This is a genomic window from Acinetobacter sp. YH12201 (genome assembly GCF_013418145.1).
GTDB lineage: Bacteria > Pseudomonadota > Gammaproteobacteria > Pseudomonadales > Moraxellaceae > Acinetobacter.
In genome coordinates this window covers 1-57,671 of record NZ_VPCP01000009.1, presented here as the reverse complement: position 1 = coordinate 57,671, position 57,671 = coordinate 1, and the positions used below count along the sequence as shown (strand labels likewise).

The 57,671-nt window shown below is 42.7% G+C and carries 48 protein-coding genes, 2 tRNA genes, 3 pseudogenes and 1 CRISPR repeat array (1 of these 54 running past the window's edge); of the genes and pseudogenes, 33 read left to right on the top strand and 20 right to left on the bottom strand.

Annotated features, from left to right (window positions below):
* Nucleotides 1-45 carry the beginning of a hypothetical protein gene (locus FTU91_RS03600; RefSeq protein ID WP_180081000.1) on the bottom strand. It extends 270 nt beyond the left edge of the window, so 45 of the gene's 315 nt are visible here — the first part of the coding sequence; the start codon lies at nucleotides 43-45; its stop codon lies beyond the left edge, outside the window.
* 100 nt (nucleotides 46-145) lie between these two features.
* Nucleotides 146-475, bottom strand: coding sequence for a DUF4236 domain-containing protein (locus tag FTU91_RS03595; RefSeq protein WP_180080999.1), 330 nt, complete (start codon nucleotides 473-475; stop codon nucleotides 146-148).
* A 151-nt stretch (nucleotides 476-626) separates the two neighbouring features.
* On the opposite strand from FTU91_RS03595, the gene FTU91_RS03590 reads away from it, so the two are divergent.
* From FTU91_RS03590 to cas6f, 7 genes are all read left to right on the top strand, one after another.
* Nucleotides 627-1,211, top strand: coding sequence for a bifunctional 2-polyprenyl-6-hydroxyphenol methylase/3-demethylubiquinol 3-O-methyltransferase UbiG (locus FTU91_RS03590; protein ID WP_180080997.1), 585 nt, complete (start codon nucleotides 627-629; stop codon nucleotides 1,209-1,211).
* Between the two features lie 8 nt (nucleotides 1,212-1,219).
* Nucleotides 1,220-2,269: an HNH endonuclease gene (locus FTU91_RS03585; RefSeq protein ID WP_180080995.1), complete on the top strand. Its 1,050-nt coding sequence runs from the start codon at nucleotides 1,220-1,222 to the stop codon at nucleotides 2,267-2,269.
* A gap of 157 nt (nucleotides 2,270-2,426) precedes the next feature.
* A complete protein-coding gene (cas1f, locus tag FTU91_RS03580) occupies nucleotides 2,427-3,395 on the top strand; it encodes a type I-F CRISPR-associated endonuclease Cas1f (protein WP_180080993.1) in 969 nt (322 codons plus the stop codon).
* Nucleotides 3,392-6,340 (top strand): CRISPR-associated endonuclease Cas3'', encoded by a 2,949-nt coding sequence (locus FTU91_RS03575; protein WP_180080991.1) that lies wholly within the window; start codon nucleotides 3,392-3,394, stop codon nucleotides 6,338-6,340. Before cas1f ends, FTU91_RS03575 begins: the two co-directional genes overlap by 4 nt.
* A 1-nt stretch (nucleotide 6,341) precedes the next feature.
* Nucleotides 6,342-7,322: a type I-Fv CRISPR-associated protein Cas7fv gene (cas7fv, locus tag FTU91_RS03570; RefSeq protein ID WP_180080989.1), complete on the top strand. Its 981-nt coding sequence runs from the start codon at nucleotides 6,342-6,344 to the stop codon at nucleotides 7,320-7,322.
* A gap of 11 nt (nucleotides 7,323-7,333) precedes the next feature.
* Entirely contained in the window at nucleotides 7,334-8,338 is a 1,005-nt protein-coding gene (gene cas5fv / locus FTU91_RS03565; RefSeq protein ID WP_180080987.1) for a type I-Fv CRISPR-associated protein Cas5fv, read from the top strand.
* A gap of 9 nt (nucleotides 8,339-8,347) precedes the next feature.
* Complete coding sequence (gene cas6f, locus FTU91_RS03560) at nucleotides 8,348-8,950, top strand: type I-F CRISPR-associated endoribonuclease Cas6/Csy4 (protein ID WP_180080985.1); 603 nt, start codon at nucleotides 8,348-8,350, stop codon at nucleotides 8,948-8,950.
* Nucleotides 8,951-9,081: 131 nt separating this feature from the next.
* Nucleotides 9,082-17,387: direct repeats of the CRISPR family, unit length 28 nt; unit sequence GTTCACTGCCGCATAGGCAGCTTAGAAG.
* 98 nt (nucleotides 17,388-17,485) lie between these two features.
* On the opposite strand, the pseudogene FTU91_RS03555 reads toward cas6f, so the two are convergent.
* From FTU91_RS03555 to FTU91_RS03535, 5 genes and pseudogenes are all read right to left on the bottom strand, one after another.
* Nucleotides 17,486-18,237: pseudogene (locus FTU91_RS03555) on the bottom strand (ATP-binding protein).
* Nucleotides 18,238-18,247: 10 nt separating this feature from the next.
* Nucleotides 18,248-18,814: a DUF1376 domain-containing protein gene (locus FTU91_RS03550; protein WP_180080983.1), complete on the bottom strand. Its 567-nt coding sequence runs from the start codon at nucleotides 18,812-18,814 to the stop codon at nucleotides 18,248-18,250.
* A 72-nt stretch (nucleotides 18,815-18,886) separates the two neighbouring features.
* Nucleotides 18,887-19,135, bottom strand: a complete 249-nt coding sequence (locus FTU91_RS03545) for a hypothetical protein (RefSeq protein WP_004895356.1) — start codon at nucleotides 19,133-19,135, stop codon at nucleotides 18,887-18,889.
* Nucleotides 19,128-20,309 carry a site-specific integrase gene (locus FTU91_RS03540; RefSeq protein ID WP_005094618.1) on the bottom strand — a complete coding sequence of 394 codons (1,182 nt, stop codon included), beginning with the start codon at nucleotides 20,307-20,309 and terminating at the stop codon, nucleotides 19,128-19,130. The genes FTU91_RS03545 and FTU91_RS03540 overlap by 8 nt, the downstream gene beginning before the upstream one ends.
* A 19-nt stretch (nucleotides 20,310-20,328) precedes the next feature.
* Nucleotides 20,329-20,538 carry a hypothetical protein gene (locus FTU91_RS03535; RefSeq protein WP_000122748.1) on the bottom strand — a complete coding sequence of 70 codons (210 nt, stop codon included), beginning with the start codon at nucleotides 20,536-20,538 and terminating at the stop codon, nucleotides 20,329-20,331.
* 112 nt (nucleotides 20,539-20,650) lie between these two features.
* On the opposite strand from FTU91_RS03535, the gene FTU91_RS03530 reads away from it, so the two are divergent.
* Entirely contained in the window at nucleotides 20,651-20,878 is a 228-nt protein-coding gene (locus tag FTU91_RS03530; protein WP_005094613.1) for a helix-turn-helix transcriptional regulator, read from the top strand.
* A 326-nt stretch (nucleotides 20,879-21,204) separates the two neighbouring features.
* On the opposite strand, the gene FTU91_RS03525 is transcribed toward FTU91_RS03530, so the two are convergent.
* Nucleotides 21,205-21,280: transfer RNA gene (locus tag FTU91_RS03525), tRNA-Gly, on the bottom strand.
* A gap of 48 nt (nucleotides 21,281-21,328) precedes the next feature.
* Nucleotides 21,329-21,401, bottom strand: a tRNA-Gly gene (locus FTU91_RS03520).
* Between the two features lie 234 nt (nucleotides 21,402-21,635).
* Here FTU91_RS03520 and FTU91_RS03515 point away from each other — a divergent pair.
* The 5 genes from FTU91_RS03515 (at nucleotide 21,636) to FTU91_RS03495 (ending at nucleotide 24,489) form a co-directional block, all read left to right on the top strand.
* Nucleotides 21,636-21,950 (top strand): BolA family transcriptional regulator, encoded by a 315-nt coding sequence (locus tag FTU91_RS03515; protein ID WP_166169801.1) that lies wholly within the window; start codon nucleotides 21,636-21,638, stop codon nucleotides 21,948-21,950.
* Between the two features lie 13 nt (nucleotides 21,951-21,963).
* The gene (locus FTU91_RS03510) at nucleotides 21,964-22,356 is read left to right on the top strand and encodes a SirB2 family protein (RefSeq protein WP_180080981.1); all 393 of its coding nucleotides are present in this window, start codon (nucleotides 21,964-21,966) and stop codon (nucleotides 22,354-22,356) included.
* Between the two features lie 80 nt (nucleotides 22,357-22,436).
* Nucleotides 22,437-23,273 (top strand): ParA family protein, encoded by an 837-nt coding sequence (locus FTU91_RS03505; RefSeq protein ID WP_180080979.1) that lies wholly within the window; start codon nucleotides 22,437-22,439, stop codon nucleotides 23,271-23,273.
* Between the two features lie 15 nt (nucleotides 23,274-23,288).
* Complete coding sequence (locus tag FTU91_RS03500; RefSeq protein ID WP_180080977.1) at nucleotides 23,289-23,678, top strand: hypothetical protein; 390 nt, start codon at nucleotides 23,289-23,291, stop codon at nucleotides 23,676-23,678.
* 220 nt (nucleotides 23,679-23,898) lie between these two features.
* On the top strand, nucleotides 23,899-24,489 hold the full coding sequence (locus tag FTU91_RS03495; RefSeq protein ID WP_166169809.1) for a LysE family translocator: 591 nt from the start codon (nucleotides 23,899-23,901) through the stop codon (nucleotides 24,487-24,489).
* Here FTU91_RS03495 and FTU91_RS03490 read toward each other — a convergent pair.
* Nucleotides 24,486-25,118, bottom strand: a complete 633-nt coding sequence (locus FTU91_RS03490; RefSeq protein WP_180080975.1) for a DedA family protein — start codon at nucleotides 25,116-25,118, stop codon at nucleotides 24,486-24,488. The genes FTU91_RS03495 and FTU91_RS03490 overlap by 4 nt on opposite strands.
* A gap of 194 nt (nucleotides 25,119-25,312) precedes the next feature.
* Between FTU91_RS03490 and FTU91_RS03485 the strand changes: the two genes are divergently transcribed.
* The 4 genes and pseudogenes from FTU91_RS03485 to FTU91_RS16530 all read left to right on the top strand — a co-directional run.
* On the top strand, nucleotides 25,313-25,765 hold the full coding sequence (locus FTU91_RS03485; protein ID WP_166169813.1) for a DoxX family protein: 453 nt from the start codon (nucleotides 25,313-25,315) through the stop codon (nucleotides 25,763-25,765).
* A gap of 124 nt (nucleotides 25,766-25,889) precedes the next feature.
* The gene (locus FTU91_RS03480) at nucleotides 25,890-26,288 is read left to right on the top strand and encodes a NirD/YgiW/YdeI family stress tolerance protein (protein ID WP_180080973.1); all 399 of its coding nucleotides are present in this window, start codon (nucleotides 25,890-25,892) and stop codon (nucleotides 26,286-26,288) included.
* Nucleotides 26,289-26,561: 273 nt separating this feature from the next.
* A complete protein-coding gene (gene guaA, locus FTU91_RS03475) occupies nucleotides 26,562-28,130 on the top strand; it encodes a glutamine-hydrolyzing GMP synthase (RefSeq protein ID WP_180080971.1) in 1,569 nt (522 codons plus the stop codon).
* A 258-nt stretch (nucleotides 28,131-28,388) separates the two neighbouring features.
* A pseudogene (locus FTU91_RS16530) lies at nucleotides 28,389-28,472 on the top strand (restriction endonuclease); the annotation flags it as partial.
* On the opposite strand, the gene FTU91_RS03470 reads toward FTU91_RS16530, so the two are convergent.
* Complete coding sequence (locus tag FTU91_RS03470; RefSeq protein ID WP_180080969.1) at nucleotides 28,473-29,741, bottom strand: GGDEF domain-containing protein; 1,269 nt, start codon at nucleotides 29,739-29,741, stop codon at nucleotides 28,473-28,475.
* Nucleotides 29,742-30,069: 328 nt separating this feature from the next.
* On the opposite strand from FTU91_RS03470, the gene FTU91_RS03465 reads away from it, so the two are divergent.
* The 3 genes from FTU91_RS03465 (at nucleotide 30,070) to FTU91_RS03455 (ending at nucleotide 32,188) form a co-directional block, all read left to right on the top strand.
* Nucleotides 30,070-31,017 carry a pirin family protein gene (locus FTU91_RS03465; protein ID WP_180080967.1) on the top strand — a complete coding sequence of 316 codons (948 nt, stop codon included), beginning with the start codon at nucleotides 30,070-30,072 and terminating at the stop codon, nucleotides 31,015-31,017.
* 24 nt (nucleotides 31,018-31,041) lie between these two features.
* On the top strand, nucleotides 31,042-31,440 hold the full coding sequence (locus FTU91_RS03460; protein WP_180080965.1) for an OsmC family protein: 399 nt from the start codon (nucleotides 31,042-31,044) through the stop codon (nucleotides 31,438-31,440).
* 100 nt (nucleotides 31,441-31,540) lie between these two features.
* Complete coding sequence (locus FTU91_RS03455; RefSeq protein ID WP_180080963.1) at nucleotides 31,541-32,188, top strand: glutathione S-transferase; 648 nt, start codon at nucleotides 31,541-31,543, stop codon at nucleotides 32,186-32,188.
* A 45-nt stretch (nucleotides 32,189-32,233) separates the two neighbouring features.
* On the opposite strand, the gene phoR is transcribed toward FTU91_RS03455, so the two are convergent.
* The 3 genes from phoR to FTU91_RS03440 all read right to left on the bottom strand — a co-directional run bounded on the left by phoR (nucleotide 32,234) and on the right by FTU91_RS03440 (nucleotide 35,258).
* Complete coding sequence (gene phoR / locus FTU91_RS03450; RefSeq protein WP_086196671.1) at nucleotides 32,234-33,592, bottom strand: phosphate regulon sensor histidine kinase PhoR; 1,359 nt, start codon at nucleotides 33,590-33,592, stop codon at nucleotides 32,234-32,236.
* A gap of 25 nt (nucleotides 33,593-33,617) precedes the next feature.
* A complete protein-coding gene (gene phoB / locus FTU91_RS03445) occupies nucleotides 33,618-34,328 on the bottom strand; it encodes a phosphate regulon transcriptional regulator PhoB (RefSeq protein ID WP_180080961.1) in 711 nt (236 codons plus the stop codon).
* A 240-nt stretch (nucleotides 34,329-34,568) separates the two neighbouring features.
* Nucleotides 34,569-35,258, bottom strand: a complete 690-nt coding sequence (locus FTU91_RS03440; RefSeq protein ID WP_180080959.1) for a TetR/AcrR family transcriptional regulator — start codon at nucleotides 35,256-35,258, stop codon at nucleotides 34,569-34,571.
* A gap of 236 nt (nucleotides 35,259-35,494) precedes the next feature.
* Between FTU91_RS03440 and FTU91_RS03435 the strand changes: the two genes are divergently transcribed.
* From FTU91_RS03435 to FTU91_RS03390, 10 genes are all read left to right on the top strand, one after another.
* Nucleotides 35,495-36,343, top strand: a complete 849-nt coding sequence (locus FTU91_RS03435; protein ID WP_180080957.1) for an SDR family oxidoreductase — start codon at nucleotides 35,495-35,497, stop codon at nucleotides 36,341-36,343.
* Nucleotides 36,344-36,685: 342 nt separating this feature from the next.
* Nucleotides 36,686-38,194 (top strand): amidohydrolase family protein, encoded by a 1,509-nt coding sequence (locus FTU91_RS03430; RefSeq protein WP_180080955.1) that lies wholly within the window; start codon nucleotides 36,686-36,688, stop codon nucleotides 38,192-38,194.
* Nucleotides 38,195-38,288: 94 nt separating this feature from the next.
* Nucleotides 38,289-39,788 carry a carbohydrate porin gene (locus tag FTU91_RS03425; protein WP_180080953.1) on the top strand — a complete coding sequence of 500 codons (1,500 nt, stop codon included), beginning with the start codon at nucleotides 38,289-38,291 and terminating at the stop codon, nucleotides 39,786-39,788.
* 25 nt (nucleotides 39,789-39,813) lie between these two features.
* Nucleotides 39,814-40,869: an ABC transporter substrate-binding protein gene (locus tag FTU91_RS03420; RefSeq protein ID WP_180080951.1), complete on the top strand. Its 1,056-nt coding sequence runs from the start codon at nucleotides 39,814-39,816 to the stop codon at nucleotides 40,867-40,869.
* 15 nt (nucleotides 40,870-40,884) lie between these two features.
* The gene (locus FTU91_RS03415) at nucleotides 40,885-42,135 is read left to right on the top strand and encodes an MFS transporter (RefSeq protein ID WP_180080949.1); all 1,251 of its coding nucleotides are present in this window, start codon (nucleotides 40,885-40,887) and stop codon (nucleotides 42,133-42,135) included.
* Nucleotides 42,132-42,974, top strand: coding sequence for an ABC transporter permease (locus FTU91_RS03410; RefSeq protein ID WP_180080947.1), 843 nt, complete (start codon nucleotides 42,132-42,134; stop codon nucleotides 42,972-42,974). The genes FTU91_RS03415 and FTU91_RS03410 overlap by 4 nt, the downstream gene beginning before the upstream one ends.
* Before the next feature lie 2 nt (nucleotides 42,975-42,976).
* Nucleotides 42,977-43,789 (top strand): ABC transporter permease, encoded by an 813-nt coding sequence (locus FTU91_RS03405; protein WP_180080945.1) that lies wholly within the window; start codon nucleotides 42,977-42,979, stop codon nucleotides 43,787-43,789.
* 11 nt (nucleotides 43,790-43,800) lie between these two features.
* Nucleotides 43,801-44,829 (top strand): ABC transporter substrate-binding protein, encoded by a 1,029-nt coding sequence (locus FTU91_RS03400; protein WP_180080943.1) that lies wholly within the window; start codon nucleotides 43,801-43,803, stop codon nucleotides 44,827-44,829.
* A gap of 21 nt (nucleotides 44,830-44,850) precedes the next feature.
* Nucleotides 44,851-45,684 (top strand): ABC transporter ATP-binding protein, encoded by an 834-nt coding sequence (locus tag FTU91_RS03395; RefSeq protein ID WP_180080941.1) that lies wholly within the window; start codon nucleotides 44,851-44,853, stop codon nucleotides 45,682-45,684.
* 22 nt (nucleotides 45,685-45,706) lie between these two features.
* Nucleotides 45,707-46,537 (top strand): ABC transporter permease, encoded by an 831-nt coding sequence (locus FTU91_RS03390; RefSeq protein WP_180080939.1) that lies wholly within the window; start codon nucleotides 45,707-45,709, stop codon nucleotides 46,535-46,537.
* Nucleotides 46,538-46,728: 191 nt separating this feature from the next.
* Here FTU91_RS03390 and FTU91_RS03385 read toward each other — a convergent pair whose 3' ends face one another.
* A complete protein-coding gene (locus FTU91_RS03385; protein ID WP_180080937.1) occupies nucleotides 46,729-47,817 on the bottom strand; it encodes a sigma-54-dependent Fis family transcriptional regulator in 1,089 nt (362 codons plus the stop codon).
* Nucleotides 47,818-48,046: 229 nt separating this feature from the next.
* On the opposite strand from FTU91_RS03385, the gene FTU91_RS03380 reads away from it, so the two are divergent.
* Together FTU91_RS03380 and FTU91_RS03375 are read left to right on the top strand one after the other, a co-directional pair.
* A complete protein-coding gene (locus tag FTU91_RS03380; RefSeq protein ID WP_086176493.1) occupies nucleotides 48,047-48,262 on the top strand; it encodes a molybdopterin-binding protein in 216 nt (71 codons plus the stop codon).
* Between the two features lie 37 nt (nucleotides 48,263-48,299).
* A complete protein-coding gene (locus tag FTU91_RS03375; protein ID WP_180042902.1) occupies nucleotides 48,300-49,127 on the top strand; it encodes an ABC transporter ATP-binding protein in 828 nt (275 codons plus the stop codon).
* A gap of 115 nt (nucleotides 49,128-49,242) precedes the next feature.
* Here FTU91_RS03375 and FTU91_RS03370 read toward each other — a convergent pair whose 3' ends face one another.
* The 4 genes from FTU91_RS03370 to FTU91_RS03355 all read right to left on the bottom strand — a co-directional run bounded on the left by FTU91_RS03370 (nucleotide 49,243) and on the right by FTU91_RS03355 (nucleotide 55,075).
* Nucleotides 49,243-50,604, bottom strand: coding sequence for an LLM class flavin-dependent oxidoreductase (locus FTU91_RS03370; protein ID WP_180042903.1), 1,362 nt, complete (start codon nucleotides 50,602-50,604; stop codon nucleotides 49,243-49,245).
* A 295-nt stretch (nucleotides 50,605-50,899) separates the two neighbouring features.
* The gene (locus FTU91_RS03365; RefSeq protein ID WP_180042904.1) at nucleotides 50,900-52,267 is read right to left on the bottom strand and encodes an LLM class flavin-dependent oxidoreductase; all 1,368 of its coding nucleotides are present in this window, start codon (nucleotides 52,265-52,267) and stop codon (nucleotides 50,900-50,902) included.
* 164 nt (nucleotides 52,268-52,431) lie between these two features.
* Nucleotides 52,432-53,802, bottom strand: coding sequence for an MATE family efflux transporter (locus FTU91_RS03360; RefSeq protein WP_180080935.1), 1,371 nt, complete (start codon nucleotides 53,800-53,802; stop codon nucleotides 52,432-52,434).
* Nucleotides 53,803-53,920: 118 nt separating this feature from the next.
* Complete coding sequence (locus FTU91_RS03355; RefSeq protein WP_180080933.1) at nucleotides 53,921-55,075, bottom strand: methionine aminotransferase; 1,155 nt, start codon at nucleotides 55,073-55,075, stop codon at nucleotides 53,921-53,923.
* Nucleotides 55,076-55,298: 223 nt separating this feature from the next.
* Here FTU91_RS03355 and FTU91_RS03350 point away from each other — a divergent pair.
* Nucleotides 55,299-57,344 (top strand): annotated as a pseudogene (locus tag FTU91_RS03350) (type VI secretion system Vgr family protein); the annotation flags it as partial.
* 61 nt (nucleotides 57,345-57,405) lie between these two features.
* Here FTU91_RS03350 and FTU91_RS03345 read toward each other — a convergent pair.
* Nucleotides 57,406-57,671: transposase (locus FTU91_RS03345; RefSeq protein ID WP_368856201.1), on the bottom strand; the 266-nt coding region annotated here is incomplete at its 5' end.

Below are 57,671 nucleotides of genomic sequence, written 5' to 3'. Positions count from 1 at the left end.
TAAATCATTTTCATCATAATCCAGAGTACTGTCATTATCAGACATCAGCGGCAGCCTTTATTGTATTTAACATCCGTCCATAGTAATGAATGAATTAAATTTTGCCTAGCGGAATGAATGTTATGGGTACAAAGGACGGCTAATTCTAAAAAATAATAGCCCCGACAATAAAACAAAATAATCCAAAAATTACCCATAGCCAGACATTCGATTTGGGTTGCTCGGTATGTGATGTATAGAATGGTTGTTGTTCCTGAGCAGAATTTTCTTGGTTGCCAGCTCTGTTCTTATAGGGTTGGTGTTTGGAATAGGATAGGCCTGTTCCTGGAATGCCAATGCTGGTTCGGGTGCCTTTTTTGCCAATATTTACCGATGCACCCGGCTTGCCAATACTGGCACTACTGATGCCTTTATGGGTTAGATTGATTTTTAAACCCGGTAAGATTTTAATGCTCTTGCGAAATCTGAAGCCCATATTTTTTCCATTTACAAGAACCAGTTTGGTTTGTATCTCAGTTGTCCGGATACAGTGAAACAAGAGTTTGATTCATTCATAGGACTGATCATTTGACTTATCTAGTGAAATATCAGTATGTTCTTTAACATAAGATATTGGCTTTTAGACAATGAATCAAACATCAAATTATTACAATCAACATGCTCAAGCATTTTTTGAAAATACGTATCAGGTCGAAATGGAAAGTCTCTACACACCATTTTTAAGGTATTTACCTGAACAAGCTTCGATTCTGGATTTGGGCTGTGGTTCGGGTCGGGACACTTTGGCGTTTAAGAAAAAAGGCTATCAAGTTGAGGCAATGGATTATTCTGCCGAGCTGGTTAAAAAGGCCAGGGAGCTAACCGGCATCGAAGTACGTCAGCAAAGTTTCTATGAATTAAATGAGAGTGAGAAGTACGATGGTATTTGGGCTTGTGCTTCTCTTTTACACTGTGACAGAGATCGTTTGCCTGAAGTGATGGGGCGCATATTCAAAGCACTAAAGCCAAATGGCGTGTGTTACATGTCTTTTAAATATGGCAATACAGACCGTGAGAAAGAGGGACGTAGCTTTACTGACTTGAATGAACAGCAAGCTCATAACTTACTTAAACAGATCGATCAGGCTTTACTGTTGCAGCAATGGATTACGGTAGATAAACGTCCAGAGCGTACAGAAGAATGGTTGAATATTCTGATTAGAAAAATGTAGGCTTAAATATGTTGTACAGTATAGCCGAAATACCAACACCCCAAGAACAGCTGAAATTCTTAAAACATATTCAGCAAATTTTACAATCAGGGACGTTTACTTCGACCTATAAATTTGCCTTACTGATGAGTATCACACGTCTGGCGATCGAACAGGGGCAAGATACTGGTGCTACATTGCATTTGGACTATCAGGATATTGCGGAAAAGTTTATTGAGCTGTACTGGAAACAGTCACTGCCATTTCAGTTTAATCATTATGAGCCTTTTATCATTCATCAAAGCACTGGTAAGCAGGCCAAAATCATCAGTGAAATTAAAAAGGCACAGCAACAACTCAAAACACTGGCCGCCTTAAGAAAAGACCAGTTTCACTGGAATCAGCTCAAGAAAGTGGTTGCAGCGACCGTCAAGCAAATGCCAGTAGTGTATTTGCAGAATCTGAATGGCCAAACCATAGAGTTTCTCTATAGTCTTGAAGATTCCAAACAGTCCCTCAAGCTTTTACCTAAAGTGATGTATTGCTTGAGACAATTTAGTGAAATTATTGAAGAGCTGTGTCAAAAGCGCTGGATTGATTTTGTTCGGCTGAACAAGCAGAACCTGATAGTACTGGATGGATTACCTGACCTGGATGAATTCATGTTTGCCCCAAGTCGCAATCAACTGGGGCAGGTCGCGGACTTCTTAATTGATTTACAGCAATGCCAGTGTTTTTACTGTGGCAAAAGCCTAAAAAATTCCAAATATGCTGTAGATCATTTTATTCCATGGTCTTTATATCCTGCCGATACCGGACATAACTTTGTTCTGTCAGATGACAAATGTAATTCACAGAAAAGTAATTATTTAGCATCCGAGCAATTCTTGGAGCAATGGAGAGAACGTAATCATCTGCATAATCATGCGATTACTCAGGAAATTTCGCAATTTGGTTTTTTGACTGATCTCCAACGCTCACATCGAGTTGCTGATTGGGCTTATAAACAGGCGATAGAGAATGAGTATTTAGTCTGGTTAGGGGGGAAAGAGAAGAAGATATTAGCCCCAGTGTATTAAAGTATTAAGTTTTAAAAATATTTTTAACTGTAGGAATCACACAAATTCTTTAAAAAAGACTGCGTCAATATGTGACGTTAATTTCCTGAAATTTGTTTAAATAATTATTGGAAAAGGATATTTTAAGGACAACTCTTCTTCATAATTGATGATAAGAATGGAACAGCTTAATCCATCAGATCTAAAAGCAATATTACATTCGAAACGTGCCAATTTGTACTATCTTGAACATTGCCGTGTGATGCAGAAAGATGGTCGAGTTCTTTATCTGACCGAGGCTAAAAACGAAAATCAATATTGGAATATTCCTATTGCCAATACCACAGTGATTCTATTGGGTACAGGCACATCAATTACTCAAGCAGCAATGCGCATGCTCGCAAGTGCAGGTGTTCTGGTTGGTTTTGCAGGTGGAGGTGGCACGCCTTTGTTTATGGGCTGTGAAATTGAATGGATGACACCACAAAGTGAATACCGTCCAACTGAGTATATGCAAGGTTGGATGCAATTTTGGTTTGATGAAGCCAAACGCTTAGATGTTGCTAAACATTTTCAATTGGCACGAGTTGAATATATTCAGAAGATTTGGTCGAAAGACCGAGATTTAAAAGAATATACCTTTCATGTGGATGATTTAGATATTCAACAGGCTTTAACGGGTTATGCAGCAAGAATTTCACAACAAACTAAAGTCGGAGACTTACTACTTGCAGAAGCTGCAACCACAAAACAACTTTATAAAATTGCAGCGACTCGTACAGGTTTAAAGGATTTTAGTCGCAATCCTGAACAAGGTGATTTAGCCAATGATTTTTTAAATCATGGCAATTATCTGGCTTATGGTTTAGCAGCGACAACACTTTGGGTACTTGGAATTCCACACGGTTTTGCAGTCATGCATGGCAAGACGCGTCGAGGGGCTTTAGTGTTTGATGTGGCGGATTTAATTAAGGATGCTGTGGTTTTGCCTTATGCCTTTATTTGCGCCAAAGAAAAAATGACTGAACAAGAATTTAGACAGCAGATTTTGCAGAAATTTACCGAGCATAAATGTCTGGACTTTATGTTTGATCAAGTCAAAGCACAAGCTTGTAAAAATCATGATGTAGATGGAGAAGCATCATGATTGTGACGTTTATTAGCCAATGTGAAAAGAAAGCCATTCCACGAACGCGTCGGGTATTAGATGCCTTTGCAGACCGAATTGGTGATAACACCTGGCAGACAGTGATTACTGAGGAAGGTTTAATTGCAGTTAAAAAATTGCTGCGTAAAACCGTGACCAAAAGTACAGCGGTAAGTTGTCACTGGATTCGAGGCAGACGTCGAAGTGAGTTGCTGTGGGTTGTAGGGAATCGGAATAAGTTTAATAACATTGGGGTCGTGCCAGTCAATAGCACACAAAAAGATGTATTTATGGATGTTATAACAATGAAAGCAAAACAAGATGAATTTTATGCGAATACGCATTTACAACCACTCGCAGAACATAGTTTTGCAATTGGTTATTTGGCACAGAAATTATTTAAAACAGTAGTGGATAACGATGAATATGACAACTTATCTAAAGTTGCATTTTTAGCGGGTTGTTTGCATGATTTAGGTAAATTAGATCCTCTATTTCAAGAATGGGTTAAAAAAGGAAAACAGAAAGATCCTGAAGATGATGGTCAGCATATCGATGTTAAATTTACCTTTGATAAACACCCTCGTCATAATGAGGTGTCATTATTGCTATTTAATTTTTTTGAACAGCAATGTAAAGGATTGAATAATCGTCAAAAAGAAAGTTTACAGCATATTTTGTATTGGCATCATGCGAAGCCATATCGTCAAAATGATGATTTTACAGGGGTGTATAAAGCCTACGAATATTTAATCAAAAACATTCAAGCAGATCAGTTTGAAATCTTGATTCAACGGACATCTGACTTAGTTAAAAGAATTAACAACCTATCAAAAAATTATTATGCCAATGAAAGTATCGAAAAGCATATCGATTGGAATATCGATCAAGCACAAGAGCTAAAAGATAATTTTGAATATCAATTCAAAAGTAAATATTTTCCAGAATTTAAACATTATACCAATACAGATTCTATAGACATATTACGTGATAAGGTGCGTATTAACTCAGAACATAATTTATTACGTGCCTGTGTGATTAGTGCAGACCGTTTGATTTCAAAACTGTCTGCGCAAGATTTAATGGAATACATTGCTGAGCACCGCTTAGATGAGTTATTGGATTCACAAGAAACGCTTTCTAATCTATCTGAACATTTAAACAATGTTTCGACAAAATTTCCAAACAGTGAACGCACTCAGAAACAAAACGAAATCGCTCAACAACTTGCTGATTTAAGAGATATTGCTGTGCTTGCAGGTCCAGCAGGCTGTGGTAAAACTAAAATTGCATTAGAGTGGGCAAAACTAAAAAATGCAAAAAAAATATTTTGGATTTGCCCACGTGTACAAGTTTGTCAGGGGATTTTTCAAGAACTCACAGAAAGCTATTTACCAGATGCAAAAGTGGAGATCTTCACGGGAGAATTTAAGTTTACTAATGCTTGGGACAAAGTCACCCCTGAACATGAATATCTATCGGGTGATGTGGTGGTTACAACGATTGATCAAATATTAGGATCAATTGTGACACATAGTAAAGTGGATAGTTTAATTCCATTTATAGATGTACATGTGGTCTTTGATGAATACCATGAATATATTGGGATGGAGATTTTCAACATATTGTTTGCTGAGTTGATTGCCAATAAAAATATGCGTAAGAAATACGAAAAAAATACTTTATTGGTTTCAGCAACACCACACTATTCTTATTTAAAACAAGTCTTAGGTTTGCATCAAGATGACGTTATCGCAATGCCATCATTTAATGATCGTGACTATAAGATTGAATTTATAGATTATGACGAATCTGTCATTGCGGGAAATCCATTTTATCAAGTCTATGATGGACAAACCTTTATCATTTCAAATACGGCTTTAACAGCACAATTGGGCTTTATTTATCAGAAGAATCAAGAGCAAAGTGTACTTTTCCATTCAAAGTTTAAACGCAGTGATAAAAAATATTGGTTTAATGAAGTGTATGAGGCATTTAAAAAAGAGGGTACACATAAATTTGATGTATTACGTAGTGGTCCAATTGTACAAGCATCATTAAATATAACAGCCAAAAATATGCTGACAGAAATGACCTCACCTGAAAATATGCTTCAACGTTTAGGACGCTTAGATCGTTTTGGCGAAAGTGAAAGTCTTAATGTTTTAAAAGTTGCGATTACTGAAAATGTAAAAAATGGCAGTTGTAAAGGTTCTTCAGCATTTTTCTTAAATCAATTAAATTGTTTGCAAACTACAAAGGCTTGGTACGATTTTTTACAAGATCAGCTTGCAGCGCACAGCTTTAAGTTATCCAAGCTTTATCAGCTCTATAAAGCGTTCCATGCGCAACAAGATCAGGAAAATTCTGCTGTTTTTCAAGATATGCAAAAAGCCTTAAAGAAAAGTATTGATCGAATGAATAATAAGGTGACTGAACCAACCAAAGTAGCAAAACCTAAAACGGCAGAACGTAAATCTAAGATTAGTAAAAACTCATTACGTGGAGATAGCCGTTTTGTGCAGTTGGCTAAGTTGAACTTAAATGATTATGCAAAACCTGTATTTGAAAATGAATATGCGTATCAACCACCTTTAGATGATATAACTGAATATGACAATTTGACTGAGTCTTTAAATATTATCCAAGAACTTGGTTTGATTAATTTTATTGCCCAAAAACATGGCAATATCGATCCGTCACATCCAGTGAAAGGCATTCCTGAGAAAAAACAAAAATCACGGTGTATGGTCTTAGAAAATTATGCAAGAGATGCTGATTTTCCTTTGTATCTGAGTTACATCGAAGATGACTTAAATAAAGTGGGTGGCACAGGGGTTCGACATCCTGAAGCAATTTATTATGCGGTATGCGATCAGCAACCGATAGGTTCAATTACCTTAGACAAACTTAATCTTTTAACAACAACGCCAGAGGGTAAATAACATGGCTAAAGTAACAGGCGTAAAAAGCGTAGATTTTAAAATTACAGCGTATGGTTATGGGGTGGTGAATTGGAATGGTCCAACATCATTAATGGGTGAAGGTGGGACAACGGTAGATAATCACACTTTACCTAAATTACGTGGTTATTCTAATTTGTCAGGAAAAATTAAAGAAGAAACAGGCTATAAATATCGCAAAGAAGCATCTGATATCGATTTTAGCAAAACGCCTTTATATATCAGTCAAAATTGTATTCGTCACCATCTATTCCGTGATCAATCTTATGATTTACATTATGCCAAAGATAAAAATTTAATTGATGTTTTAGCATCAATTACAGGATTAATCCGCGGTTATGTTGTGCCGTCAAGTCAGTGTAAACGTACAAGTCCTTTATTACTTACAGATTTTATTGATCAGTTAGGTAACGGTAATTTTGAGCAAATGGGGCGTTCAGGTTCAAAAGAAAAAGGAGTTGATGATAAAGGTAAAGAAGTAGCAAGTAATTCTTTCTATTCAAAAACAACATTTGGTGATACTGAATATATCGCTTATGGCTCAATTAGTATTGAGCAGTTACAGTTTATTTCACTCGATAAAAAGTTTGATCGTGCTTCGATGATTATTAAAGAAGGTGAAGGTGAAAAAATCGCTGAGCGTGTACAGCAATTTATTAAGAGTCTTGATCCGTCGAAAGAGCCAAAAGCAATTTTCCATAAAAATTATGTGCGTAAGGGCACGATTTTTAATGAAGGTGAAGTAGGTATTTTACTCGACAATACTGCGATTGATATTTTAGTCAGAGAAACGCTTTCAATGCTTGAAGAGCTCGTGATTAAGCAAGCGAAAGGTTATATGTGTGTAGATACGGTCGAAGTGGATTATAACGACAGTCATAAAATGATGCGTATTAAACGCAATCCAGACCAAGCCAATCCTGAACCACAACAAGATTATGCGGTTTATTTTGAAGCGCAATAATGAGGTGATTTATGCAAATCATTATTGAATATGAATCCTCATGGCGGAACTCATTTTTAGATGGTGAAGATAACACCACAAAACGAAATTTTATTGGGTCTATGACTGCTTTAGGCGATAGAAAAGTAGATAACTATAAAGCTCGAACTATTACAAAAAACACTGTAATGGGGGTGCTTAATAGATTGATTGGTGAACAAAGAAAACTCTACGATGTCAGAAGTTCTTCAGACTACTATTTTAAGGATATTGAAGCAGTTTTGACGGAAGAAGACATTGTCGATAGACCTGTAATCAGTCAAGAGACTGTTTATCTTAGAAATATATCAGGTAGTACAGATCAAAATTCTTTTACAGGGATGATTAAGCTTAGTGATCCTTGGCTTAGTGTAAGTTATGCGAAGGAATTTTGGGACGTGCTATGGATGAGTTTAGAAGAGTTATTTGATTTTATTAAATACAATAACACTTTATCTGCAAAAGATTTTTTTCTCGATCCACTCAATATTCTGGATAGACTAGAAGAAGTCAAAAAGATCAAAGTCCCTTTAACAGATGAAATTAGTCAGATAGCAGAAATTTTATCGAGCCGTTATCCAAACTTTGCCCTAAAAGAGTCAGCCAATAAAGTTAGTGTTCTGCCACTTTATTGTTCTGCTTTATATTTAAAGTTAGATAGATTGTCAGAGCAGTACGATACGACACCTATTCGAGCCTCTAGAGGAGGATTAACAGGCGTTTCACATAACGGGTTCACACCAAAAAACTTGATGGAACGTTTTACGACAGGCCAACAAAAGATTGTTTGGGGAAATCCTTATATTAGCTCTAAGTTTTTAAAAGGTGAGGGCGAGATTAGACAATTGCTAAATAAGGCGAGTGGAAAGCTCATCATCAATTTGAATATTTCTAAAGAACAAGCAAGAGATTTAGAAGAGAAAATTGAAAATGCGGGAGTTTCATCTTTTTATCTAGGTAAAAAAGGCTTGGCTTATGTCACGGATATTAGACCTTAAGGAAGAGATATGAACTATTACATTGAAGTAACATTAATGGAAAATGATCAATTTTCTCTTTATGAATTATGGTCACAACTTTATCCTCAATTGCATCTTGCATTGGTTGAAGCCAAAAATGCTGACAATAAAGTGAATATTGGATTTTCGTTCCCTCAATACCACTTTCATCAAGATAAAGGTGTTGGATTTATAGGTACAAAATTACGTTTATTTGCTGAGTCTGAAGCTGATTTGAAGAAACTGGACATTCGACGTTGGCTTGAGCGTTTAGAAGATTATGTACATGTCACTTCTATTCGTGAAGTACCTAATGATATTAAGAACTATGCCATTTATAAGCGTAAGCAAGTGAAAACCAATGCACAACGTTTGGCGCGTCACCGTGTAAAACGTGGGGATATTGGCTTTGATGAGGCATTAGCCAGATATAGCAATGTAGTTACGACAACCAACTTGCCTTATATCGAAATGAAAAGTCTTAGTACTTCAGATCAGCAAAGTGAAAAGCGATTTAAATTGTTTATCGAAAAGCAATCTGCTGAAAAATCTGAAACTCAGGTTTTTAGCACTTATGGATTAAGTTCGGTGTCATCTGTACCAGAATTTTAACCCAATATTTTTTGATTCTTTAACAGCTTAATAAAATCAATAAGTTATAATAGTAAGTGAATACTTGGGTCTTTTATAAGATTTTAGGCATAACTTACTGTTATAGCTTTATTTTTTGCGTTAAAATTATTGTTCACTGCCGCATAGGCAGCTTAGAAGTCAAAAGTTTTAAATCCCTTCTCCCGAACAATGTTCACTGCCGCATAGGCAGCTTAGAAGCTGTACCAGTAGTAAGCCTGTAATTATGTATGGTTCACTGCCGCATAGGCAGCTTAGAAGTAAAAGAGGAATTTTAGGGCATTATTGTATTTGTTCACTGCCGCATAGGCAGCTTAGAAGATTAAAAACACTTTCGGCAGAACAAACTAACCGTTCACTGCCGCATAGGCAGCTTAGAAGGGTTCGGTGAATACCACGATCAAAGTTACGCTGTTCACTGCCGCATAGGCAGCTTAGAAGGCAAACCGGCTGATCGAATCGGTTTATCGAATGTTCACTGCCGCATAGGCAGCTTAGAAGTAACCAGCCTTTTAGTCGTTCTGGTAGGTCCTGTTCACTGCCGCATAGGCAGCTTAGAAGTTCTTCATCAAAGACTTGAATAAGGTTATCTTGTTCACTGCCGCATAGGCAGCTTAGAAGTGTTTCCCACCAATTTGTAAGAGTTTGAGGAAGTTCACTGCCGCATAGGCAGCTTAGAAGTTCCGATAGGTCAAAACTAGACTCAATTTGAGGTTCACTGCCGCATAGGCAGCTTAGAAGATAACGAGAACTTAATTGATTCCACTTGCTTTGTTCACTGCCGCATAGGCAGCTTAGAAGATATAAATCTTTTAAAGTTTCAGGAACTACTTGTTCACTGCCGCATAGGCAGCTTAGAAGAAGCTATGACGAGTTTCGTTTACCAGCTGGCGGTTCACTGCCGCATAGGCAGCTTAGAAGCATGATCAAGTTGATTGAAGCTATGAATGATCGTTCACTGCCGCATAGGCAGCTTAGAAGTTTACACCATCATTCTTTCAAAGAAAGCATGTGTTCACTGCCGCATAGGCAGCTTAGAAGATACTTTTCTCCAGATAATAAAAAACCCTGCAGTTCACTGCCGCATAGGCAGCTTAGAAGGTCTTGATTGTGATTTTTTTCTGAAAATATCGGTTCACTGCCGCATAGGCAGCTTAGAAGTTTACTGCAACTTTCGGTTGCAGTAGTTCAGAGTTCACTGCCGCATAGGCAGCTTAGAAGAAATTACAGGCTGAACTGCTGCACCTGGTGCGGTTCACTGCCGCATAGGCAGCTTAGAAGTTCAAACGTGACAGAATCAGACACTGATTTTGGTTCACTGCCGCATAGGCAGCTTAGAAGTCTGATGCAGTCTTGATGTTGTGGTGTGTTTCGTTCACTGCCGCATAGGCAGCTTAGAAGAAAGAAACTTATGACCGCGATGTGAAAGCTTAGTTCACTGCCGCATAGGCAGCTTAGAAGTTCACCTGGTACCAACTCGAAAACGTCCAACTGTTCACTGCCGCATAGGCAGCTTAGAAGTAAAATCATTTTGGCTTATGCGCTGGGTGCTGGTTCACTGCCGCATAGGCAGCTTAGAAGATGCAGTTCAACATACGTTCACGCACACCGGAGTTCACTGCCGCATAGGCAGCTTAGAAGCAAAGTAAACTCGATATTCGATTTCACCTACAGTTCACTGCCGCATAGGCAGCTTAGAAGTCAACCAAATACTGCTCAGGTTGCGAACAGCAGTTCACTGCCGCATAGGCAGCTTAGAAGGTTGTCATGTGGAAGTCCATAGTTCCTGAATTGTTCACTGCCGCATAGGCAGCTTAGAAGTGTTCTTCCTGGTCTTTCTTATAGGCAAATGGGTTCACTGCCGCATAGGCAGCTTAGAAGAAGCAAATTAGGATCTGTCACGGCGGCATGGTGTTCACTGCCGCATAGGCAGCTTAGAAGATATCTTAATCCTGTGCAAACACGGTCTGCCTGTTCACTGCCGCATAGGCAGCTTAGAAGGTGTTGCTCGTGGGGCATTGGGGCTATTGGGTGTTCACTGCCGCATAGGCAGCTTAGAAGGATTGTGGTTCTTTTTTTTGTAATTGGACGAAGTTCACTGCCGCATAGGCAGCTTAGAAGTTCGTTTGCAAAATATTGCACTGGTAACAAGGGTTCACTGCCGCATAGGCAGCTTAGAAGTGAGCATCTCACTGAGGAAAATCTATCAAAGAGTTCACTGCCGCATAGGCAGCTTAGAAGAATGCCGTGCGTGATGCTTGAGGCTGCCAGCCGTTCACTGCCGCATAGGCAGCTTAGAAGAAAGAGAGAAATCACAGAGAACTGCAAATTTTGTTCACTGCCGCATAGGCAGCTTAGAAGTACCGATGAGCAGAAAGCACAAACCCAAGAATGTTCACTGCCGCATAGGCAGCTTAGAAGTCTATCAGATGCCCTGAAAAATATTCAGCAATGTTCACTGCCGCATAGGCAGCTTAGAAGTAAAGAAGATAATGAAAATAGGTTGAAAATAAGTTCACTGCCGCATAGGCAGCTTAGAAGACTCACCACCATTCGCCACATGACAGCGCTTAGTTCACTGCCGCATAGGCAGCTTAGAAGGTTTTCATCGCTACCAATCACAAAGCCGCGTTGTTCACTGCCGCATAGGCAGCTTAGAAGATCATTGCGTTTAATTGAGGGCGATCAGACTTGTTCACTGCCGCATAGGCAGCTTAGAAGTGATACAGCAATAGAAATCAGTGCAAAGGACTGTTCACTGCCGCATAGGCAGCTTAGAAGATAAGGAACGTGTGAATAAACCTTATTATTTTGTTCACTGCCGCATAGGCAGCTTAGAAGTGCTTCATCTAAAGCAAGTTCTAATCGCACGGGTTCACTGCCGCATAGGCAGCTTAGAAGAGTTCTGGTTTATAGCCATTTTGAAGGGAAAAGTTCACTGCCGCATAGGCAGCTTAGAAGGTCCAGATTTCTTTTTACCCTCTTGAATTACCGTTCACTGCCGCATAGGCAGCTTAGAAGCATTAAAGCTTGCTGTGCTGCGAGCTTTAGGTTGTTCACTGCCGCATAGGCAGCTTAGAAGGATTTCTAAAATCACTGGCAATTCAGCGAAGGGTTCACTGCCGCATAGGCAGCTTAGAAGTCAAGGAATGTGACTGGTTGCATAATGAATACGTTCACTGCCGCATAGGCAGCTTAGAAGTGACACCGCAATACTTTCAGCGTGAATATGGATGTTCACTGCCGCATAGGCAGCTTAGAAGTTCAGACTTCCAACCGGATTCCCCACGTAACGGTTCACTGCCGCATAGGCAGCTTAGAAGGAATACGAATTACCGTAACGCGTCCCGGTATGGTTCACTGCCGCATAGGCAGCTTAGAAGTTATAGCATTCAAGTCGGTTAGGCACATCGTCGTTCACTGCCGCATAGGCAGCTTAGAAGAGTTAAATGAGCAAGTGAAAGAACATCGGCACGTTCACTGCCGCATAGGCAGCTTAGAAGAAGTGTTCTAAGCACTGCTCTGTGGAGAAAGCGTTCACTGCCGCATAGGCAGCTTAGAAGAGGCTCAAGCTATTTCCGACCTGCAAGAATTTGTTCACTGCCGCATAGGCAGCTTAGAAGACTGTAGATGATTTATATTCTCGTATCTCAGCGTTCACTGCCGCATAGGCAGCTTAGAAGAGACGGTGTTCTCATCACTTATGATGGGGTGAGTTCACTGCCGCATAGGCAGCTTAGAAGGCTTTAACGTCGGAAATGGCCTCAAATACGGCGTTCACTGCCGCATAGGCAGCTTAGAAGTATTTTAAGGAGGCTGAACAAAAAGGCCGCTTGTTCACTGCCGCATAGGCAGCTTAGAAGAGTAGCTTCGGGGTTTACTATGATTGCATCAAGTTCACTGCCGCATAGGCAGCTTAGAAGTTTAGATAGCTGACAAATCTTAATCTATTTTCGTTCACTGCCGCATAGGCAGCTTAGAAGTTATACATTCACCGCACCACCTGGTGCAAAGTGTTCACTGCCGCATAGGCAGCTTAGAAGATATACAAGTCATATTCAGTCTGAGAAAGTGGGTTCACTGCCGCATAGGCAGCTTAGAAGTTTAGTTATTGGTGAATTTACCATTCGTCAGGAGTTCACTGCCGCATAGGCAGCTTAGAAGTCTTACAGGGTTTTGCAACGCATCATATACACGTTCACTGCCGCATAGGCAGCTTAGAAGTCCATGCTGAAAAACTTGCGCGCAGGTAAATAGTTCACTGCCGCATAGGCAGCTTAGAAGTATCTTGCCCGACTACCGAAGTGGACAGTCAGGTTCACTGCCGCATAGGCAGCTTAGAAGATATTGATGCGATTCGATACGCATTGCAGCCAGTTCACTGCCGCATAGGCAGCTTAGAAGTTTGAAGGTTGCTGACTCTTTGACACCGAAGCGTTCACTGCCGCATAGGCAGCTTAGAAGTTGTTTTTTAAATGTTGGTTGAGCAGATCCCGGTTCACTGCCGCATAGGCAGCTTAGAAGTTGAGTTCTGCAATTTTCTTGTTGAACTCATCGTTCACTGCCGCATAGGCAGCTTAGAAGGCCAACTGAACCTGTATCTGCTGCAACAACTGGTTCACTGCCGCATAGGCAGCTTAGAAGGTTCTTTAATTAGATCGGGGTTTTTTATTGCCGTTCACTGCCGCATAGGCAGCTTAGAAGGAAACTCACATCTGGTGAATGTAAGCTGGGTAGTTCACTGCCGCATAGGCAGCTTAGAAGAATGGAATAGCTTGCGCTTGTTGGCTGTCCATGTTCACTGCCGCATAGGCAGCTTAGAAGAAACCATCCGGGCTTGCACCACTCATTTTTATGTTCACTGCCGCATAGGCAGCTTAGAAGTGCACGCTGCTTTGAACAGTGTTCAAGTAGTGGTTCACTGCCGCATAGGCAGCTTAGAAGAAGCAATTGTTGAACGGAATAAATATCCACGTGTTCACTGCCGCATAGGCAGCTTAGAAGAGTAAATCATTTGCCCGGGAAGATTTGAAGATGTTCACTGCCGCATAGGCAGCTTAGAAGTGAGACGGTAAAACAAGGTCACCGGTGCGCAGGTTCACTGCCGCATAGGCAGCTTAGAAGAAATCTTGCTCATTGAATAAAGCTTTACCTTCGTTCACTGCCGCATAGGCAGCTTAGAAGTTCAAGAATTGGACCCCGCGGAGGGATGCATTGTTCACTGCCGCATAGGCAGCTTAGAAGATTAAAATACTCAAAAACTAAATTGCTCGCTCTGTTCACTGCCGCATAGGCAGCTTAGAAGAATCTCCAATTATAAAGAATACATGACCTTATGTTCACTGCCGCATAGGCAGCTTAGAAGAAGCAATGAATAACGATGAAGAATGGGCTTTCTGTTCACTGCCGCATAGGCAGCTTAGAAGATAATATTTAGTCCTGTATCCTTCAATTGCTTGTTCACTGCCGCATAGGCAGCTTAGAAGACAACAATACCACTTACACCATACTGATTCATGTTCACTGCCGCATAGGCAGCTTAGAAGGTTCAGTGGAACGCATTGCCAGTGAGCATGATGTTCACTGCCGCATAGGCAGCTTAGAAGATTATTTAAAGGGTGTACTCGCCCAAGCATGAGTTCACTGCCGCATAGGCAGCTTAGAAGAAGCAATTTTTTCCCGAAATCATCTGAATCATGTTCACTGCCGCATAGGCAGCTTAGAAGGAGATCGTTAATTTCTTGCTGGCTTTTACCACGTTCACTGCCGCATAGGCAGCTTAGAAGTTTAAAATCTTTGCTTTTGGGTCAAAAAGAGGGTTCACTGCCGCATAGGCAGCTTAGAAGTTAAGCAGCGCAGCAGGTTCAAATATTGACATGTTCACTGCCGCATAGGCAGCTTAGAAGCATTTAGCGTTATGTGCTTTGCGTAAATGAGTGTTCACTGCCGCATAGGCAGCTTAGAAGGGTCTGGGTGATTCGTACCGTCAAACAGTCAGAGTTCACTGCCGCATAGGCAGCTTAGAAGTTGATGACATTGGTCGCTCATATCTTGGCTTTGTTCACTGCCGCATAGGCAGCTTAGAAGTTGATATAAGGCGATTCAATAGAAATATTGAATGTTCACTGCCGCATAGGCAGCTTAGAAGTTTTTTAAACAAATCAAATGCGAGGGCAGTGTGTTCACTGCCGCATAGGCAGCTTAGAAGTTTGTAATCAATTTCTAACGCATGTGGTAGCTGTTCACTGCCGCATAGGCAGCTTAGAAGTAATGCTTTACCCAAACCATCAATTACAGATAGTTCACTGCCGCATAGGCAGCTTAGAAGACACTAAGTGAGCTAATCAGGCAGGAACAGGAGTTCACTGCCGCATAGGCAGCTTAGAAGTCCTCAACCACACTAATTTGGCCTGAAGTAATGTTCACTGCCGCATAGGCAGCTTAGAAGTTAATAGGCAAGACAAAAAACAAACCGGGTATGTTCACTGCCGCATAGGCAGCTTAGAAGATTATAAGACTGAGTATGTCTATGTACGGGATGTTCACTGCCGCATAGGCAGCTTAGAAGACATACAGCATCACGGAAGCGAGCTTCAGGCTGTTCACTGCCGCATAGGCAGCTTAGAAGTTTTTATGAGCATCAGTTAATCTAGGATCTGAGTTCACTGCCGCATAGGCAGCTTAGAAGTTATCTGTCTCATAGGCTTTTGTAATCGCCATGTTCACTGCCGCATAGGCAGCTTAGAAGTTTTGCTTCGTATCACATCGATATCAATAACAGTTCACTGCCGCATAGGCAGCTTAGAAGAGTTCAACCACGTCGTCATCCATTTTTGAGACGTTCACTGCCGCATAGGCAGCTTAGAAGTGACCCGTCTTTCATTGGTTCAGCTAGTCCCAGTTCACTGCCGCATAGGCAGCTTAGAAGTATCAGCAAGGAATGCCAGAGGTGATTGAACGGTTCACTGCCGCATAGGCAGCTTAGAAGATTGATTAAAGCCTATGGAAATAAACCAAAAGGTTCACTGCCGCATAGGCAGCTTAGAAGTTAATTCAGCAGCACAGATGCGATACTAGAAAGTTCACTGCCGCATAGGCAGCTTAGAAGTTGATATTGCTTTGATATTGACACGTTGCCATGTTCACTGCCGCATAGGCAGCTTAGAAGTTAAAGAGTTAAACAAAGAGAAGGTTTATGTTGTTCACTGCCGCATAGGCAGCTTAGAAGCTTGTGGCTTACATACATCACTACATTGTACGGTTCACTGCCGCATAGGCAGCTTAGAAGTAATATCAGTGTTGCTATACTCATGGTTATACTGTTCACTGCCGCATAGGCAGCTTAGAAGTGATCTTTAATGAGATCAGGGTTTTTCCTTTATGTTCACTGCCGCATAGGCAGCTTAGAAGTCAAGTGAGGGCTTTTAGAATCTGGTTAAGCGGTTCACTGCCGCATAGGCAGCTTAGAAGGTATACGTCTATGTGTCACCCAGATGCGGTATGTTCACTGCCGCATAGGCAGCTTAGAAGAAAGGATCCATCTCCACAAGAAATAGGCAAATGTTCACTGCCGCATAGGCAGCTTAGAAGTTAAAAATGATCTTGATATTGATCTTAAAACCGTTCACTGCCGCATAGGCAGCTTAGAAGTGCTCACGCTCAGCATTTTGATCGATACCTTGGTTCACTGCCGCATAGGCAGCTTAGAAGAATATTAGTCGTAGAGTTCTTAATGCAAAGTGGTTCACTGCCGCATAGGCAGCTTAGAAGTTTCAATTGAAATGCAGACAGCACAACTCGCAGTTCACTGCCGCATAGGCAGCTTAGAAGGGCTCCTGATTCAACCGCTTGTTCACTGCCGCATAGGCAGCTTAGAAGTGATAAATGGTTTTGGCTGGTAATGTTGCAGAGTTCACTGCCGCATAGGCAGCTTAGAAGATAGACTGAATTAGGCAAGCGTCTTAATCGTGGTTCACTGCCGCATAGGCAGCTTAGAAGATACTCGACCTTTTCCGACCAGTTATATTCATGTTCACTGCCGCATAGGCAGCTTAGAAGTTTCTGCTGAAATCAGGCATGTAATGTGGGAAAGTTCACTGCCGCATAGGCAGCTTAGAAGACAATCATGACATGCAGCGAGTTATCGGCAAAGTTCACTGCCGCATAGGCAGCTTAGAAGAGTTTCAGCACATTTATTAAGAAACTTTAAACGTTCACTGCCGCATAGGCAGCTTAGAAGACATAAATTTTAAGGATTGTTTGTTATGAGCCGTTCACTGCCGCATAGGCAGCTTAGAAGAATGCCTTAACTTCTTCTTGAGTTAAAACGCCGTTCACTGCCGCATAGGCAGCTTAGAAAATCTAGGGTGAATAGCACATAAAAAAGGTAAAGTTCACTGCCGTATAGGCAACTTATAAGTATTATTTTCAGTTATACTTATGCAAGCGAGATATTCTGTAAGTAATTCTTGTAATAAAAGCCAATTATCTCGGCAAGATAATTGGCTTAACTGAGAGTTACGCTTGTCCTATTATTCGTTGATCATCCCAATAACACGGTACTACAATCAGATTGTTTTCATGTAACCGTGACCATAATCTTACACCTAAATCCCGCTGCATATTTTGGACTGTGAAATTGGAAATCAGTAGGGTAGATTTCATATTGTCATAACGACTATATAAGACCTTATGCACCATCTCCAGGCGTTTTTCATGCCGGTCATGCAGACCATATTCATCAATTACTAATAAATCAAAACTGGAGAAATGGTCGATGACTTCTTTCTCAGAGCGTGAAGTGTCTGACCAGGTATCCATTATTTTTTGAGCAATTTTTGCACTGGTATAGTAGCGTGCAGATTTTGTACTGTTATGCAGAATGTTGCGAATAATTGATGCACTCAGATGGGTTTTACCTGTACCCGGTGTACCAATCATCAACATATTCGGGTTGTGGTCAGAAATAATCTGCTGTGCAAAGGCCTGACATAGCTTGATGGTATTGTCTTGTGCAGGGCATGTAATTACATAATTCTTGAAGCCACGATCCAGGTAGCGTTTATTGAGCCCTGAATTTTTAATTTTCTGTTGTAGCAATCGCTGTTGCAGTTCATTCTCATAGGCTGCATGTGAGTGATGGACGGTTTCTTTGGCACACAATTTACAGAGCCTGTGACCTGCAATTTCCATCAGGGGTATATGATGGTAGGGCAAAGTGTTTCCGTTGTTTCTGCGCGAAACTGGAGCATTTTAAGCATGGTATTCATGGCTAATCTCCTAAATCCATTTTGAATTTTCTAAAAAATTCTCATTTTTTTCTTCAAAATTTGAAGATGAAGATGAAGATGAAGATGAAGATGAAGATGAAGATGAAGATGAAGATGAAGATGAAGGGCATGGTTCAAGCATGACTTGAGTAATACTCGGGCTCTTCTCAGGAGCTGCTTGAGCATTTACTTTTCGTTGATTAGTTGATGCTTGAGCATTACTTGCGGATTTATTCCAGCGTGCTTGAGCTGCATTTTTAGCTTTATCAGATTTCATTTGCTGATTTTGCAATGCCTGGCTTTTTAAACTGGTTAAAAAACTTGAATGAATCTGCTCAGACTCGACTTCAAACAATTCCAGAGCCATCAGCGTATTCAACAAAGTTTTAGCCTTGGTGTGCTGAGGTAATTTCGTGATGCTACATACAGTAGCTAGGTCATGAGGAATGGCACCATTTTTCCAGAAATCCATCATTAACAGCAGTGCCGCACCAATTTGTTCTGCCGTCATTCGTGCAAATTTTGCCTGTAGGTCGCCAATATAGAGTGGCATCCAAATTGAAATATCTTTATGCATGTGTTCACCTTTTTATAGATATAGAGGGGCTAAGGTCATCGATTGGATGACCTTCTGTCTGTGTTTGTTTTATTAGTGAGCGAGACTCATTAAGCGGAGACGGGCCTGTTGGGCCAAGTCATCGTAATGGGCTTGCCCTTCATCCAACATTCGCTGTAACCAGAGTCTCAACGCCTGGTGATCATCGAAGCATTTATTGATTTCCAACAAAAAAGCTAGATTGTGAAGTTTGGGAATGTGTAGCTCATGGATTAATTCACGAGCGACCATATCTGCTTCAGGGCTGACGACCACACCACCAAAGAAAGCTTTACTATTCATGTGCAAGCTCCTCTGTATTTAGTTTTTCCAGCATGGCTTCAAATGCACTGCCATCGCGGCGCGTAACATTGGGGATGTAACGGCTATAGACCCGGAATAGCATTTCAGTCGTTGAATGTCCCAATTGACGTGCGATCCATTCCGGATTTTCTCCTGCTGACAGCCAAAGAGTTGCTGCTGTATGGCGTGTTTGATAGGCTCTTCTAGACTTCAATCCTAGAAAGCGCAAGATCGGATGCCAGACACGTTTATTCACCAGACGATAATCGAGAGGTCCACCATCACGATTGCAGAAAACAAACTCTGATTTACCATTATTTAAGCTTTTCTGTTGGAGAAAGGCTTGGTAAACGCGGTCATTCATCTGGATCGTGCGGTCAGAACCATAAGTTTTGGTTCCACCAAGCACACCATTCACTAACGCCTCTCTGATATGGATTTCACGACGCTGTAAGTCGATATTTTTCCATTGCAGACCATCGATTTCACTGGTACGCATACCCGTAAAAAAGCGAATGGTGTAATAGGGGCGGAAGTCTTCACGCACTGTGGTAAGAATTTTATGCACCTCTTCCAGAGAAAAAGGTGTGACTTCAATCTTGCTTTCCTTCAGATTGTTAATATTTTTATAAGGCGACTCAAACTCGTATCGTTCAGCCGCATCATTGAGTATCATACGTAAAGGCGTCATGATTTGATTGATCCTCGATGCTTTCAGACTTGTTTGATCTTTTCCGTGTGTCACTTTGGCGAGAGAGGCACGGAAGTTCAGCAAGTCTGACTTCTTGATTTTCGAGAGAACCTGATTACCAAAAGCAGGAATCAAATAGTTTTTGATCACAATTGAAACCTTTTGCTGATATGAGGTTCTCCATTCAACTTGTTTCTGCTTAAACCACAATTCAGTAAACTCTTTAAAAAGAGGAACTTTGGTCTGTACAGCAATTTGCTGACTTCTTTTTTCCTTAAACTCCTCAACACGGTTACTTTTTGGAAAGTACTTTTCGTATTCAAAAGTTCCCAAAGTAATTTCAGCTTCAAGCTGTTCGAGACGTTTTTTCAAAATGCGTCGGTTATAAGCATTGTCTTCAAGATTGGTTGTCTCTCTACAACGAATGCCCATGTAGCGAAAGTCGGCAATCAGTTTGCCACTTCGTTCCCGGATGGTAGCCATCAGTTAAACCTCCTAAGCCTTATTGCAAGGCATCCATGCTTAAACCGGTGAATTTAAGCATTTCAGTTTCAATGCGTTCCCAAACAAAAAGAATTTTTCGACCACCAAAAGGACGGATGTAGTGAACACCTTCAATAAAGACACTGTCCTTCAGTTGGTTGCGGATAGTACGAGCGTCGTACTGGATTTTTTCAGCCAGTTGCTGGGCTGTGAGATAGGTATATGACATAATAGAGCCTCATATTTTTTACTAGGTAACTAGGAAAAATTATTCCTAAGACATAAATTATCATATTTTTATGTTGTTGCAAGTACTTTTTATGATTTAACTAGGAAATTTTATGATTATCTCAAACTTGGCGGTTTTATTAGCAGAAAGGAAACTTAAGGTTGCTGATTTGGTGAGAAGTACTGGAATTAATAAATCTACTTTGCATAAACTTTATAATGATGAATCTGTACGGATTGATTTTGAAACCATTGATAAAATTTGTATTGCATTAGATGTAGAAGTGGGCGATTTATTGATTTTTAAGAAAATTGATAATAATCAAAATGATAATAGCTAGTTTGGTCACAAATGGTCACATCAAAAAGTGAAATGGTCACAAATCTTTGATCGTTTGGTAAAAAACACTTTGTTTGGAAGAGAACAGGGTGATTTTTTGCCTTCAAAAAAGCTCTGAAAGTGGTGATCGATTGAGGACATTTAAGGTCAATTGAGGCCATTTTTATTGTCGTGGGCACGCCATGGTCACATCTTGGTCACAAAATACAAATTACATTAAGAATATTTTTTATTGAATCGAATAACAAAGGAAGAAGGTTTTTTAAAAAAACATAATAAAATCAACATAAAAAAAGCCCCCATCTTTCGATGAGGGCTTTTTGAATCTGGAGCGGGAAAGGAGACTCGAACTCCCGACCCCAACCTTGGCAAGGTTATGCTCTACCAACTGAGCTATTCCCGCGGAGTCTATAAAGTTTTTTAAGTGAAAAAACTAAATGAAAAAATTTTGAGCGGGAAAGGAGACTCGAACTCCCGACCCCAACCTTGGCAAGGTTATGCTCTACCAACTGAGCTATTCCCGCATGCCGTGTATAATACATTATGCAAAAATAGGGTCAATAACTTTGTGAAAAAACTTGCATCAATTGCATAAAATAAAACCATTTTGTGCAAGTTTGCTGATTTTATAAACAAGATAGAGGCTTAAAAAGAAAATTTTATCCTGAAATCCAGGAATGATAGGGTGGACAGGCACGAAGATTGAATCGGAACACGGTATACTGAAGCCAGAAATTGAACTATTTGGGAGTATCTTGATGAATTTAGAACAACAGTTGATTCAACGCCTGCAAGAGTTATCACCAGTTCATTTAGAAGTGGTGAACGAATCATCCGGTCATGGCGGCTATTTCCCGGGTAAAGAATCGCATTTTAAAGTGATTGTGGTGAGTGACATTTTCCAAGGCTTGCGTTTGGTGCAACGTCATCAAAAAATTTATGCAGCAGCAGGGGACTTGCTTGCACCAAGCCGTATTCATGCCCTGGCGATTCATGCTTTTGTGCCATCAGAATGGCAAGGACAAGACACGTCAAGTCCTGAATGTGCACATGCGCCAAAAGCTGAATCATAAGGAAGATTAAACAATGGATATGCAGCTGACGGTAAAAATTGTGCATATGATTGCGGTGACTTTATTGATTGGGGCAATCCTTGCACGTGCTTTTACTTTATTTGTTGGAGTCAACGGCAATCAGCCCAATCCGGTGGCACGAAAATTTCTGGTCGCCTGGCAACATCTTGCCATGACGATTATTGTTTTGACCGGGCTAACTTCATTAGTGATTAAGAATTTTGAAGTACAACCATGGTTTTATGCCAAGATCATCCTGTTTCTGGTGCTGTTTTCTTCCTTGATCAAAGCCTATAAAAAAGATGACAGTATTTTACTGATCCAGCGTCGCGCAGGTTTAATGATTGCAGTGGCTGCACTGATCGCCATTATCGGATTAGTCATGATTAAGCCGAATTTTGGTTGATTGTTAGACATAATTATTCTGGATGCAAGGCATGTAGGTTAAACTGCTCATAGATAACTATAAATGATAGGGGGCTTCCAATGCTGGTACGTGTGGTTTTTAATCAAAAAGGTGGGGTAGGTAAGTCCAGTATTGCCGTCAACCTGGCTGCAATTAGTGCACATCAGGGGTTAAAAACCTTGCTGATTGATCTCGACCCTCAAGCCAATTCTAGTCAATATCTATTAGGGGATGATGCGACCTATACGGTGGATAAACCGGCGCTGGAACCCAATATTGAAAATTATTTTCAGGAAGTGCTGGGGGCAACCCAAAGCAAAGGACTTTTAGGTAATGCCATAGGTTCCATTTTAAAGAATCGGGATAAAGGTCTGGAGCGTTACGTGCACCAATCACCTTTTAAAAATCTGGATGTGATTCCTGCAAGTCCGACTTTGGGTGCACTGGCACATGCTTTGGAGTCAAAACACAAGATTTATAAATTGCGTGATGCCTTGCAACAACTGGAAGGGCAGTATGATCGAGTGTATATCGATACACCACCGGCTTTTAACTTCTTTACCTTATCGGCGCTGATTGCAGCCAGTCGCGTGCTGATTCCTTTTGATTGTGACGTATTTTCAAAACGTGCATTACAAACTCTGATTGAAAATGTTATTGAAACTCAGGATGATCACAATGACCATCTGGAGATTGAAGGGATTGTGGTCAATCAGTTTCAGGCCCAGGCTAAATTACCGCGTGAAGTGGTGCAACAGCTGAAAGATGAAAGCTTGCCGGTGTTAGACAGCATGTTGCCGCCGTCCATTTTAATGAAAGAATCGCATCTTAAAAATCAGCCTTTGATCCATTTGGCGACTGATCATAAATTGACGCAAGCCTATCAATCGTTGTTCAATGAAATTGAGCATATATAAGTATTGAGATTTCTCATGAAAACGATTTATCTAAGCCTTCTTTTGGGAAGTACGGTTTTATTGGCTGCATGTGCAACGACGGTAAAACCGAGTTATGTTTCTCCGACCCAGTATCAAGTGCTCAATTGCCAGCAATTGCAAAGTGAATATAATCGTATTCAGCAATATATCGACAATGGTGTGCAGGCACAAAAACGCACTGGCGTCGGTGTGGGTGTCGGTGTAGGCGGTGGTTGGGGCAGTCATGGCGGCTGGGGAATCGCTCCGAGTGTTTCAGTCAATATGGGACAATCTTCAAATAGCAAAAACACTGAACTGGCACGTCTATTGGGTGAACAGGAAGCTGTGGTTCAGGCGGCAAAATTCAAAAACTGCCCAATTATTGTTCGCAATAAAGTTCAATAATTCATCAATTTATCCTGCTGTTGAGGTGCTGTACCTGACAGCAGGGTGATAAAATATTAGCAAAATGTTTCAATGTAAATATTATTAATATCAATTGGTTGTTGTTTTTTGATGGAATCTTTAAACGCATCAGGTGATGTTTTTTTATCGAGAAATACTTGTCATTTTTTATCGGTTTCATATAAGGTGTGCCCCATCAGGATGGTGATATCAGGTATGTATGATCGAGAGTTGGCTTTTTGTATTGGCAGTGATTGCGGTATTGATGATTCCGGGTCCAACCAATGCATTACTTGCAAGCTCGGCTTATCAACAAGGCATTGCTAAAACCAGTCTGTTTATTCCGGCAAAAATGCTTGGCTATTTTTATGCCATTAATTTGTGGGCATTACTTATTCATTTGTGTGATCCAGTATGGCCGAACTTTATTCATATCCTGCATTTTTGTAGCGCCATTTATGTGAGTTGGATGGCTTTTCATTTGTGGAAAGCATCAGATTTAGAAAAGCATAATCAACGTCATCCTTCGATCCGACCTCGGCAACTGTTTTTTTCTACCTTCAAAAATCCTAAAGCCTTATTATTTGCTGCCGGTGTTTTACCGCTTGAAACCTGGAACAATCCCACCAATTTTATTTTGGTATTTGCAATGTTCAGTCTGGTCCTGTTACCTACTGTGGTGTTCTGGATGTTTTTTGGACGGGCCATTCTGGCGGGTCAGTCCAGACAAATAAAAGCCGATCTGTTATATAAAGGATCGGCTATGTTGCTGATTATGTGTATGTTACCTGTTGTGATTCGCTTCTTTTAATGCGCCTTTTTGAGTTTCTGGCGAATAAAACCAATGATGCCCGGCAAGACACTAATAATAATGATACCAAAAATCAGATGGGTAAAATTCTCTTTGACTATCGGCATATTGCCAAATAAATAGCCCAAAATTACAAAAGAACCGACCCAGCAAATGGCACCAATGACATTAAAGCTGAGGAAATATTTATAATTCATGTGACCTGCACCGGCGACAAACGGGGCAAAAGTACGGGCGAAAGGAATAAAACGGGCAAAAATAATGGTTTTTCCGCCATGTTTTTCAAAGAATTTTTGCGTATAGGTTAAATGCTTTTTATTAATGAACCGTGATTCAATTTCAAAGACACGCGGTCCAATAAATTTACCAATATGATAATTCAGCGTGTCGCCCAATACTGCGGCAGTAAACAGCAAGATGACCAGAATATAAGGATTCATTGCGCCTGTGGATGCTGCTAAGGCTCCTGCTGCGAACAGTAGGCTGTCACCTGGCAGAAACGGCATCACCACCAAACCTGTTTCTACAAAAATAATCAAGAAAAGAATGGCATAAATCCACACGCCGTAATCGGTGATAAATTCGAGCAGATGGGCATCAACGTGTAAGATAAAATCAAGCAGTTCCATGGCGCTACAGACAGCAAAAATGTGCTGAAATCCTAGCAGTCTGGGGCATGAAAGTCAGTACCAAAAAGAAAATTAATTGCATTTTCATCCTTCCCTTTTTTCACAATGATTTATCTTACAAATTATTTATTGACCCCGATAAAAACAGGCTTAGGATGAAGAGGTCATTAAAACAAAAATCAAAAGGTGACCTCATGTTTAATCCGAATATTTTTATAAAAAATCTGCTGCAAGGTCTGCAAACCGATGCCTTTATCGCTTTGGTTGCACGTGTATTGATAGCCTATATTTTTCTGATGTCTGGCTGGATGAAAATCAATGCTTATACTGCAACGGCCGGGTATATGGAATCTAAAGGTGTCCCGGGCAGCCTGCTGCCTTTGAGTATCCTGGTCGTCGCTGGCGGTGGTCTGGCCTTGTTCTTTGGTTTTCAGGCCCGCCTGGCTGCTTTGGGCTTAGCCATTTTTACCTTTATTTGCGGCTTTATTTTCCACGGCACCGGGACACCGGATGATGCCATTCACCTGATGAAAAATATTGCCATGACTGGTGGACTATTGTTCTTGATGTTGCATGGTGCAGGTAAATTCAGTGTAGATGACATGCTAGAGAGATCATCACCAGAATTGAGGAAAATAGAAGGTTGATTCTAGCTTGTACAGGTCTTTTTGTAATTACATAAAACCTGTGCACAGTACATAAAAGCTGCGTACAAATTGCCAGGATTTTGCTTCAATAAAGCTTGATGAAGCTACCAAAGTGGAGTCAGTCATGAAGCAAATGTTATGGGTAATTTTTATCTCTGGTGTAATGTTTTCTACAGCATCTTGGGCGGGTAAAAGTGATCAGATGATCGTGAATGAAGCTGCCCAAAATGCGGTAACGGTTGCAGAAGCAAAACAACTGGCAGATGAAACTGCAGTGACCTTGTCTGGAATCATTGTCAAACGAATACGGGGCGATCATTTTGAGCTCAAAGATGGTTCCGGTTCAATTGACATTGATGTCGATGATGATTTTTGGAAACCGATGGGCTTAAAGGCCGGTGATCAGGTGAAGGTCATGGGTGAAGTGGATACTCAAAGTGATCAATCCACCAACATCGATGTTGTTAAAATAGCAAAACTGGTAAATCCAAAGGATAAATGGCTTTGGTATAATCAGAACTAAGCTGCAAAATTTGACTTAATCACCAAAGTCCTAGAGAGCATACGACAAGGTCTAAACAGATGAGGTCGATATCCATCATGATGAAATTGAAGGATATCTAAATCGTGAAAATAGAAAAATGGCAATATAAATAAGGCATCTGACGGGTGCCTTGTTGTGCCAGAAATATAATGCAATCAACGAATTGAAAGCCTTGTGCGAATAGTGTGCTTAATGCGCCGAAAAATGATAGAATGCAGCGCTTATTTCGTTTGCCTTGCATAGTTGTTTGTCATGACTACCAATACTCAAATCACTGAAGACCGCATCCTGATTCTGGATTTCGGTTCTCAATACAGTCAGCTGATTGCACGTCGTGTACGTGAAGCTGGCGTATATTCTGAAATGTATGCCTATGACATGTCTGAAGAAGACATTCGCGCATTTAAACCAAACGGTATCATCTTGTCGGGTGGTCCGGAAAGTGTTCATGAAGAAGGTAGTCCACGTGCACCTGAAGTTGTATTCAACCTGGGCGTACCTGTATTGGGTATTTGCTACGGCTTGCAAACCATGTCCGAACAGCTTGGTGGTAAAGTAGAGCCAGGTACCGTGCATGAGTTTGGTTATGCTGCGGTAGACGTTTTGGTTCGTGACCAGCTTCTGGGCAATTTAGACGATGGTGAAAACAAACTCAATGTTTGGATGAGCCATGGTGATAAAGTGAGTGCAATTCCGGAAGGTTTCCAGGTGACTGCCAGTACACCAAGCTGTCCATTTGCAGCAGTAAGCGATGAAAAACGCCGTTTCTATGGCGTGCAGTTCCACCCGGAAGTGACCCATACTGCAAAAGGTGCCGAGTTATTGTCTAACTTTGTACACAGCATTTGTGGTTGCCGTAATCTTTGGAACTCGGAAAACATCATCGACCTGCGTGTTGAACAGTTACGTGAACAGATTGGCGATCAAAAAGTATTGCTTGGTCTTTCAGGTGGCGTAGATTCATCTGTAGTTGCTGCGCTTCTTCATAAAGCCATTGGCGATCAATTGACTTGCGTATTCGTAGATAATGGCTTACTTCGTTTGAACGAAGGCGAGCAAGTGATGGATATGTTTGCGAAAAACATGGGTATCCGTGTAATTCGTGCCGATGCTGAAAACCGTTTCTTGTCCGCTCTCGCAGGTGAAGTTGACCCTGAGAAAAAACGTAAAATCATTGGTCGTGAATTCATTGAAGTGTTTGCTGAAGAAGCACGTAAACTTGATGGCGTAAATTTCCTTGCACAAGGCACAATTTACCCGGACGTGATTGAATCAGCTGCAACTAAAAACGGTAAGGCACACGTAATTAAATCACACCACAATGTGGGCGGTTTACCAGAAGATTTAGCCTTTGAACTGGTTGAGCCAATCCGTGACCTGTTTAAAGATGAAGTACGCCGTTTAGGTACTACTTTAGGTTTGCCACACGAAATGCTTTATCGTCATCCATTCCCGGGTCCAGGTTTGGGCGTGCGTATTTTGGGTGAAGTGAAAAAAGAATATGCCGACATTCTTCGTCTGGCTGATGACATCTTCATGCAAGAACTTCGTGCCAGCGGTTGGTATGACAAAACTGCTCAAGCCTTCGCTGTATTCCAACCGGTTAAATCTGTTGGTGTAGTGGGCGATGGCCGTCGTTATGCATGGGTAATTGCACTTCGTGCCGTTGAAACTGTGGACTTTATGACAGCACGTTTCGCGCATCTTCCATATGAACTGGTAGACAAGATTTCAACGCGTATCATGAACGAAATCAAAGATGTTTCACGTGTGGTTTATGACGTGTCATCTAAGCCACCAGCAACGATTGAATGGGAGTAACTTTCAGCATAGCTGAAAGTCTTGCGAGGTGACAAAGCAGTGCTTTGTTATTTCACCTCTCAGGGTTTCAGGAAGCACTGCTTCCTGCCTAAATTACGCCATGAGCAAAATTAAAAGCATTGCTTTGAATTTTGTGCAAGATGCGCGCGGCAGTTTAGAAACCTAGAATTGTTCCAATAAAAAGAGCGCTTAGGCGCTCTTTTTTACATTTTAAAAAATTAATCTATTGAAGAATAGGAATAAATATTTTGAGCCACTAAATTCGGCTTGAGTATGCAAGTCGAGCGCAGTTTTCATATTTATAAAATAGACCAAGACCGTTTCGATGAGGATAATTTCTAATTATTCATGGGTATAAATCGCCACCTGATTGCGTCCATTTTTCTTGGCTTGGTAGAGTGCAATATCGGCATTTTTAATCAGCAGGTTTAAATCACTTTGATTCGGCTGCAGTTGAGATACCCCAATCGACACACTGAAATTAAAAAAGCACTTATCTTTAACACAAATTTGATGGCTTTCAATTTTTTGGCATAAGCGGTTGGCAATATTCATCGCATCTTCCAGTGTGGTATCGGGTAGCAAAGCAATAAATTCTTCCCCCCCAAAACGGGCCAGTACATCGCTATGACGCATTTCCCGGCGAGTAATATCAGCCAGTACCCGCAGCACTTCATCTCCAACATCATGACCATAGGTATCATTAATATTCTTAAAAAAGTCGATATCAAACATCAATAGACAGGTTAAATTATATTTGGGCCATTGCTGTATGTTCTGTTCGGCCAGTTGTAAAAATTGTCGGCGGTTATATAGCTGGGTCAGTTCATCCGTATGCGCCATTTCAGTTAAGGTGTAATAGTTCCAGTCATTGAGTAACACCCGCAAAAAATTACGTTTTGAATTTAAGGTGTTATTCCAGCTGATATACATGCTGAGCAATAAAACCGGCGCGTAAATGAGTGAAAATAAAATCAGTTCCTGGACGCTGACTAACCTGAATACGCCATTAAAAATCACCGCACTAATCAGCAGGGAACTAAAAATGGAATTACGAAAAGATACCTGTATGCATAAATTGCCCAATAAAATAAAAATGATGCTGGCGTAGAGATACGTATTCACAACGGGACTATGTGATAAATACAGCAGTTCAAGCCATATTGCAGCTGCAGCTGCAACAGATGCTGGCAGCAGGCTATCCAGAATTTTAATATTCTTGCAGTAGCGGAAAGCCAGCCAGTTGACCGACAGTGCCAAGATGACAAGACTGAGCCGTGCAATACCGGACAGCATGCCAATGTCCGGTAATAAAACCCAATCGACAAAGAAATAGCTTAAAAAAGTCAGCTGACCAATAAAATTGACGCATTTTAAAAACTGTCGTTGGTGCTTATTTTGATAATCCAGATAGTATTGTTGAAATTGTTCCGGAATACGGGTGCTAGGATGTTCTAGTTGGTGTTCTATCTGTTTTTGATTGGCGAGCGTACACAGCTGCTTGGGTAAAATGGCAGTTCCGATATTGGAATATTTATCTTCATTGTTCCCGATATGATTATATTCTTGATTTTCAGAGTAATGAAAATTTTCCTGCTGTCCTTGGGACATGATTATCCTCTTCTATAGCAGATTGGTCAGGGAGAAATAGTATGCTGAGGAAAAATATCTGTATACAGAAGACTGGGTAAGTCATCGCTATAATTGTGACAAAAAATTTTTTTCCTATAAAATTCATATGAATAGGGTAAAAATAGTCAATCATTTATCGCGTTTAGGCCTTGTTTTATGAAGAAAATTTCAAAAATAATATTGTCCTGTCCATAGTATTCAGCGTACTAACTTTAACTATAGGCTGAATGATGAAGAGTCTATATGATTGATAACAATAGGTAGGACTTACAAGAACAGTCGTGTTCATGAAATTCAGGATAGTCATATGACCAATAGCAGCTATACAGAGCTTTCCAATTCGGACGATTGTGAAAAATACGTAAACCGCTTTATTCAGGAATTTCCTTTGCGTAGTGCGGAAATTGGACAGGGCACGGTGATTAAGCGCGCCTTGCCCAGTCGCCATAAGCGTTTAATTGGGGCATGGTGCTTTCTGGATCATGCGGGTCCCGTGACTTTTCCTCAAGGTGATGGTCTGGATGTAGGACCGCATCCGCATATTGGTTTGCAGACTTTTACCTGGATGATTGAAGGTACAATGATGCATACCGACAGCTTGGGTAGCAAACAGCTGATTCGTCCCAAACAGGTCAATTTAATGACCGCAGGATATGGCATTTCCCATACTGAAGTGGCACCGGAAACCGAAACCCATATGCACGCTGCACAGCTCTGGATTGCCTTGCCGGATGACAAGATTAATATGGCGCCGCGTTTTGATCATTATCCGGAACTGCCGGTGGTGGAAAAAGATCAGGTTGAATTTACCGTACTGGTGGGGGAGTTCTTGCAAACCCGGTCCCCGGTTGCGGTGCATAGCGAATTGCTGGGTGTGGATTTAACTGCACAGGAATCCACCACCACCCGAATTCAACTGAATCCGGAATTTGAATATGGTTTTATGGTGCTGGAGGGGGCTGCTGAAGTCAACGGTCATGAACTGACAGACGACAACATGGTCGTGCTTGAACCAGGCATGACTGAAATTGAAATCCGCTTACATAAAGGCAGTCGAGTACTGTTGTTGGGTGGTGAACCTTTCGAGTCACCGATATTACTGTGGTGGAACTTTGTCGGGCGGACTCAGGAAGAGCTTTGCCAAGCCCGTGACCAGTGGATGAATCAGGATGACCGTTTTGGCACCATTCCTGACTATCTGGGACCTCGCCTGGAAGCACCTGCATTCCCCAATAAAATGCGAGCCTCAAAATAACAATAAAATTCAGGATGTTTGAATATGGCCATTATTGCAAATGCAGAAGTACAGAGCCTGGATGAACCTTGGTCAGGCGAAGTGAAAAGTGGCAAACACCAGTTTATGACGGATAAACCTGAATTCTTGGGCGGGCAAGATCAGGGTCCTGCACCTTATGATTTTATTTGTTCCGGACTGGTTTCTTGCACCATGATTACTTTGCGCATGTATGCCAGTCATAAAGATATAGAACTCGGTCAATTTTCTGTAGAAGCCGATTTTAATGTCAATAAAGAAGGTAAAGAATCGATTGAGCGTCGCTTGTCTTTTGCTCAGCCCTTATCGGATGAACTGAAACAAAAACTTTTAGACATCAGCAGTAAAACACCAGTCACCAAGACACTGTTACGCAGTCTGGACATTAAGACGGTTCTGCTTTAAATCCATGATCCGATAGTCATGACATTGTCTACAAAGCAGAATGTCATTTTTCCAGTAGATCGGTCATGATCAAAATATAAAAATAGAGGTCAAAAAAATAATGATTACACTGCACCATTTAGATCAATCGCGTTCTTTTCGAATTTTATGGGCTTTGGAAGAACTGGCTCAAGATTATCAGGTCAAGTTTTATAAACGTTTACCTACTTTTGCGGCACCACCTGAATTAAAACTGGTTCATCCCTTGGCTAAAGTACCGATCTTGACTGATGAGGACCAGACTATTGTTGAATCGGCAGTGATTTTGCAGCATTTGCAAGAAAGTTATGATACAGCGCAGAAATTTAAGCCGAAGGCCAAAAAAGACCAGCAACAATACCGCTACTGGATGCACTATGCCGAAGGCTCCTTAATGCCGTTATTGCTGATGCAACTGGTGATGAACAATGTACCGAAACGTGTACCCTGGCTGATTAAGCCAGTGGCACATAAAATTACTTCTGGCGTGAAGGCGGGATTTATTCATCCGCGTTTAAAAGATCATATTGCTTATCTGGAAGATTACTTGTCCACGCATGAGTATTTTGCCGGAACATTTTCTTTTGCCGATATTCAGATGTGGTTTCCACTCGATGCCATTCAATCCAGAACATCCGGTTCATATCCCAATATAACCAAATATCTGAAACGTCTTGAGGAACGGCCTGCTTTTCAGCGAGCCAGGTTCAAGGAACAAAGCCTGACTTAAAACAGGTAGGTGGCCTGTTTTAGATCAAGGTTAAAATAGGCAGGTCTAGCAGAGTTTGTACAGGCGTTCTTTAGGGAAAATGACTTTAAAAGTCGAGCCTTCATTCTCTTTGGATTCAATTTCCAGATGTGCGCCGTGTTGCATCAACACATGTTTGACAATAGCCAGACCTAAGCCAGTGCCACCGGTTTGACGGCTACGCGCACTATCCACACGATAGAAACGTTCGGTTAAACGTGGCAAATGTTTGGGGTCAATCCCGATGCCGGTATCTTGAACGGTAAAGATACCGTGTTCACCGTCATCATGCCAGCCCATGGTAATGGTTCCACCTTTAGGGGTGTACTTAATGGCATTGGTAATCAGGTTGCTAAAGGCACTGGCCAGCTCGGTCTCGGAACCGATCAGGTCACAATGACTGTCAATGTTGAGATTGAGCGCATGGTGATAGTCGACATTATAGGCTTGTGCGTCATCAAACAGCTGGTTCATCAGACTTGGCATTTCAATAATCTGGTTTTTCGCGATTTTTTTGTCATTTTCTAAACGCGACAATAGCAATAGATCATTCACCAAGGCATTCATTCGCTTGGTTTGCGCCTGCATCTGGTCGAAGGCACGTTTCCAGCGCGGGTTTAAATCTTCCTGATCGGTAAAGGTTTCAATATAACCGCTGAGTACGGTAAGCGGGGTACGTAATTCATGGGAAATATTGTCGACAAAGTCTGTGCGCATCTGTTCCAGATTATGCATGCGGGTCACGTCATAAGCCACCAGTAAGCGGCTTTCCCCACCAAAGCGGGTCATTTTGACTTGTACATAATGGTCTTCAAAGGCCGAAGATTTCATTTTCAGGCCATCGGGTGCTTCGTCAATATGGTTAAAATATTCAATAAAACTGGGCTGGCGCAGAATGGTTAAAATATTGCGACCGCGATCTAGCGGTTGAATACCCAGGAGTTTTTCTGCGGCCGGATTCCACCATTCAATCTGGTGCAGATCATCAATTAGTACCACCGCTTCAGCCAGCGCCACCAGTGAAGATTGCGCCCGATCAATCAGGCCGACCATTTCTGCCTGAACAATACGCTCCTGACGCTGCGAACGATAGACATTAAACAGCAAGGCTCCCCAGATGCCATTTAAACTGGGTGGCACATCATAAGGACGGTTGGAAATCCATTCATTGACCAGATACAGTGAACGCAATTGCAAGGCAAAAAACACCGTAAGGGCGATGAGAATAAAAATCCAGAAATACCCAATCCCTAAACCGATTAAACCTGCGATCAGCAATAAAAAGGCCAGCAGACGTAAATCTTGCTTGGCAAAAGTCCATAAACTGCTGTAACGAAACTGTTTATGTTCTCGCGCAAGTTCCGGGACGGGGTAGGGTTCATACATAAAATATAGTTGACCTAAATGACGACTAACCTAAAGCGACATCTGCGCGGGTAGAAAAACGGTAACCTGTACCACGAACCGTTTGTACATAACGGTCTGCACCAAACGGTTCCAGCACTTTACGCAAACGACGGATATGTACGTCAATGGTACGATCTTCAATATATACGTTACCACCCCAGACCTGATCCAGCAATTGAGCACGGGTATAGGCACGTTCCGGATGCGTCATAAAAAAGGCCAATAAACGGTATTCTGTGGGTCCCATTTCTAAAATATTATGACCATGACTGACCCGCTGGCTGACAGGGTCGAGTACCAGACCATTAGCATCAATAGTTTTTTCACCGTTTAGGGCATTGGCACGGCGTAACACGGCCTTAATGCGGGAAACCAGTTCACGGGTGGAAAACGGTTTGGTCATATAGTCATCTGCACCGGCATCCAGACCTTGTACTTTATGGTCTTCTTCAGCGCGGGCAGTGAGCATGATCACGGGAATTTCTGATAGGGTTTCATCGCGTTTCAGACGGCGGCACAGATCTACACCGCTGACACCACCCGGTAACATCCAGTCGAGTAGAATAAGCACAGGGCGTTGATCCACAATCATTTGATGGGCCTGTTTGGCATCTTCAGCCTGTAGGCATTGGAAGCCCGCCATATCCAGCGAGGTATGGATCATTTCCCGGATCGGGAGCTCATCATCGACGATTAATATATAGTCATCTTTCACAGCGCAATACCCTATTTCACGTAAACGGTGGACCGTTTTATATTTATGACAGGCTTATTACAAAGATTAATTATGACAGTATCATTGCAGAATAGGTAGTTCGACTGAATTTAGCAAAAAAATTGTCACAATTTAAAATAAGATACAATCAAGAATTTAAAATAAATCAGTTAGATAAATATATTAAATTCAAGGTGTTGAGTATTTTTTGATAGTTTGGTGACCAGGGCTGTGCCGGAATCATATTTTTTCTTTTTTCGAAAAAGTCTCAAGCAGTGATAAAAAAACGATACTGCAAGAAGACAGTACATCCTCTATGGAGAGCTTGAAACCACTGACCACCCAGCGGATGGCGATTTGCGTGACATAGCCATTTAAACCGGTCGAAATCATCGAAATTTCACGTTCAGAGCGGTTAATGTTCGGCATCATCAGCATCACAAAGGCATGAATCATACGGTCAAAACGTGACATGGTTTCATGGATGGTGGCCTGGTTATGCAGCTCCTGAACCAGCATGGCATCAATATAAATAATCCGTGCCATACCCGGATTGTCTTTCAAGGTGGTGAGCAGGGCGGTTAAACCGGCTTCGATCATTTTCCGCGGATCGGTCGAGGCCTGCATAATCGCCTGCGTGACATTGTGCTGTAACTGATCAATCAGCTTTAAAAAGATGGTCTGAAACAGTTCATCACTTTTCTTAAAGGATTCATAGAAATAGCGTTCAGTCAGTTTGGCTTCCGTACAAATATCTTTGACTGTGACTGCAAAAAAACCATGTGTACCATAGGCTTCAATTCCGGCTTCAATCAGTTTTTCTCGACGTGCCTGTTTACGTTCGCTTAAAGACATCCCTTTAAATTGACGTTCTTTGGTTTTTGCCGGTTTATTTTGATTTTCTTCGAAATTTTTGTGCTGTTCAGTCATAGATGTGGTGTGCCGAATGAAATCGAGGTTTTGCCTTATATTAACAATAATTTATCTTTAGACCTATGTTTAAAACAAAGCAGCAGCTTTTCCAGTACAGGGAGGAATAGACCATATATTATATTGACAATTGTTATTGTCAAAATTATATTGGATGGATGAACTGCAATCTTCCAGACAGAAAAACAATCGAAATGTTTAGATGGATGAGGCAGCAAGCTGAATAAGGATAGCTCATGAAAAATTTTAAAAATAAAGTCGCAGCCATTACTGGTGCAGGGTCGGGTATTGGGCAGCAATTGGCCGTACTTTTGGCCAAGCAAGGCTGCCATTTGTCTTTAAGTGATGTCAATGAACAGGGTTTGGCGAAAACAGTTGAACTGGTCAAAGACAGTCATGTCCGTGTGACGATAAAAAAAGTCAATGTGGCCAAACTGGAAGAAGTGCGCGCGTGGGCTGCTGAAACTGTTCAGGATCATGGTTCCGTCAACATGATTTTTAACAATGCCGGTGTGGCATTGGGCTCAACCGTGGAAGGGGCGAGTTACGAAGAACTGGAATGGATTGTGAATATTAATTTCTGGGGCGTGGTGTATGGCACCAAAGAGTTCTTGCCTTTAATCAAACAATCGGGTGAAGGGCATATCATCAATATTTCCAGCCTGTTTGGCCTAACCGCACAGCCGACCCAGTCTGCCTATAACGCGACCAAGTTTGCTGTGCGTGGTTTTACCGAATCCTTGCGGCAGGAACTGGATATTGAAAACTGCGGTGTTAGCGCGCTGTGTGTACATCCTGGCGGTATTCGGACCAATATTGCCAATGCAGCAAAAATGAATGACAGTATCCGGTCTTTAGGCATGCATCCGGAAAAATCAGCCAGGTCTTTTAATAAATTATTACGTTGTCCGCCTGAAGAAGCAGCCCGCCAAATTTTGGAAGCAGTGCAAAAAGACAAGCGCCGTCTGCTGATTGGCAACGACGCCAAAACCCTGGATTTAATCCAGCGTATTTTGCCGACCGGTTATCAGCGTGTCACAGCATTTGCCACCAAGTTAAGCAATAAAAACAAAAAATCGGCTTAAAAATACGGCTTTTAAAAAACCCGCAAATTGCGGGTTTTTTTATGTGCTGAAATGCAGCTTTTCAAATCCTCTCCAAAGTATGCTTTTTTAAGTTTTAACCCGTCAATTAAAGTGATAGGAGAGACTCAGAAATAATTTGATATCTAAAAATAAGAAATAAAAATAAAAAAACCAGCTGAATTTAAATAAGCAAGTGTTGGAATATCAACACACATATCGCGTTAAAACCAACATTTCTGGTTGGGATAATTGTAATAAATTTAATTAAAACAATAACTTAAAATGTTGGCATGCTTGTTGTAATAACAGGGAGGTGTAATGATAAGAAATTAGGTAAATCTCATGACAATTTTAAAAGATTTAAAGGCAAAACAATCGCGTGCTGCTCAAGTACGTTCTCAACTTGATTATCCGGTGATTGATACGGATATCCATACCAATGCCTATAGTCCGGCTCTGGAGGATTATATTGCGCAGTATGGGGGTTCACGTGTGGTCGATGTATTTCGTAGCCATTTAAAAAGTAATGGTTTAAACGCATTAGCGGCAGAGTGGTACAACGCCAGCCCGGAAGAACGTAAAAACCGTCGTCTATTCCGTCCGCCATTTTGGGCACTCCCTTCAGAAAATACTTATGACTTGGCAACGGTTGCCTTACCGGGCTTATTGTATGAGCGTCTGGAAGAACTCGGTACGGACTATGCTGTGCTCTATCCGAATCTGTCTTTATTTCCAATTAATTCATCCAATGATGACCTGCGTCTGTCCTTAACCCGTGCAATTAACCATTTCCATGCCGACATCTATAAGCCTTATGCCGACCGTCTGACGCCAGTGGCTGCGATTCCGCTGAATACGCCGCAAGAAGGGATTGAGGAACTCGAGTTTGCACAAAAGTTGGGATTAAAAGCTGCCCTGATTCCGGGTGCAGTACGTCGTCCAATTCAGGCTGTTGCAGAGAAATATCCTGAAGATACAGACCTGCGTCGTTATGCTTACTGGTTAGATTTCTTCGGTATTGACAGTGAATATGACTACGACCCGTTCTGGCAAAAGAGTGTGGATTTGGGGATTAACCTGTCGACGCACTCGGGCAGTCAAAGCTGGGTGGCACGTAATTCACCAAGCAATTATATGTTTAACCACATTAACCATTTTGCCGATGCCTCTGAAGCATTGGCCAAAGCCTTGTTTTTTGGCGGTGTCACTGAACGTATTCCACAGCTTCGTATTGCACTTTTGGAAGCAGGGGCTGCCTGGGGACAAAATGTGTTAACTCATCTGGTTGACCGTTTTGAAAAACGCGGTAATGAACATGTGCAACAGTACAACCCTGAGCGGCTAAACCGTGAATTGGCGCTAGAGCTCTATCGTCAATATGGACATACCTTGTACCAGGGTCGTGAACTGAATGAAGCTGAGATTATCGAGAGTTTATTTGGCGTGGCTTCAACTTCACGTTTCCAGACGCAAAATCCAGCTGAAATAAATGATTTTGCCTTGGCCAAAATACAAAACAAACAAGACATTTGGGATCGCTGGGTACCGAACTTCTATTTTGGCAATGAAGCAGACGATCGCACGATTGTCGGTGCATTGAATCCTAAAGGTAATCCATTTGGTCAGAAAATTAATGCGCTCTATTCATCAGATTCAGGCCATTGGGATGTGCCTGAATTAACTGAGCCGTTGGCAGAAACTTGGGATCTGGTTCAAGAAGGCGCGATTACGGCAGAAGACTTCAAGGCCCTGGTATTCACCAATCCATACCAATTCTATACCGAGAATAATCCTGATTTCTTCAAGGGAACGCAAGTTGAACACAAACTGAAAAACAATCAGGCCGCTTAAACCTAACTATTTGGAAAATTGAAACAACCTCATGCCTTTGGCATGGGGTAGGGGAAATTTTGTATTTAAAACAATAGATGAAGTGAATGTAACAATGAGAAAGACGAGTTTAACTGTTGCGATTGGATTTATTCTGACGACGACATCGAGTTTTAGTTTTGCCCAGGATGCCACTCTCAACAAGCAATTGGAGGGACTCAAAAAGCAGATTGAAGTTTTACAACAGCGTTTAAATGCAGTGGAAGTGCAAAGTTCGACATCCACAAAAAAAGCAGTTGTTCCAGCCACTGTGAATGCGGATAACAGCGAAGAACTGACCGCTCAAGACAGCGAAACTGGCGAAGAAGTCGTAACGGCTGAAGCGACCCCTGCAACATCCGACGATATTGAAGGTTTACGTGCCGATATCGAAAACTATAAATATGACCAGTCTCGTCAGTATGAACGTCAAACCGTGAAGTCGACCCGCGATACGACTTTATTCGGTACGGTGCAACTGCGTGCCAATGTGCAGGACAATAACACTGCGCCCAATACGCCTAAATCGAGCTTTGATGTGGGTACGGCATTGCTGGGCGTGCGCGGTAACTTGTTTAAAGATTATAACGAAGGCAAAAACCTCGATTACCAAGCCTCATTCGGCTATTCAAAACGTAATGATGGCAGCAACAACAGTAACTTTAACTTGCTGGATGCTTATCTGCGCTATCACGTATTTTCCACCAATGGCGGTGCAGAAGTTCCCAAGCTGAACCTGACTTTGGGTCAACAACTCTTGCCATTCGGCTTGGATGTGCAATCTCCGGAAGATTTACGCCCCACTATCAGCACTGCAACCGCACCCACGTATCTAGGTTTATTTACCCGTCAAAATGGCTTGATTGTGCGTGGCGATGTCAAGCCATTTGTGGACTATGGTGCGAACTATCGTGCCCCACTATTTGAATACGCGCTTGGGGTGACCAACGGTAATGGCAGTAATAAAACCGATGACAACAATAGCAAAGATTATATTGGTCGCGTGGCATTTACCTTACCTGTGGATTATGCCAGCTGGCTTCGCGAGCTGAAATTCGGTGCGTCCTATATTAAAGGCGAAGCAAAATTATCCGGCTCAGGCATTAGCGACAACAAAGCCAAACGTGATCGCCTTGGTTTTGACGTGTATTACAACCATGCACCCTTTGGCGTGACCTATGAATATCTGCAGGGCAAGACAAATTATATCGATACGACTGTACCAGCCATAAAAGAAGCCAAAGCAGAAGGCCATACCGTCACTGCATTTTATACCTTGGGTGACCAGTTCTATAACAGCATTAAATCCAATGCCAAGTTTGATGATTTCTGGCCGAAATCAGTTCAGGGTTACTACCGTTACGACAGCTATAACCCGAATAAAAATCAGAAAGATTATCTCGATAGTGCAAGTGGCCGTATAGGTGAATATGACATTCATTCACTGGGTCTCAACCTGTTTTTTGCCCAGACCACCAAATTCCAGTTACAGCTCAATCACTACATTTATGACATTGAGACTGCCACCCAAAAAGACACTAACGAATTGCAGGCGCAATTCCAGTACACCTTTTAATTTTGATTGTTAAGGAACAGATTTAATGAAACTTTTTTCTAAAAAAATTGCGGCAACATTTCTAGCCCTCTCCGCATTCGGTTTAAGTTTACACATCCATGCCGCCAACCCGAAAGAAATCCGCATTTCTATGTCGGGTGCCGGTGAAGGCGGTAAGCCAAAAACAGGCGGGAGCTTTGTTGCTTCAGCGCATTTACGTGGTGTGTTGGAACAGGAATTTAAGAAAGATGGCATTGCAGTGAAATGGTTATTCTTTCCGGGTGCAGGACCTGCCACCAATGAAGCCTTAGCCAACGGTAAAGTCGATTTTGCTTTACATGGCGACTTGCCGTCATTGGTGGGTCGTTCAACGGGCCTTAAAACCAAGGTGCTATTTTCAACTGGCCGCTTTGGCCCAACCTATGTAGTAGTGCCTGCGAGTTCAAATGCCAAGTCATTTGCAGACTTAAAGGGCAAGAAGTTTTCAATCTTTAAAGGGACAAATCAACAGATCGTTTTTAACCGTGTCCTGGCTAAATATGGCTTTACTGAACGTGACTTACGTGTCATTTCACAAGACGCTTACTCTGCGCGTACCGCACTGGCCACCGGGGATATTGATGCTGCGATTACTTCACCCTTTAGTCTGGTTTCACGTGGGGTCGCCAAGAAGCTTATTGAAATTAAAGATCCAAAAGTTGCCCCACTGGCGCATTTCTGGGTAACTGAAAGTTTTGAAAAACAATATCCAGAAGTGACGCAGCGAGTCGTTACCACGCTGATCAAACAGGCAAAGTGGAGCTCGGAAGAAGCCAACCGTGTCACCCAGTATAAGCTGTGGTCACAAAGCGGTATACCACTGGTCGATTACCAAAAAACTTGGGATGGCTGGAACTTGAAAGACCGTACTTCGCCATTACTGGACGAGTTTCATCGTGCACAAATTGACAGCGCATTAAAAATTGCCAAAGACGCAAAACTCATCCGCCGCGATGTCGATACCAAAACCTGGTATGAGCCGAAGTACTTAAACAATGCCTTGAAAGAACTGAATTTACAGAACTATTGGCGTGCATTTAATGCCAATGGTCAGCCGAAATAATTCAGGAATGTGGTTATGAATCCGATTGAAAGCAATGTTGTCCTTAGCCCCCTGAGCGCAAAATTCATGGGCAGTTTTGTACTTTTGACCATTATTGCCGGTTTAGGCGTCGGTGTTGCCCGTATTTTGATTTCATTGTACGCCGTGCAGCTCGAAGCAACAGAGCTTCAGTTGGGACTGATTGCAGCAGCGCAAAGTGCAGGCATTCTGCTGATGGCGCTGCCGATTGGGGTCATGGTGCAGCGTCTCGGTTCACTGAAAGTTTTTAGTCTGGGTAGTGTGATGGGTGCAGCTTTGTATGCGCTCACCCCACTGCAGGAAAGTGCCTGGTATTTACTGGCATTGACAGCCTTGGTGAGCTTTGTCTTGCCGATGCGCTTTGTCTCGATTAATACCGTTTTCCTGAGCAATTTAAAGCGTCTTGGGCCAGCCAAAGCAGGCTGGTTCAGGGGTTCACACATGATGGGATTTTTCCTGATCGCCCCGGCTTTAACCGTCTTGCTGATTCAGCACTTTGGTTATAGCAGCAGTTTTTACTGTGTGGCCTTAATGTTTCTGGCCACGCTATTTTTTGCCCCGTTTTGCTTTCAGCAAGTACATCAGACTGCAGCCAATGCACCGCATTTTCAATGGCGAGATGTAGTTGCCCCACTGGCATTACTGAAAGCCCATGCTGCCTTGCGTATGGTCTGCGCTTTAGAGTTTTTAAGCAGTCTGGCCAATAACTTTTTTGGTTTTTTCATTGTCGTCATCGCCATTCAAAGCTTCTCCATGGCTGAATCGGCGGCAGTCATGTTGTTGACGACCCAAGGCCTGGTTTTTGTCGGTTCCTTATTTACCCTGGGCGGTTGGGCCGAACTGATTGGCTATCCGAAATTTTACTGGATCGGACTGAGCTTAATGGGCAGTGCCTTACTGATTTTAGCCATCACGCCGATTACATTCTGGATGTGGCCGGCATCGCTGATGCTGGGTCTTGGTTTGGGCATGCTGCACATTGCCAACCTTATGGCATTTGCCAGGGTGGGCGAACAAACCGCAATGGCAAAAATTTCACCGATTGTAGCGCTGGTTGGCCCAGCCGGTGGCTTGTTTGGCGGCTTTTTAGGGGCTGCATTGGGTGCTAGTGTAGGCTTACAAAACCTGTTTTTCCCGATTGGTCTGGCCTTTATCGGACTGATTTTATTGATCTCTCGTGATCAGGCATTTATCTCTTTTTTAAAGCCTGATGATTCACAACAACCAGCAGAAGGACAAGAATCATGAGCCTTACGAATGTAAGCACACATTCGGTACAGTGGCAAAGTTACCGTAGTGCATTTGAATTTTTTAAGAAATACCTGAAAGTAACCTTGCAATTGGCTTGTGGTCTGCTGCTACCGGTGTTGTTTTTGGCGGTGTGGCATGTGGCAACCGTGCAGCAGTGGTTGCCAGAGCAAATTTTGCCAGCGCCACAATTGGTGTGGACGACCACTGTTGAACTTTGGCAGTCTGGCGATTTGCAATTCCACTTTGCCACCAGTGCCAAACGTATTTTCTGGAGCGTGGCTTTAGGGGTGAGCGTAGGCTTAAGTTTGGGGATCTGGTTTGCATTATCACAGCGTGCGCAGCGTTTTGTCTTGCCAACGATTCAGCTCCTGACCCAGTTTCCAATTATTGGCTGGATTCCACTGCTGATGATTTTCTTGGGTATTGATGAAGCCTTGAAGATTGTCGCGATCTCATTAGCCGTGGTTTCACCGGTGCTGATCGCAACCTTTAAAGGCATTCAGCAAGTACCAAACCGTTTAATTGAAGTGGCACTGGTTTACCAGTTTTCTAAATTCCAGACTTTTTCCAAGGTGATTTTACCGGCAAGCCTCCCTGCGATTATTAGCGGTTTACGCCAAGGCGTGATGCAGGCGTGGCTGGCTCTAGTGTTTGTGGAATTACTGGCAAGCAGTGAAGGCATTGGCTTCCTCATGGTCTGGGGACGTCAATTGATGCAGATGGATATTATTTTCATGGGCATTATTTTAATTGGCATCACGGGTTTTGTTCTGGACAGTGGTTTGGCTGCTTTTGAACGTCTTGCTCGTTTTTATGCAACACGGGTAGGGGGTTAATCATGTCAGAACTCAGTCTTGAAAAATCAGCCATCCGTGTAAATTCAGCTGTGGAAAAAAGTATTAAAGTGCTGCAAGCCTTGATTTTACCCCTCGCCTTTATTGCACTCTGGACCGTGGCTTCAGCCTTACAGTGGCTGGATGCCAAACTGATTCCATCACCCTTGACGGTATTCAACGGAGCAATCCAGAGCTTTAGCCAAGCCGAATTTTGGCAGGGTTTTGTGGCGAGCTTAAGTCGTAATTTTGTCGGCTATGCAATTGGCGCAAGTCTGGGCGTGACCTTTGGTGTGGCTTTAGGGACTACACGCTGGATCAACTGGTTATTTGCACCCGGTTTTAACGTATTACGTCAGGTGTCACTGTTTGCATGGTTGCCGTTGATCTCGACCTTTTTAGGTTATGGCAACGGTGCAAAAATCCTGTTTATCAGCCTTTCGGTATTCTATCCCGTGGCACTGCATAGTCTTGAAGGCGTGAGCAGCATTAGCGCCAAATACAGCGAAGTCGCAAGAGTCTATCAATTTCCCAAACACTACACCTATCGCAAACTCATTCTACCGGCAGCCAGTCCACAGATTTTTGTCGGTCTGCAACTGGGTTTGATTTTTGCCTGGCTGGCAACCGTGGGTTCAGAATTTTTACTGGCAAATTATGGCATTGGGCTGGGTAATCTGGTCATCCGTGGCCGTGAGCAATTTAATGTGTCGCTGATTATTTTAGGCATGCTGAGCATTGGTATTGTCGGGGTGATCTTAAACAGCATTCTTGCGCGGATAGAACGAAAAGTACTGCGCTGGCAGCAGCGTAGCTAGGAGAAATAACAATGAAAATACTCCCAAAATTTTGGCAAAAAGCGGTCTTGGCTGCCGTGATCGGTGCAAGTGTCGTTGCAGGCTGTAGCACAGAACAGTTGGTAAAAAATCCTGCCGCAGCAGTGACGAATTTGCGTTACCAAAGTTATCCCGGTCTGGTGTCCTTGCCTGAACTTGCACAAGACTTGGGTTACCTGGGCAAAATTAAACTGGATTATGTCGGCACGGTACAGGGTGGTCCACAAGACCTACTCACGCTGGTTGCAGGCGATGTCGACTTTGCCTCGGCCTTTAATGGGGCGGTGGTCAAAGTGATTGCTGCAGGTCTGGATGTTGTACCGGTTGTTGCCTCTTATGGCAGTGATGCGGAAATGAATGTGGGTTTCTATGTACTGGAAAATAGCCCGATTCGTAGCGCACGCGATTTTATTGGCAAAAAAGTCGCGGTAAATGCCTTTGGCGCACATTATGAATTTATCGTGAAAGATTATTTACTGCGTCATGGTTTAACCGAAAAAGAAATTCGTGAGGTGGAGCTGATTGTCTTGCCGCCAATCAGTGCCGAGCAAGCCTTACGCAATGGGCAAATTGATATTGCCGTGTTCTCGGGCATTTTGGAAAAACGCGCATTAAAGAGCGGCGGTGTACGTCCGGTGTTTAAAGATATTGAGTTATACGGACCATTTACTGCCGGCAGTTATTCAATGCGCCGTGACTTTATTGAGCAAAACCCGGAGCTGGCCAAAACCTTTGTCAATGGTGTGGCACGTGCACAAGAGTGGCTACACAACACACCAAAAGAACAAATTATTGCGCGTATGGAAAGCATTATTGATAAACGTCAGCGCAACGAAACCAAAGTCCTGATCCCGTTTTATACCGGAACCGGTGTACATGCAGTGGGTGGGGTGCAAAAAGATCAAGACTTCGCGCCTTGGGTCAAGGCTTTGGTACAAGAGCAGAAATTAAAGCCGCATCAGCTCAATGTCAGCACGTTGTACAGCAATGAATTTAATCCTTATGCAGCACAAAAAAATTAAGATTAAAAAAGGAATATAACCATGACCAGTGCTTTAAATTTAGATCATGTGCGTAAGGTTTTTCCCGCACAAAATCATCCCAATAGCAAAAACTACAAACCTGAATTCGTGGCGGTTGAAGATGTCACTTTAGATATTCAGCAAGGTGAATTTGTTTCCATCGTGGGTCCTAGCGGCTGCGGTAAATCAACTTTACTTGACCTGATTGCCGGACTGACCAAACCTTCTTCGGGACAGATCTTACTCAGTGGCAAACAGATTAGCCAACCCGGTCTGGATCGTGGCATTGTGTTTCAGCAATATGCGCTGTATCCCTGGCTGACCGCTTTAGAAAATATTGAATTTGGTCTGGAAGCCAAAGGTGTAGATAAAAAAACTCGCCGTGAAAAAGCTTTGTATTACCTGCAACTGGTCGGGCTGTCCGGTTTTGAAAAACATTATCCGAACGAACTTTCAGGCGGCATGAAACAGCGTGTCGCAATTGCACGCAGCCTCGCCTATGAACCTGAAATTTTATTGATGGATGAACCCTTTGCTGCACTGGATGCACAAACCCGTGAAACCCTGCAAGAAGAACTGATTAAAATCTGGCAAAGCTCGAAAAAAACCATTGTTTTCATTACTCATAGTATTGATGAAGCAATTTTCCTGAGTCAGCGCGTGGCCATTATGACCTCTAGACCGGGACGGATTAAGGAAGTCATCGACATTCCAGTCAGCCTGAAAGCCAAAGGTGAGGACATTCGCTCCACGGCCGAATACGGCAAAATTCGTCATCAAATCTGGTCACAGCTCAGCGAAGAAGTGATTAAGGCGCAAGCACTCGAAAAAGACAAACAGCTTGCTCACGCATAAATAAAATTGAGGATTATTCATCATGTCATCGACTCAACAGGCGATTCCGCATAGCCCGACCTTTAGCCCGTCCAAACCACGCCTGGAACTAAGCTGGCTGAACACCATTTTTAAACGCAGTATTGCCATCATTTTATTTTTATTACTTTGGGAAAGTTTGCCACGCTTAGGTGTGGTCAGTCCCGCATTTTTACCACCGTTGTCAGTCGTCCTGGATACGGCATGGCAGCTCTATCAAAGTGGTCAATTGGGTACGCATTTCTTTGCCAGTATTCAGCGCTCGATTATTGGTTTTGTTTTGGCCTTAGCGATTGCCATTCCACTGGGTTTGGTGATTGGTTGGTACAAACTGGTTGCAGAAACTTTAAACCCATTGTTGGAACTGTTTCGTAACACCACGGCGTTGGCCTTAATGCCGTTGTTTATTTTATTTTTAGGCATTGGCGAAGCCTCTAAAATCAGTTTACTGGTCTATGCCTGCACCTGGCCAATTCTTTTAAATACCATTACCGGCGTACAAACGGTTGATCCACTACTGATTAAATCCGCACGGACCATGGGCTTAAAACCCTATCAACTGTTCCGTAAAGTGATTTTACCCGCTTCTGTCCCGACCATATTTGTCGGTATCCGTCTGGCCGGTGCGATCTCGATCCTGGCTTTGGTGGCAGTAGAAATGTTTGGTGCCAAAGCAGGACTGGGTTATCTGATTATGTATTCACAGTTCAGTTTTGAAATTCCACAAATGTTCGTGGGAATTTTAGTGATTACCTTAGTCGGATTATCATTTAATTATATTTTGATTGGCCTGGAAAAATACTTTACGGCCTGGAAACGTAATCCAGTCGAATAATAAAAAACATTAAAATAGACTTTTTTCATAATTATTCACACCCTCTTTATTTTTCTCCCATAGGGAGAAATAAAAAGGAATTTATAAAAGAAGACTAATAAAAAACCTCGATAGATAAATCGAGGTTTTTTATTATCAGGTTAAAATTTAAATAGTAAAATAAAAGCATAATAAAATAAATGAGAGGATATTTATAATAAACCATATTTAATTAACCGGGTACGAATGACATTACGGGTCACGCCTAATAATTTGGCCGTATGTACCTGGTTGTACTGGCAGTATTGATAGGCACTACGAATAAATTTTTCTTCAATCAGCTCATTGATATTGGTCTGTTTAAACTGTTCCGAAGACTGAAAAATACGCTGAAATGTCTGTTCCAAAAGTTGTCCTGCATCCTGAAGATCCTTAATTGTTCCATTCACTGAAGCAGTTGAAGCAAAGCTAAAAGGTTCAGTTTTCTGGGCAATCGATTGAATACTGGAGAAAGTAATATCTTCCGGTTCAATCACGCCATTTTTACTGACTAAAACGGCATGGTGAATGGTATTTTCCAACTCGCGGATATTGCCGGGCCAAGGGTGCAAAGTCAGCTTTTTGAGCGCCAGTTGACTGAGGCGCAATGGGGTCGCATGCGGGTCGGTCTGGTAGACTTGAATAAAGTGTTTTGCCAGCGGCAGAATGTCATCACGACGCTCTGCAAGCTTTGGAATTCTGAGTAAAGCCACATGTAGACGATAGAATAAATCTTCCCTGAAACGTCCGTCCTGTACGGCTTTTTCCAGATCGACATTGGTCGCGGCAATAATGCGAACATTGATTGGAATCGGCCTGAGCGAACCGACACGCACGATTTCGCGTTCCTGTAAAATTCGTAATAATTTGACTTGCATCGACAGGGATAAATCGCCAATTTCATCTAAAAATAAAGTGCCATTATGGGCTGCTTCAAACCAGCCCACACGGGTATGGATTGCACCGGTAAAAGCCCCTTTTTCGTGTCCAAAAAGTTCACTTTCGACTAATGATTCGGTGAAAGCGCCACAGTTCACCGCCACAAACGGGCCTTTGGCACGATGGCTGAGCTGATGAATCTGCCGGGCGACCAGTTCTTTGCCCGTACCGGTGTCGCCAATAATCAACGCATTGGCTTCACTTGGCGCAATCTGTTCAATACGGGCAAGCAGCGCCTGTGATAAAGGATCTTCAAATACCGTCGCCGTTGCACGCTTATGCTTCAGGGCAGAGGGTACATTGGGGTGGGTTAAAATAGACATGAGATTCTTATACTTGTTGAAAATGTTAATCATCATGAAATATTTAAAATGGAATGATAAATAATATATCGGTATTTGATTATCGCTTTCAGATATAAATTAAAGCTGGGATTCTTTATCTGTTTAAAAGATAAAAAAAATAGGGATAACTAAAGGATAAATCAAGATAAAGCAAATCAATAATCTGTTTTATATTAGAGATCTCTAAATAACAAAAGGCAGAATTAAAATGGCAATTACTTCAGTAAATGTACGTAACCAGTTTAAAGGCATTATTCAAGAAGTATTAGAAGGTGACGTTGTTTCAGAAATAAATGTGGAAACCAAAGCCGGTCTGTTTACTTCAATTATCAGTACCCGTTCAGTCAAAGACCTAGACCTTAAAGTCGGTTCTGAAGTTGTGGTGTTGATCAAATCGACGGAAGTGTCCCTGGCGAAGCTTTAATTCGCCAGTGCCTCAAGCTTTACAGGAGAATTGAGAGATGACACAGCAAGCAACAGGCCATGTATCTATTCAGCAGCTCAGCAAAACCTATCCGACACAAAACAATGACGCTTTAACTGTGCTGGACGATATTAATTTAGACATCCAGCCGGGTGAATTTATCAGTATTGTCGGCAGCAGTGGCTGCGGCAAGTCCACACTGTTACGCTTATTGGTGGGACTGGAAAATAGCTATCAAGGCCAGATTCAGGTGGATGGCAAAAAGATTTTTGGCACCAGTTTACAGCGTGGGATCGTGTTTCAAGACCACCGTCTTTTTCCGTGGTTAAGCGTGCGTGAAAATGTGCGTATAGCACTGCATCAGAGTAAGCTGACACGGGCTGAAGAAGACAAGCTGATTGATGAACATCTGCAATTGGTTAATCTGACCAATTTTGCCAATGCCTATCCATCCCAGCTTTCAGGCGGCATGAACCAGCGTGTGGCGATTGCCCGCAGTCTGGTGAACCGCCCGGAAATTTTATTTCTGGATGAGCCTTTTGGTGCACTGGATGCCTTAACCCGTCAGAACCTGCAAGACGAATTACAGCGGATTTGGCAGGCAGAAAAAATTACTATGGTGATTGTGACCCATGACGTTGAAGAAGCGGTATTTTTAGGTGATCGCGTAGTAGTGATGCAACCCCATCCGGGCCGGATTAAACGTATTGTTGATGTCCCGGTTGCCCATCCGCGTAAACGTGAAGATGTACGTTTGCACAATATTAAAAATGACATTTTGACGGATTTTAGCGATCCGTTAAAAGACCAGTTACACCATAATAAACCGGCAGCGAAATTTTCAGATTATCAATTTGCTTGGTAATCCTATCTTCTATTTTATCCAAAAGCCTGCGTAAAGTAGGTTTTTTTAATGTCTGCTTAAAACAGCCAGAAATAAAAAATCCCTCACGGGTGAGGGATATTCAACTGCTTTTCAATCAAGATGCTTTGACTTGCTGACCTGCCACAACATACTGGTTTTCAGGACGTTTTAAACCTAAGTTTTCGCGTAAGGTTTTGCCTTCATATTCGGTACGGAATAAGCCACGGCGTTGTAATTCCGGCACAATAAATTCCACAAAGTCATTCAGACCGGCAGGGGTGGTCGGTGGCAAAATATTAAAACCATCCGCCGCTTCATTTTCAAACCAGTTCTGTAGCTGATCGACCACCTGTTCCGGTGTACCCACCAGCGTCCAGTGCCCACGTGCCGAGGCAATATATTCATACAGCTGGCGAATGCTGAAATTGTGCTTACGCGCAATATCAATCATCATCTGCTGGCGGCTGGAGAAATTAATATCGGCATCTTCCAGTTTAGGGAAGGGGGCATCCAGGTCATATTTCTCCAGGTTAATTCCACCGGATAAACCTGACAGTAAACTTAAGCCAACTTTGGGATGAATCAGGCTGTTTAATAACTGGTATTTTTCCTGTGCTTCCTGTTCAGTTTTCGCAACAAAAATGGATACACCCGGCATGATTTTCAAGTCATCGGCATGACGGCCATATTTCAACAGACGGCTTTTTACATCGCGGTAAAATTCCTGTGCATCGGCCAGGTTTTGTTGCGCGGTGAAAATCACTTCGGCATATTTACCTGCCAGTTCACGGCCATTTTCCGATTGACCTGCCTGTACAATCACCGGGTAGCCTTGTGGTGGACGAGAGATATTTAAGGCACCCTCAACTTTAAAGTATTTTCCTTGATGTTTGGGTTCGTGGAATTTGCTGACATCAAAAAATTGGCCGCTTTCCTTATTGTAAAGGAAGGCATCATCCTCCCAGGAATCCCAGAGTTTTTGTGTCACTTCAATGAATTCATCAGCACGTTCATAGCGTGTTTTCGGATCAGGATGCTGTTCCAGTCCGAAGTTACGTGCGGTATCAGCTGAAGCTGTGGTTACGACATTCCAGGCAGCCCGACCTTTGGAAATATGATCCAGCGAGGCATATTTACGCGCCAAAATGTAGGGATCTTCATAAGTGGTCGATGCGGTGGCAATAAAACCGATATTTTGGGTCACTGCTGAAAGGGCTGCAAATAAGGTCACCGGTTCAAAACCGACCGCTTTGTCGCCTAAACCGCGTTGGCCTTCTTTTGCATTACCCCAACTGACCGATAAACCATCGGCAAGGAAATAGGCGTCAAATAAGCCTTTTTCTGCTGTTCGTGCCAGTTCAATTGCATAATCAATATTTAAATGATCTTGCGGACGCGATTCAGGATGACGCCAGCCGGCAGCATGTTGCGATGTTGTGGGAATAAAGGCACCGAGTTTAATTTGACGCTTAGACATTGTTCTATCCTATGAAGTGTATTTTCTCAATAGTGTCTATTTCAAGATGCATGCCATTTTAAAAATATAATTAAAACAATAATATAAAATACATAATATTTATATGTGTTTAATGTTCAGCAGTAAAAAAGTTGCTTTGTTGCAAATGCAACAGTAGAAAAAATGCAGTACTTATATGAAATAAGGTCGATCTTCAAAAAAGAATACTTTGGGGCAAAGTAGTGATGAGATTAAAATGAGGTGAATTTCAAAATACATAAAAAATGCCCCGAAGGGCATTTGGGTAGTTCTTGAATTAAGAGGCCTGCGCTTGTTTTTGCGCCAGTACATACTGATTTTCCGGACGTTTCAGTCCCAAGTTTTCACGAAGGGTGCTACCTTCATATTCAGTACGGAACAGACCGCGACGCTGCAGTTCTGGCACAATCAGCTCAACAAAATCGTTCAGGCCTGCTGGAGTACTTGGTGGCAGAATATTAAAGCCATCTGCAGCTTCATTTTCAAACCATTCTTGTAGCTGGTTCACAATCTGCTCAGGAGTACCCACCAGCGTCCAGTGGCCACGTGCAGAGGCTACATATTCATACAGTTGGCGGATGGTAAAGTTATGCTTGCGGGCAATATCAATCATCATCTGCTGGCGACTGCCAAAATTGATCAAGCTTTTATCCAGTTCAGGGAAAGGCTCATCGATGTCATATTGTTCCAGATCGATTCCGCCGGCCAAACCGGAAAGCAGACCCAGACCGACTTGTGGATGAATAAGACTGTTTAACAGATCGTATTTTTCCTGTGCTTCTTCTGCCGTTTTTGCCACAAAAATCGAAACACCCGGCATGATTTTCAGGTCATCCGGATGACGGCCATATTTAGCTAAACGACCTTTCACATCACGGTAAAATTCCTGTGCATCGGCTAAATTCTGCTGGGCAGTAAAAATCACTTCGGCATATTTTCCAGCCAGCTCACGGCCATCTTCCGACTGACCTGCCTGTACAATTACCGGATAGCCCTGTGGCGGGCGCGGTACGTTTAATGCTCCTTGCACTTCAAAATATTTGCCCTTGTGCTGAGGTTCATGAAATTTTTCTGGCTGGAAAAACTGTCCAGAGACTTTGTCATATACAAAGGCATCATCTTCCCAAGAATCCCAGAGTTTCTGTGCAACCTCAATAAATTCATGTGCACGTGCATAGCGGCTTTTTGCATCTGGATGTTCGGACAGGCCAAAATTGCGCGCGACTTGTTTAGAGGCTGTGGTGACTACATTCCATGCCGCACGTCCTTTGGAAATATGATCCAGTGAGGCGTATTTGCGTGCCAGCGTATATGGGTGCTCATAGGTGGTCGATGCAGTAGCGACAAAACCAATATTTTTCGTCACTGCAGACAGGGCAGCGAATAGGGTGACTGGTTCAAAGCCAGTATCTTTATCGCCCAGACCCCAGCCTTTGCTGGTGGCGGAACCCCAGTCGCCGCGTACAGCTAAAGTGTCCGCCAAAAAGTAGGCATCAAATAAACCACGTTCTGCCGTTTTGACCAGCTCAATGGCATAGTCAATATTTAAATGATTCTGCGGACGTGAGTCCGGATGACGCCAGCCGGCAGCATGCTGAGAAGTGGTTGGAATAAAAGCACCAAGACGGATTTTACGTTCAGCCATGAGAAAAACCTTGTGTTTTTTATGTTGTCAGCTGGTTATAACAAGGAATTTTCAGGCTTAAAAATACGATAAAATTAAATCCATATAAAAAATATGGATTAAGCAGGAAATACGCCAATCACAAGTTTTTTGCTTGGATTTATTTCGCTGTTAAAGGCTGAATATTACACCAGTGCCTTAATGGTCTTTTTCTTCCACACCAATTGGTAATACAGCCCCTGCATGATGCACAAGATGACAAAGGCCAATGCATAAGCATACCAGATCCCTTGCAAGCCCCACCATCGACTGAACAGATAGGCACAGGGCACTTCAATCAATAAAATCGCAGCAATATTAATCAGCATCGGTAAGGTCACGGTACCGCTGGCACGCATGATGGAAGCAAAAATTGCACTGGCGCCAAAAAACAGGATAGACCACAACACAATAAATAACAGTTGCTGTCCCAGTACCACCACCGTTGGATCAGTAATAAATAAGGCCATCAGATATTTCGAGAACAGATAAGCCAAAGCTACCAATCCACCGGTAATGGTGATATTCATAGCGAGTGCAGTATGGGTCACTTTATTGAGCAGATCCGATTTTTCTGCACCAATTGCCTGTGCTGCAAAAATCGAGGCGGCAATGGAAATAGATAGGGCGGGAAACTGGATGTAATTCAAGACCTGATTGACTGCGCCATAGGCTGCAGTGGCATGTGAACCATAACGGTTGACCAGCCCGACAATCACCAGTCCGGCAACTGAGGTAGTGACCATTTGTACACCAGTAGGAATGCCTAAACGTAGAATAATTATACTCATTTCCGGGTGATGGCGAATATGGCTGAGTAAATGACGGTCAGGCTTCAACGGGTGACCTTTTTTATTCAGGTAAATGTACAAAAAGATCAGGACTGCCAAGTAACCGATAGCGGTCGCAATCGCTGGAGCAATAATGCCCATTTTCGGAAAACCAAAATATCCGCCAATCAGCACCGGTGTGATCAGGACCCCGATCAGAATAGTCATAGCGGAGGCAATCAGCGGTGTGGTACTGTCACCGACTCCGCGCAAAATCGAGCTATAGATAATATAAACAAACAGTAAAGGACTGCCGGCCAGCATCCACTGTACATAAGGCAGCGACAGGGGCATCACCTCTGGGGCGGTACCTAGGGCCAACAGAATGTTTTCGGCAAAAAACACCCCCAGCAGGGCAATGATACTACCTCCAATGAGGGTCATGAACAGGGTAGAACCCACCACATAGCGTACTTTTTCAATGTTTTGCGCCCCCCATGCCTGTCCAACCAATACCGTAGCACCTGCGGAAAGTCCAATCACAAAAGCCAGTAGGCAGAATAAAATCGGGAAGAACACCGCCACCGCTGCAATGGCATTGACCCCCATCATTTGTCCGACAAAAATGGTATTTATGGTTCCGGACAGGTTTTGCAGAATATTGGTCGCAATTAACGGCCATAGAAAAATCAGAAATGTTTTCCACAGTTTTTGCTGGTTAAACAAGGAGTGATGATGAGGAGGCATGGAACGTCCTGTAACTATTTTTTATCTTTTGATTATCATTGCTAACCCTACCTGAGTTAACTTAAACAAGCCTTAGTTTTTCCGTAACCAAGGCCGAATTTGATCGGAAATGACGAATTTAAACAGCCGATAAAATAGCCGAGGCCTGTTCCAGGGTTTCATCTTTTTTGGCAAAACAGAAGCGGATTAAACGTAAATTTTCCGGGGACTGTTGATAAAAAACCGAAACCGGAATGGCAACAATGCCATGCTGTTCCGCCAGAAATTTACACATCTCGACATCATCCAGATCGGGACGGATAGCACTGTAATTCAGGTTTTGAAAATAGGTGCCCTGTGAAGGGGTAAAATGAAAACGTGAATTACGCAGCCCTGAATTAAACAGGTCACGCTTTTCCTGATAAAAATCTGCAAGCCCTTCAATATGTTCAGGATGCTGCTGCATAAAAGTGGTCAGTGCCATTTGTACTGGTGTTACCCCGCAGAAACTGGCGAACTGATAGACCTGTCTGAATATTTTCATCAGTTCAGGTGAGGCAATGCAATATCCGGTTTTCCAGCCGGTGACATGGAAAGTTTTACCAAAAGAACCGATCACTATGCTGCGGTCGCGAAGCTCCGGAAAAGACAAGGCTGAATAATGCTTTTGACCGTCATAAATCAGGTGCTCATAAACTTCGTCGGATAGGACAATAATATTTTTATCGCGAATCAGTTCAATTAAATTTAACCAGTCCTGACCTGACCAAATGGCGCCGCTCGGATTATGCGGGGTATTCACAATGATCATCCGGGTCTTGTCATTAATGGCATCTTTCACCCGATCCCAGTCCACTGAAAATTGTGGAGCGGTCAGGGGAATGTGAACAGCTTTAGCTCCCACCAGTTTAACGCTGGGTCCATAACTGTCATAGCAGGGGTCAAAAATAATCACTTCATCACCGGCATGAATCAGTGCTTGAATGGCAACAAAAATGGCAATCGTGGCTCCGGGCGTAATGGTGATTTCAGTCAGTGGATCAATTACCAATTGATCGCGTTTTAAAAATTGCTGGGCTACCTGTTCACGCAGTGAAATCAGACCATCACTGGGAGCATATTGGTTAAAACCATCTAGAGTCGCCTGGCTTAAGGCTTTGAGTAGCGCGGGTGGCGCGGCAAAGTCGGGAAAACCTTGGGAAAGATTTAAGGCATTCAGGCGATGTGCCATCGCGGTCATCACGCTGAAAATGGTGACACCCTGTGCCGGTAGTTTGGAATGAATCTCAAGCATGACCCGAACTCTTCAATATTCTTATGCTGTTCAGTGTAGCAGCAAGCGCAGCACAGCAGAATAAAAGGATGGACTTAAGCTCTGCACATTTTTATCTAATTTCATCCATTTAACTGAATTACGCCAATGGATAAAATTAACAAAAAACCTACTGGACTAAAAAAACAACATTTTCTAGAATGCGTCTCAAATTAAAATAACCCTATAAAAATAATAAATCATGATGTTTAAAAATATCCATACGCTGATGGACAGTATGGGCTTGAGTTTGCAAAAGCGCGCCCTGCACATCCAGTTTTCCAATGAATTGCTAAATTCTCAGGTCTTTATTCAACGTATTGAAGGGCAGCACCGCATCAATCAGGGCCTAAAAGCTGAACTGATATGTCTGTCGACGCATGCTTATATTCCCTTAAAACAATTTATTGGCGGACTAGTAGCGGTTGATCAGGTGACCGATGCAGGCGAGTTGTCCCGGATGACTGGGGTAATTACTGCTGCCAGTCAGGGGCAAAGCGATGGTGCACTGACCCTGTATAAACTGACCTTTGAAGATGCAACGGCACTGTGGCACAAGCGCCGTAACAGCCGCGTGTTTATGAACAAAAGCGTGCGTGAGATTAGCGAAATCCTGTTTAAGGAATGGCAAAGCAAAAGTGACCTGTTTGCAGCCAGTCTCAGTTTAAATATGCAAGGCCTGAGCAAAGAATATGATGTGCGTCCTTTTGTGATGCAGGCTAATGAAACCGATTATGAATTTCTCACCCGACTGTGGCGCAGCGAAGGCATCAATTGGCTGATTGATGAAGCCGAGCATGTCGTTGCCAGCTCGGCAGCAGGTATTCAGGCGCAAAAATTATGTTTGATTGATGAGAATCATCAGTTTAATGCCTTAAAAAGAAGATCGGTGCGCTTTCATCGCAGCCATGCCGCAGAAGCGTTTGACAGCATCACCAGTTTTATTGCCAAACGCGCTTTGCAATCGACCGCCGTTCAGGCTCAGCGCTGGCAAGCCAGTCTGCTGTCTCAGGAGCAACCCTATTCCCAGTTGAGCAAGCATCAGCATAGTGATGTACAGGACAATGCAAGTTTAAGTCTGGAACAGGCATGGAGCATTAGCCCCGCATGGACACCTGACTTAACGGGTACGGATCAAAGTACTGTCTCAAACAACCAGCAATTGGAAAAACTGAACAGGCAACTGAGCCAGTACCAAGACTTGCAGGCCAAATATTTTACTGCCCAGAGCAGTGTACGTGATGCTCATGTCGGCTACTGGTTTGAATTGCTCGGCCATCCTGAAATTGACCAGCATTCGGGTTCAGACAAAGAATTCCTGATTTTAGGCAAGTCTTTTTATAATCAGAATAATTTGCCGAAAGACATCCATCGGCAAGTCGATAGCTTGTTGAGTTTAAGCCGTTGGCAGCAGCAGGGTGAGGAACGACAGGGGAATGAGCTGTATCTGGTGCGCCGCAATATTGCCGTAGTGCCTGAATTTCATCCCCTAAATCACCGACCTGTAGCGTATCCGCAACGTGCCAGAGTAGTCGGTCCGGAAGGGGAAAGTATTTATGTCGATCAGTGGGGGCGAATAAAAGTCCGCTTTTTGTTTACCCGTGACGAGGATCATGGACATGATGGCGGAGCCGGCAGCAATGACAATGATAGCGATTCAGCCTGGGTGGATGTCCTGACCCCGTGGGCAGGTGAAGGTTATGGTGTGCGTTTTCATCCACGGATTGGTGAAATTGTGGTAATTGACTTCTTTGAGGGGGATGTGGACCGGCCTTTTGTGGTGGGGCGGATTCATGAAGCGGAACGCCATCAGACCATGTTTGATGGCAAAGGGCAGTTACCGGAGACCAAAAAGCTCAGTGGTATCCGCTCGCAGGAAGTTGGTGGGTCGGGTTTTAACCAATTGCGTTTTGATGATACCTCTGGACAGATCAGTAGCCAGTTACAGAGTAGCCATGGCGCAAGTCAGCTGAATTTGGGACATCTTAGCCATCCCAAAGCTGCTGAGGCCAGTGAGGGTCGTGGTGAAGGTTTTGAGCTAAGAACGGATCACTGGGGTGCTGTTCGGGCGGGTGAAGGTTTGCTCATTTCCACACATAAACAAGATAGCGCGGCAGGTCATCATTTAGAGGTGAATCAGGTCAAACGTCAGCTTGAAAATAGTTTCAATCATTCAAAAGCACTCAATGACATAGCGAAAAATCAGCAAACGGATGCACTCACCATTTTAGACAATTTAAAGCATTTTCTAGAACAGATGGGCTTTGTTGCACAAAGATTTGAAATGCAAAGCGCCCCTAATTGAGCCAAATTTAAGGCGTAACTTGGGTAAGTGGTCGACCTAATTCCGTAAATCTATTAAGGACTGCTACACGTGCATGGATCTCATTCACTTGGCTATCAAAACTCCTTGCACTGTGTTTATCTCCTAATAATTTGATGCAATGCATCTTAGTTTCAACCAAACTTCGCCGATGATAGCCTGACCATTTTTTCCATAGTGTCCTGCCTAAACGTTTAACTGTTCGAAGTAATTCATTTCGCTCTAGCGAGCTACTCTTTGTATCTTTCCATGGTT

Excerpts from the sequence above, each read along its gene's own strand:
- FTU91_RS03355 (WP_180080933.1), bottom strand. The coding sequence starts at position 55,075 with ATGCTTGAGATTCATTCCAAACTACCGGCACAGGGTGTCACCATTTTC.
- FTU91_RS03430 (WP_180080955.1), top strand. The coding sequence starts at position 36,686 with ATGACAATTTTAAAAGATTTAAAGGCAAAACAATCGCGTGCTGCTCAA.
- FTU91_RS03435 (WP_180080957.1), top strand. The coding sequence starts at position 35,495 with ATGAAAAATTTTAAAAATAAAGTCGCAGCCATTACTGGTGCAGGGTCG.
- FTU91_RS03540 (WP_005094618.1), bottom strand. The coding sequence starts at position 20,309 with ATGGCTACCATCCGGGAACGAAGTGGCAAACTGATTGCCGACTTTCGC.
- FTU91_RS03590 (WP_180080997.1), top strand. The coding sequence starts at position 627 with ATGAATCAAACATCAAATTATTACAATCAACATGCTCAAGCATTTTTT.
- FTU91_RS03380 (WP_086176493.1), top strand. The coding sequence starts at position 48,047 with ATGGCAATTACTTCAGTAAATGTACGTAACCAGTTTAAAGGCATTATT.
- FTU91_RS03390 (WP_180080939.1), top strand. The coding sequence starts at position 45,707 with ATGTCATCGACTCAACAGGCGATTCCGCATAGCCCGACCTTTAGCCCG.
- FTU91_RS03385 (WP_180080937.1), bottom strand. The coding sequence starts at position 47,817 with ATGTCTATTTTAACCCACCCCAATGTACCCTCTGCCCTGAAGCATAAG.
- FTU91_RS03405 (WP_180080945.1), top strand. The coding sequence starts at position 42,977 with ATGTCAGAACTCAGTCTTGAAAAATCAGCCATCCGTGTAAATTCAGCT.
- FTU91_RS03490 (WP_180080975.1), bottom strand. The coding sequence starts at position 25,118 with ATGGAACTGCTTGATTTTATCTTACACGTTGATGCCCATCTGCTCGAA.
- FTU91_RS03480 (WP_180080973.1), top strand. The coding sequence starts at position 25,890 with ATGAAGCAAATGTTATGGGTAATTTTTATCTCTGGTGTAATGTTTTCT.
- cas1f (WP_180080993.1), top strand. The coding sequence starts at position 2,427 with ATGGAACAGCTTAATCCATCAGATCTAAAAGCAATATTACATTCGAAA.
- FTU91_RS03530 (WP_005094613.1), top strand. The coding sequence starts at position 20,651 with ATGATTATCTCAAACTTGGCGGTTTTATTAGCAGAAAGGAAACTTAAG.
- FTU91_RS03535 (WP_000122748.1), bottom strand. The coding sequence starts at position 20,538 with ATGTCATATACCTATCTCACAGCCCAGCAACTGGCTGAAAAAATCCAG.
- guaA (WP_180080971.1), top strand. The coding sequence starts at position 26,562 with ATGACTACCAATACTCAAATCACTGAAGACCGCATCCTGATTCTGGAT.
- FTU91_RS03375 (WP_180042902.1), top strand. The coding sequence starts at position 48,300 with ATGACACAGCAAGCAACAGGCCATGTATCTATTCAGCAGCTCAGCAAA.
- cas5fv (WP_180080987.1), top strand. The coding sequence starts at position 7,334 with ATGCAAATCATTATTGAATATGAATCCTCATGGCGGAACTCATTTTTA.
- FTU91_RS03400 (WP_180080943.1), top strand. The coding sequence starts at position 43,801 with ATGAAAATACTCCCAAAATTTTGGCAAAAAGCGGTCTTGGCTGCCGTG.
- FTU91_RS03515 (WP_166169801.1), top strand. The coding sequence starts at position 21,636 with ATGAATTTAGAACAACAGTTGATTCAACGCCTGCAAGAGTTATCACCA.
- FTU91_RS03425 (WP_180080953.1), top strand. The coding sequence starts at position 38,289 with ATGAGAAAGACGAGTTTAACTGTTGCGATTGGATTTATTCTGACGACG.
- FTU91_RS03575 (WP_180080991.1), top strand. The coding sequence starts at position 3,392 with ATGATTGTGACGTTTATTAGCCAATGTGAAAAGAAAGCCATTCCACGA.
- FTU91_RS03485 (WP_166169813.1), top strand. The coding sequence starts at position 25,313 with ATGTTTAATCCGAATATTTTTATAAAAAATCTGCTGCAAGGTCTGCAA.
- phoR (WP_086196671.1), bottom strand. The coding sequence starts at position 33,592 with ATGTATGAACCCTACCCCGTCCCGGAACTTGCGCGAGAACATAAACAG.
- FTU91_RS03585 (WP_180080995.1), top strand. The coding sequence starts at position 1,220 with ATGTTGTACAGTATAGCCGAAATACCAACACCCCAAGAACAGCTGAAA.
- FTU91_RS03420 (WP_180080951.1), top strand. The coding sequence starts at position 39,814 with ATGAAACTTTTTTCTAAAAAAATTGCGGCAACATTTCTAGCCCTCTCC.
- FTU91_RS03510 (WP_180080981.1), top strand. The coding sequence starts at position 21,964 with ATGGATATGCAGCTGACGGTAAAAATTGTGCATATGATTGCGGTGACT.
- FTU91_RS03550 (WP_180080983.1), bottom strand. The coding sequence starts at position 18,814 with ATGCATAAAGATATTTCAATTTGGATGCCACTCTATATTGGCGACCTA.
- cas7fv (WP_180080989.1), top strand. The coding sequence starts at position 6,342 with ATGGCTAAAGTAACAGGCGTAAAAAGCGTAGATTTTAAAATTACAGCG.
- FTU91_RS03470 (WP_180080969.1), bottom strand. The coding sequence starts at position 29,741 with ATGTCCCAAGGACAGCAGGAAAATTTTCATTACTCTGAAAATCAAGAA.
- FTU91_RS03370 (WP_180042903.1), bottom strand. The coding sequence starts at position 50,604 with ATGTCTAAGCGTCAAATTAAACTCGGTGCCTTTATTCCCACAACATCG.
- FTU91_RS03415 (WP_180080949.1), top strand. The coding sequence starts at position 40,885 with ATGAATCCGATTGAAAGCAATGTTGTCCTTAGCCCCCTGAGCGCAAAA.
- FTU91_RS03410 (WP_180080947.1), top strand. The coding sequence starts at position 42,132 with ATGAGCCTTACGAATGTAAGCACACATTCGGTACAGTGGCAAAGTTAC.
- FTU91_RS03440 (WP_180080959.1), bottom strand. The coding sequence starts at position 35,258 with ATGACTGAACAGCACAAAAATTTCGAAGAAAATCAAAATAAACCGGCA.
- cas6f (WP_180080985.1), top strand. The coding sequence starts at position 8,348 with ATGAACTATTACATTGAAGTAACATTAATGGAAAATGATCAATTTTCT.
- FTU91_RS03500 (WP_180080977.1), top strand. The coding sequence starts at position 23,289 with ATGAAAACGATTTATCTAAGCCTTCTTTTGGGAAGTACGGTTTTATTG.
- FTU91_RS03495 (WP_166169809.1), top strand. The coding sequence starts at position 23,899 with ATGATCGAGAGTTGGCTTTTTGTATTGGCAGTGATTGCGGTATTGATG.
- FTU91_RS03595 (WP_180080999.1), bottom strand. The coding sequence starts at position 475 with ATGGGCTTCAGATTTCGCAAGAGCATTAAAATCTTACCGGGTTTAAAA.
- FTU91_RS03460 (WP_180080965.1), top strand. The coding sequence starts at position 31,042 with ATGGCCATTATTGCAAATGCAGAAGTACAGAGCCTGGATGAACCTTGG.
- FTU91_RS03505 (WP_180080979.1), top strand. The coding sequence starts at position 22,437 with ATGCTGGTACGTGTGGTTTTTAATCAAAAAGGTGGGGTAGGTAAGTCC.
- FTU91_RS03465 (WP_180080967.1), top strand. The coding sequence starts at position 30,070 with ATGACCAATAGCAGCTATACAGAGCTTTCCAATTCGGACGATTGTGAA.
- FTU91_RS03455 (WP_180080963.1), top strand. The coding sequence starts at position 31,541 with ATGATTACACTGCACCATTTAGATCAATCGCGTTCTTTTCGAATTTTA.
- FTU91_RS03395 (WP_180080941.1), top strand. The coding sequence starts at position 44,851 with ATGACCAGTGCTTTAAATTTAGATCATGTGCGTAAGGTTTTTCCCGCA.
- FTU91_RS03365 (WP_180042904.1), bottom strand. The coding sequence starts at position 52,267 with ATGGCTGAACGTAAAATCCGTCTTGGTGCTTTTATTCCAACCACTTCT.
- FTU91_RS03545 (WP_004895356.1), bottom strand. The coding sequence starts at position 19,135 with ATGAATAGTAAAGCTTTCTTTGGTGGTGTGGTCGTCAGCCCTGAAGCA.
- FTU91_RS03360 (WP_180080935.1), bottom strand. The coding sequence starts at position 53,802 with ATGCCTCCTCATCATCACTCCTTGTTTAACCAGCAAAAACTGTGGAAA.